Raw genomic sequence first — 55,183 nt, 5'->3', positions numbered from 1 at the left:
GCTGGAAGGAACTGGAGCGGTTCTTCGCCAAGGGTGCCCTATTGTGGGTCGATGCCGACCTGGATCTGATCGAAGTGGCCCAGGCCGTGGCCGAGAACCAGGCGGACAAAGTGGCGGCCTGGTTGGCCCAGGGTAATGTTGAAAAGCTGTCTGCGACGCGGGCGTCCGATCTGCTGGAACGCGATCCGACGTTGTGGGCGGTGGTGGTATCACCCTGGATCCTGGTCCAGGAAAGGGCGCCGAGCTGAGGCCGTGCGCTGAACGGGTGCAGGCTTTTGTCGGACAAAAGTGTGTAGCCGAGTAACCGTGAATCCAGTGATGGCACCTTGCCGTAGAGAAAGGCCCCACGGGTTCTTTTGGCCAAGGTGACGTTCACGGAAGGGGAACAGTTTCAAGCCCATCCGACGAGCTGCCCAATTGTTCCCCGGCAGCCTTCGCAAGCGTCCTGATCCTTTCCCTTTGCATGACCCGAGCACCGGCCAGCCGATGAGGCTGGCCGGTGCTCGAGCATCAGTAGGCGGTCTTGCCGGTGTGCTGGTTGAGGGAGATGACCCGGGTCTTGCCGATGCGGTGGCGGTAGATTTCCCGCAGGTACTTGATGGCCTTCTTCACGCAATCGCGCGACAGGCGGATGTCGTTGATCGAGACGAACTTGTCCTTGTCGTTGATCAGCTCGCGGTACTTCTTCTCGTACATCGGCTTGATCGCATACCAGTTGGTGTCGAGGATCTTCGCCGGGTTCTCGAACTCGTTGAGCAGGTCGTCGATGCGGTCTTCGTCGAAATGGTCGCTGGTGATGAAGTCCAGCACCGAGTTGTCCAGGGTGTCGTCGAAACGGTACGGATTACGTGCGAAGCAGCGCTTGATGAAGGCCACGATCAGCGTCAGGAAGTCGTCCGACAGGCACGGGCTCTTGGCGATCAGGGTGGTCAGCGACAGGTTGGCCGAGGCACCGATCACCAGCGCGTAGCGCTTGAGGGTGGTGTTGGGGAACAGGCTGTTGAGGTGGGTCTTGAGGCGGTTCAGGTCCATGTAGGACAGCTTGTAGTCCTTGGGCAGCGAGACGATGGACACCACCGACGAGCAGTTCTTGAAGAAATGCAGGTCGTGCAGCGCCGCGGCGTCGAAGCCCGAGGCCTTGTATTGCTCCAGCGCCGCGCGATAACGCTTGGATTCGATCGGCAGCAGGCTGATGCCCTCGATGGCCTGGGTCTGCTTGTTGAAGTGCGGCAGGTCGATGGAGCGGAAGAACAGATCGTCGATGTTCAGGCGCTGTGGCTCTTTCTCGAACACCTTGAACTTGTCGCCGGTGGGCACCGGCTGTTCCGGCACCACGGATTCGGCGTAGGCGATCGCCACCGGGCCGGCCAGGCTCATGAACAGGTCGTTGGCGTCCAGACGGATGGTCTCGCCGATATCGATGCCGGCGCGCCGGAAGTAGTTCTGGTCGTAGTCGGTGGTCACCGCCTGGGCGGTGAGGATGTTGAAGATCTGCTGGGAGATGTACTGGTTGGCGTGCTTCTCCATGGCGTTGACGTCGATGTTCTGGATGTTGCCGTCATCGCTTTCTTCGGCGTAGCGCATGATGTCGTTGGAGATCAGCATCATTGCGTTCCAGGGGCGGATTCGCCCCATGACGCTGGCTTCGCTGCTGTCTTCGTTATCGAAGTTGTAGGAGAAGTCCCACTCCTCGGACAGGTACTTGCACAGCAGCCGCCCGGCGTTGATGTGCAGGGCCTCGGACATTTCGCTGCGATGGTCGGAGATATTCGGCAGTACGCAGATGCCGCTGGTGAAGATCGGTTCGAAGACGAAGGAGTGCCCGCTCTTGCTGTCGTGCTCGTCCATCGGCTTGGTGTCGAAGGTCTTGTTCATGTACGAGTACTGCTGGGCCAGGCCGAATTCCGAGGCCATGCCCGAGCCGGTACCGCCACCGGCGCTGAAGATCGAGAAGTACAGGCGCGACTGGTTGGCCTTGATCCCGCAGGAATCGATCAGGTACGAGTGGATCATTTTCCACTCCGGGCTGGAGAAGCGCTGGGTGTCCTTGTTGAGGATGATCTTGGCCAGGTACTGGCCGAGGATCGGCGCGTTACCGGCGCCGCCGGCATGGACTTCCGAGAGGTCCATGATCTTCATCTTGCTGTAGTCGCGGATGAACCCGCTCTTTTCGCCCTTGCGCGAGAAGCGGATGCGACCGGCGATGTCCTTGTCCAGGTCGCCGAGCATCACCAGCGGTTCCACCAGGAACACCGGCTTGCTGGCCTTGTTCTGGCCCAGGCGCAGGTTCTGGCGGATCCATTGGCCGGGGCTGTAGCCGCCTTCGTAGGACTTGTCTTCGTTATTGAATTCGTTGAGGTAGAACTTGCGGGCGTTGTACACCAGCTCCGCCACGTCCAGGGCGATGTTGGAGCCGCAGCGACCGAGGCCGATCAGGCAGACCGAGGGAAATTCCTGGTCACGGCGGTTTTCCGGCTCGTCTTCCAGGTGCACCGGCCGCGGGAATACCGTGTCACGCAGACCATCGAGGTTATCGAGGATGCGGTCGGTGTTGGTCTCGGTGAAGTACAGGTACTGCTGGGTCGACTGGGGGCGTGAACTGGACAATGGCTTCGTATCTGAGTGGCTTGGTTTGGGGGAGGTCAGCGTCATCTCGGAGACTGCGTTGGCAGGATCGTTTTTAGAAGTCATTGTGCGCCATGTGCCTGGTCAGGTTGGCTCGCGGACGAGGTGTCGGCGGGCCATCACGGAATGGGACCTCGCAGCTTCGTGGAGTGCGAATTTTGCCCAAGGTGCCAGGGTGTTTTCTGAGCGACGCTCGGGGGAATCCTTTCCTGAATCATGATGGATCGGCCAGTATCCGATGATCTTTAATCAAATGAGGGCAATATGATGTCAGCGTTACCTACGCTCGGTTTTGCCGGAATCGGCCTGATGGGGCTGCCGATGTGCCAGCGCCTGCTGGCTGCGGGCTATCCGCTGGTGGTGTGGAACCGCAACCCGCACAAGTGCGCGCCGCTGGTGGCCGCCGGGGCGCGACAAGTCGCCGCGCCATCGCAGCTCTGCGACCAGGCCGACCTGGTGCTGTCGTGCCTGGCCAATACCGAGGTGGTGCGCGAGGTGGTCTTCGGCGCCGGCGGGATCGCCGAAGGCGCCCGGCCTGGCCAGTTGCTGCTGGACCTGTCGAGCCTGGAACCGGCGGCGACCCGGGAGATGGCCGCCACCCTGGCCCGCGATACGGGCATGGGCTGGGTCGACGCTCCGGTATCCGGCGGCACCCAGGGCGCCGAGGCCGGCAGCCTGGCGATCATGGCTGGCGGTACGGCCGTGGATGTCGAGCGGGTGCGTCCCGTGCTGCTGGCCATGGGGCAGCGGGTCACGCACATGGGCGCGGTGGGCGCGGGCCAGGTGACCAAGGCCTGCAACCAGATGATCGTCGCCTGCAATGCCCTGGTGATTGCCGAGGTGGTGGCCCTGGCCGAGCGTTCCGGGGTCGATGCGCGTTTGTTGGCCGAGGCCTTGGCCGGTGGCTTCGCCGATTCGCGGCCATTGCAGATTCTCGCCCCACAGATGGCCGAGAGTCGTTTCGAACCGGTCAAATGGCATGTCCGCACCTTGCTAAAGGATCTGGATGGCGCGGTGAAACTGTCCCGGGAGCAGGGGGCGGCGACGCCGATCAGCGGGTTAGCTGCGCAGTTGATGCGTCTGCATGGTGGGCAGGGCTATCTGGAAAAAGATCCAGCGACTCTGGTTCAGCTTTATCGAGATCCGACTGCCGTGGGCTGAGGACGCCGGCATGGCGCTGGTCGAGTTCGTCCAGCACCTCGGGCAGCTCCAGCAGCGGTACCGGCCGGCTGAGCAGGTAGCCCTGCAGGTAGTCGCAGCCGTAGTGCTCCAGCAGCCGCTGTTGCTCCAGGGTCTCGACCCCTTCGGTAACCACCTGTAGATGCAAGGTGTGGGCCATGACGATGATCGCCTGGACGATCTCCATGTCCTGGGTCGATTTGGGGATGTCCTGGATGAACGAACGGTCGATCTTCAAAGTGTTGAGCGGCAGTCGCTTGAGATAGGCCAGGGATGAGTAGCCGGTGCCGAAGTCATCGATCGACAGCGATACCCCCAGGCCACGGATCTGCTTGAGCAGTGCCAGGGTGCTGGCGATGTTGCCCATCAACGCGTTTTCCGTGACTTCCAGCTCCAGGCGCTGGGGGGCCACCTGGGCGTTGCGCAGGGCGCTGTCGATTTCCCCGGCCAGTTCCTCGCGGGTCAGGTTCAGCGCCGAGCAGTTGACCGCGATCTTCAGTTCGCCGCGGCCATGGCGCGACAGGTAGGCCAGGTCTTCGCAGGCCTTGCGCAGCACCCAGCTGTCCAGTTCGGCGATCATGCCATTGGCTTCGGCAATGCTGATGAAGCGATCCGGGCTCAACAAGCCGTGCTGTGGATGCTGCCAGCGCACCAGGGCCTCGAGCTTGGTGACCCGGGCGCTGCGAAGGTCGTAGATCGGCTGGTAGTACAGCTGCAAGGCCTGGTTGTCGCGCAGCGCGTTGCGCAATTCTTCTTCCAGTTGCAGTTCCAGGGTAGCCCGGGTCTTGAGGTTGGAACTGAAGAAATGCAGGGTGTTGCGTCCCGAATCCTTGGACTGGTAGAGGGCCAGGTCGGCGTTCTTCAACAGCTCCTCGCAGGTCTTGCCGTCGTCGGGAAAGAGACTGATGCCGATGCTGGTGGTCATCACCATGCGCCGCCCGCCCAGTTCGATCGGTTCCTTCATCTTATGCATGATGCGCAGGGCCATGTTCCGGGCCTCGTCGCGCTCATAGAGGTTGATGAGGATGCAGAATTCGTCGCCGCCCAGGCGCGCTACCACGTCCTCATGGTTGCGGGTCGAGCTCTTGATATGCCCGGCGATGACCTTGAGCAGCTCATCGCCGGCATCGTGGCCGAGGCTGTCGTTGATGCGCTTGAAGTGATCGATATCGAGGAACATCACCGCCAGCATGCCGCCGAAGGTGCTCTTTTCCATCAGCTTTTCGGCGAACAGCTGGTTGAAACCCCGGCGGTTGATCAGGTTGGTCAGGGCGTCGTAATGGGCCACGTGCTGCAAGGAGGCACGGGCCTGGTCGAGCTGCGAGAGCAGGGCGTTGACCCGGCGCAGGTCGCGCTCCTTGTGCTGCAGCTTCTTGTCCGCCAGGGCTGCGCTGATGCCGCTGCCGATGACCAGCAGGATGATCGCGCAGACAGCCAGCCCCAGTTGCAGGTTGCCGTCGGGCGTCACCGAGATCGGCAGCGCCCCGGCGGGCAGGGTCAGGGTCATGGACCACATGCCGGTGAAATGCATGAGGACGATGGCGCCGCCCAGTACCAGGCTGCTGGTGTACTTGAGCAACTGGTGGAATATCCCGCTGCCGTCACGCAGGTGCCGGGACAGCAAGAGCGCCGTCAGGCTGCAGCCGATGGCCACCAGCACCGACAGCCCCATGATCCTGGGGTCGTAGTACAGGCTGGCGCTGGAGCGCATGGCCGCCATGCCCACGTAGTGCATGGCGCTGATGCCCAGGCCGATCCACAGCGCGGCCAGGCAGTAGCGCCAGAGCGGCAGTTGCATGTGGCTCAGGGTATCCATCGCCAGCCAGGCGGCAATCAGCACGATGAACAGCGATAGCAGGGTCAGCGGCAGGTCGTAGTGGATTTCCAGCGGTGCTTCGAAGGCCAGCATGGCGATGAAGTGCATGGACCAGATTCCGCCGGACAGGCAGCAGGCACCGACCCAGCGCCACAAACGCTGGCTGCCCGGCTGCTCGACATGGCTGACGCGCTCGGCCATGTCCAGGGTGGCGAAGCTGGCGGCGCAGGCCACCAGGTAGGCCAGCAGCACTAGAACCGGATTGTGGGTGCAATGGAGGACCACCTGCCCGCTATCCGGAAGCTCGGTAATGAAATGCAGACCCAGCCAATCCATAGCGTGCCCATGTCATCTTAGTCGTCTGGCGTCGGCGGATCAGCGCCAACGAGTGCTTGCAGTATAGAAGGCGCTCGGTGGCTGCAATGGACGGTGGCACTTTGGCTCTAATGATTTGCTTATTGGGTCTATCGCTAAAAGTGCTAAGCGCTTTCCTCGTACCAGGGCTCGTCGTTCGCCGGCTCCAGTGGGGCAAGGCCGAACGCGGCGCGGGCGGCGTCGCAGTCGGCGTTGTGCTGGCCGTCCACCCAGGAAGCCTCGAACTCCCGGCATGGACTGCCACGCTGAGCATAGATCGAGCAACTCACGCTCTTGCCGACTTCCCCTTCAAGGGCGATGCAGCGTGGCGATTTGCAGTCGGTACCGAGCATGGCTACCCGGCTGGGAGTGATGCTCTGCACCAGTTCGTCGGGGACCGTTCCACCGGACGAGGCGCATTCGCCCCAGAAAAAAGACACACGAAAGTATGAACAGCAGGCACCGCAATTCAGACGCGGACTGGCTTCGGACATAGGCGGATACAACGGGGAAAGGGGCGGAATGGGGGGGGAGGGAAGGCGGTTATTCTAGGCTTCGCATCGGCCTTGGGAAGGGGGGGCGCCAGGTATTTTTTCAGCCTTTGCCAAACCTTTGAAAATATTGGTAAAGCCCCGGGGTACGGGGGCTGTGGCCCGGTGGCCGAGGCTGCTGGGGCAGCGTTTTCCGGAGTTTGCCAGGACGCGCCGCGATGCCCAGGTATCAGGCCGGCGAATGATCACAGACAGGGGCCCCATGGCTGACTAGATTGCAGTGTCCAGGCGTGTGTCTGGCCCAATAACAATAAAAGAGATCGACCCATGGATAACTCGACTCAAGCGGCGAATGCCTGGCGCATTCTGTTCCTGTTGTTTTTGGCAAACCTGTTCAACTTCTTCGACCGTACCATTCCCGCGATCATCATCGAGCCGATCCGCATGGAGTGGCACCTGAGCGATTTCCAGCTGGGGATCATCGGCACCGCCTTCACCATCGTCTATGCCATCGCCGGCCTGCCCCTGGGGCGGCTGGCCGATACCGGCTCGCGGAGCAAGTTGATGGGCTGGGGCCTGGCGGTCTGGAGCGGGCTCACCGCAGTCAACGGCATGGTGGGCAGTTTCTGGAGCTTCCTACTGGTGCGCATGGGCGTGGGCATCGGCGAGGCCAGTTATGCGCCAGCGGCCAATTCGTTGATCGGCGATTTGTTCCCGGCCCACCGCCGGGCCCGGGCCATGGGCATCTTCATGCTCGGCCTGCCCCTGGGCCTGTTGCTGGCCTTCTTCACCATCGGGGCGATGGTCAAGGCATTCGACAGCTGGCGCGCGCCGTTCTTCATCGCCGCGGTACCGGGCCTGTTGCTGGCGGTGTTCATGTTCTTCATCAAGGAACCCAAGCGCGGGGCGGCGGAGGCCAGCAAGGTGTCCCTGGAACGCATCGAGCGGCCGATCCGCCGGGTGCTGGCGATCCCGACCTTTCTCTGGCTGACCCTGGCCGGCCTGGCCTTTAACTTTGCCACCTATGCCTGCAACTCGTTCCTGGTGCCGATGCTGCAGCGCTACTTCCTGATGCCCTTGCAGGAGGCGGCAGTGGCCACGGGGATCATGGTCGGGGTGACCGGCCTGGTGGGCCTGACCCTGGGAGGCTGGATCGCCGACAAGATCCACCAGCGGGTGGCCAACGGTCGCTTGTTGTTCGCCGCCGCCAGCCTGCTGATTTCCACGTTGTGCACGGCCTGGGCCCTGCATGCCGGACGGATCGAGATCGGTGTGTTCGTGGCGGTGTTCAGTATCGGTTGGTTGTTTGCCTACAACTTCTACACCTGCGTCTACACGGCGATCCAGGATGTGGTGGAGCCGCGTTTGCGGGCCACCGCCATGGCATTGTTCTTCGCTGGCCTGTACCTGCTGGGGGGCGGCCTGGGGCCGGTGGTGGTGGGGGCGTTGTCCGACCGCTTTGCCCATGCGGCGATGGACGCCGCCGGGGCCGGGCAGATGACCGAGGCGTTCAAGGCCATCGGCCTGCACGATGCCATGTACCTGATCCCGGTGGCGCTATTGCTGACCCTGGTGTTCCTGTGCATTGCCTCGCGCAGCTTCGTGCGCGATGCCCAGCGCATGCGCGATGGGCTGGCGCCGGGCGAGGCGGTTGCAGCGCCAGCGACGGCCTGATGGCATGGCTGCTACGGACGATAAAAAAAGGCCCGCATGAGCGGGCCTGTTTCGTGGTGCCAAGCCTGGGAATCAGCCTGCTACCAGGACCCGGATCGCCTCCAGGCGCAGCGCGGCTTTCTCGAGCATGGCCAGGCCTTGCTCCTGTTGCTTGCGCAGGGCGACCAGCTCGCTGTCGCGGACGGTGGGGTTGACCGCCTGCAACGCGGTCAGGCGCGCCAGCTCTTCGTCCAGGTCGGCTGCCAGGCGCTGTTGGGCCTCGGCCACACGCTCGGCGTGACGTGGGGCGACCTTGGCTTCGCCGGCGTTGATCTTCGGTGCCAGCTGGTCGCGCTGGGCCTGGATGAACTTGTTGGCGCTGGCCTTGGGCACGCTTTCCAGCTGGTCGTTGAGGGTCTCGAAGGCCACCCGTGGCGACAGGTCGTTGCCGTTGGCGTCCAGCAGGCAGCGCAGGGCCGCCGGTGGCAGGTAGCGGCCCAGTTGCAGCGAGCGTGGAGCGACCACTTCGCTGACATAGAGCAGTTCCAGCAGCACGGTGCCGGGCTTGAGCGCCTTGTTCTTGATCAGCGCCACGGCGGTGTTGCCCATGGAACCGGACAGCACCAGGTCCATGCCGCCCTGCACCATCGGGTGTTCCCAGGTGATGAACTGCATGTCCTCGCGGGACAGGGCCTGGCCGCGGTCGTAGGTGATGGTCACGCCTTCGTCGTCGCCCAGGGGGAAGCTGGCGTCGAGCATCTTCTCGCTGGGCTTGAGGATCAGGGCGTTGTCCGAATGGTCTTCGCTGTCGATGCCGAAGGCGTCGAACAGGGTCTCCATGTAGATCGGCAGGGCGAACTGATCGTCTTGCTCGAGGATCGCCTCCACCAGCGATTCGCCTTCGCCGGCGCCGCCGGAGTTCAGCTCCAGCAGGCGGTCGCGGCCGGTATGCAGCTCGGCTTCCAGGCGCTCGCGCTCACCACGGGCCTCGTCGATCAGGGCCTGCCACTGGCCATCGTCGGCATTTTCCAGGAGCGGCAACAAACGCGGACCGAACTGGTGCTGCAAGGCATTGCCGGTGGGGCAGGTGGCCAGGAAGGCGTTCAGCGCCTCGTGGTACCACTGGAACAGGCGCTCTTGCGGGCTGGTCTCCAGGTAGGGTACGTGCAGCTCGATCACATGCTTCTGGCCGATCCGGTCCAGGCGGCCGATCCGCTGTTCCAGCAGGTCCGGGTGCGCGGGCAGGTCGAACATCACCAGGTGATGGGCGAACTGGAAGTTGCGGCCTTCACTGCCGATTTCCGAGCAGATCAGCACCTGGGCACCGAACTCTTCGTCGGCGAAATAGGCGGCGGCGCGGTCGCGCTCAAGGATGTTCATGCCTTCATGGAAGACCGTGGCCGGGATGCCGGAGCGCACGCGCAGGGCGTCCTCCAGGTCCATGGCGGTCTCGGCGTGGGCGCAGATCACCAGGACCTTGGTGCGCTTGAGCATCTTCAGCTGGTCGATCAGCCACTCGACCCGTGGGTCGAATTTCCACCAGCGCTGGTCGTCGTCGCTGGCCTCGGGCTGGGCCTGGAAGCTGACTTCCGGGTACAGCTCGGCGTGCTCGCCCAGGGGCAGTTCCAGGTATTCGTCCGGGCACGGCAGCGGATAGGCGTGCAGCTTGCGCTCCGGGAAACCCTGGACCGCGGCGCGGGTATTACGGAACAGCACGCGGCCGGTGCCGTGGCGGTCCAGCAATTCGCGCACCAGGCGTGCGCTGGCTTCATTGTCGCCATCGTTGACGGCGGCCAGCAGGGCTTCGCCCTCATTGCCGAGGAAGCCCTGGATGGTCTTGTGCGCTTCGGGGGACAGGCGGCCCTGGTCCAGCAGTTCCTGCACGGCTTCGGCCACCGGCCGGTAGTTCTCGCTCTCGGCGCGGAAGGCCGCCAGGTCATGGAAGCGGTTCGGGTCCAGCAGGCGCAGGCGGGCGAAGTGGCTGTCCTGGCCCAGCTGCTCGGGGGTGGCGGTCAGCAGCAGGACGCCGGGAATGGTCTCGGCCAGTTGCTCGACCAGGGTGTATTCCGGGCTGGCTTGCTCTTCGTGCCAGACCAGGTGGTGGGCTTCGTCCACCACCATCAGGTCCCAGCCGGCGGCGAACAGCGCGTCCTGGGCCTTCTCATCGTCCACCAGCCACTCCAGGGCCACCAGGGCCAGCTGGGTGTCTTCGAACGGGTTGCTGGCATCGCTTTCGATGAAGCGTTCTTCGTCGAACAGTGCGACCTGCAGGTTGAAGCGCCGGCGCATTTCCACCAGCCACTGGTGCTGCAGGTTCTCCGGAACCAGGATCAGCACCCGGCTGGCACGGCCCGACAGCAGTTGACGATGGATCACCAGGCCGGCCTCGATGGTCTTGCCCAGGCCCACTTCGTCCGCCAGCAGGACCCGAGGCGCGATGCGGTCGGCGACTTCACGGGCGATATGCAGTTGGTGGGCGATGGGTTGGGCGCGCACGCCACCCAGGCCCCAGAGTGGCGATTGCAGCTGGCGGCTGGTGTGTTCCAGGGTGTGGTAGCGCAGCGAGAACCAGGCCAGCGGGTCGATCTGCCCGGCGAACAGGCGGTCACTGGCCAGGCGGAACTGGATGAAGTTCGACAGCTGGGTCTCAGGCAGGGTGACGGGCTGGTTCTGTGCGTCGAGACCGTGGTAGACCAGCAGGCCGTCGACGTCCTCGACTTCCTGCACGGTCATCTTCCAGCCTTCGAAGTGGGTGATGCTGTCACCCGGGGAGAACCTCACGCGAGTGAGGGGCGCATTTCGTAGCGCATACTGGCGGGTGTCGCCAGTGGCCGGGTAGAGCACGGTCAGCAAGCGGCCGTCCTGTGCCAGAACGGTGCCTAGACCTAGCTCCGCTTCGCTGTCACTGATCCAGCGTTGCCCCGGTTGATACTGCTGCGCCATGCTGCCTGACTCCCGCTTTGAAAAAGCCGACTATCTTAACGGAACCTGCTTGCAGTCCAAAGGATTCTGATGAAAACCCCTGGATAAAAAGTAGCGTAAGCGCTGCGTTCGTCGGGGTAGCGGGCACTATCGGCTGACGACTGGGTCACAGTTTTGCGACCGATGGCTCAAGTCGCCCATGCCGCAGCCGACAGCCTGCTGACAGGAGACCTATAACATGCTGCCACCGATGCTCCCCTTGAGTGCCGTGCCCGTCACTTCACAGCAGGATCCGATCCGCCAGCGCCCGGACATCCCGCCCGTGGTGCCGGTGCAGGAGAGCTCCAATGAAAGCACCATCGACCTGCAAAAGCGCGATGCCGAGCAGTCGGCCCTGCTGCTGCGCGAGGAACAGCAGCGCCAGCAGGAACGGCAGCGACGCCAGCGCGAGGAACAGGACGATCCCGAGCAGCACCTGGCGGTGCCCGGTGACGAGTTGAATGCCGACAACACGGTGCCGGTGGCACCGCTGATCGAAGATGCCCCGCGCCAGGGCCTCTGGGTGGACGTGCAGGTCTAGCCCGCCGGACCACGTCTGGCCAGTTCCTCGAGCGCCCGCAGCAGGCGCTGGATTTCCCCTTCGGTATTGAGATGGCTCACCGCGACCCGCGCGATGTTGGCCAAGCCCCGGGCCTGCATGTCCAGCGGGGTGTAGGCCACGCCGTTGGCGCCGATGTTGATGCCCTGGCGCCCCAGTTGCGCCTTGAGGGCCAGGCTGTCCCAGCCCTCGAGCGTGAAGGCGATCAGCCCGGATTGCCGTCCGGGTACGCCCAGGTCGCGGCGTTGCAGGCCGGGTATGCGGTCCATGGCTGCGCGCAATAGCCCGCTGAGGCGTGCGATGCGCTGTGCGATGGCCTGGATGCCGATCTCCTCGAGTTCCTGTAGCGCATTGGCCAATCCGGCCAGCAGGACCTGCGACACCTCGCTGGTTTCGAAGCGTCGGGCATCGCCGCGCAGGCTGAAGCCCTGGCCGTCCCAGGGCGCCGACAGCACATCCCGTTGCTGGGGCTGCAACCGTTCGAGAAAACCAGGCCTCACGTAAAGCAGTGCCGTGCCCCGTGGGCCGCGCAGGTACTTGCGCCCGGCGCCCTTGAGGACGTCGCAGCCCAGGGCCTGGACATCACAGGGCAGTTGGCCCAGGGCCTGGCCGGCATCGATGAAATAGGGAATGTGCCACTGGCGCGCCAGGTGGCCGATGGCGGCCGCGGGGTTGATCAGGCCGCCATTGGCCGGTAGCCAGGTCAGGGCGATCAGGCGGACCCGTGCATCGAGCATCGACTCCAGGGCCGGGACCGACACCGCGCCATGGCTGTCGCAGGGAATGATCTCCAGTTGCGCCCCCGCTGCGATCGCTGGCGCCATGCAGGCCAGGTTGCCACCCCATTCGTGGCGGCCCACCAGGATCCGGTCGCCGCTGCGCCAGCGGGGCAGGGCGTTGAAGGCCAGGCTCCAGGCGGCCGAGCCGCTGCTGGCGAAGGCGATCGCTTCGGCCGAGGTATTGAGCAGGCGGGCCGCGAGGCGGCGGGCCCGTTCCGGCCAGTCCGTCGTCGTGGCGGCCTCCATCGGCCCTTGCTGGGCTTCGTGCTGCAACTGCTGGTGCATGGCATCCAGGGTGCCCTGGCTGGGCAGCGATGCACCGGCATGGTTGAAATGGCAGACCCGCGCGCAGCCCGGCGTGGTTTGGCGTAGCCGGGCAAGTTGGGCCGGGCCCGACAGGGTCATGGTTGCAGCTCGAAGATCCCGTCCACTTCCACGGCGACCCCGGCGGGCAGGCTGGCTACGCCCACGGCGGTACGGGCATGCCGGCCCTTGTCGCCGAGGGCATTGACCAGCAGGTTTGAGGCGCCGTTGGCTACGCCGCTGTGGTCCTGGAAGTCACCGCTGGCGGCGATGAACACGCCGAGGCGGCTGATGCGCCGCAAGCGCGACAGGTCGTCATCCAGTGCCGCTCCCAGCTGGGCCAGTAGGGCGAGGGCGGCCAGTTCGGCGGCTTGGGCGCCTTGTTCCGGCGATAGGTTCTCACCGAGCCGGCCGAGCAGGGCGGGTTCGCCCTGGAGCAGGGGGATCTGGCCGGAGATGAACAGCAGGTTCTGGCTGCGTACGTGATTGACATAGTTGGCGGCCGGCTGGCTGGGCTCCGGTAGTTCCAGGCCCAGTTGCTGCACGCGATGCTTCAAGGAGTGGTTCATGGTGAGTCCTCGGGTCAAAGGCCTGCAGCATCGGCTTTCGTTCCGTGGGACGACAAACGGATAGATCTAATCCGATGTATCCAAATGGCTCATGGATGTTCGGCCTGTTCTTGCAGCCACTGGGCGAAGCATTGCGCGGCCGGGCTTGCCCCGCCTTCGGCAGTGACCAGCCAGTAGCCGATCTGGCTGTCCAGGGGCGGCAGGTCGAAGGCTTGAACCAGCCTGCCCTGGTCCAGGTGACGCTGGATCAAGCGGCGCCGGCCCATGGCCAGGCCCTGGCCGGCTACCGCCGCCTCCACCACGATGTTGTAGTCGTGCAGCATCACGGGCGGGTGCGGGCTGAGGTCGAAACCATGGCAGGCGCTCCAGTCGTGCCACTCGAAGGGCTGCTGGGAGTGGGCCATCAGCCGTGGGGCCGTGGCCAGGGTCGTGGCCTTGAGTTCGGGGCTGCAGACCGGCGATAGCTGTTCGGCCAGCAGGCGGGTGGCGCTGACCCGGGGCCAGTCGCCCTTGCCGTAGCGGATGGCCAGGTCGACCTCGGCCCCGGCGACATCCGCCAGTTCGATGCAGGCTTGCAGTTCCAGCTGGATCTGTGGGTAGCGCCGGTTGAAGTCGGCCAGGCGCGGTGCCAGCCACAAGGTGGCGAAGGAGGCCAGCAGGCCGACGCGCAGCACCTTGGGGGCAGGTGCGACCCGTAGCGCCTGGGTGGCCTGGGCAATCTGCTCCAGGGCCGGGTGGATCTGCCGGTGGTAGGCCGCACCGGCGTGGGTCAGGTCGATGGCCCGGGTGCGGCGGATGAACAGTGGCTGGCCCAGGTGCTCTTCGAGCTTGTGCACCTGATGGCTGATGGCGCTCTGGCTGACGCACAGCTCCTGGGCGGCCTTGCTGAAACTCAGGTGCCGGGCTGCGGCTTCGAAGGCGCGCAGGGCCAGCAGCGGCGGCAGGTGCTTGGGCATTTCCACGATGGCTTTCCTGGGACGGTTCAAGGGGCCATTGTGCGATTAAAAAGGTCCCGAGGCAGAGATTTTATTGTGCCGATACAGGCCAGATGACTGGTCAGGGGCAGCGTCACGCCGCATTATTGTCCCCATTCGCCATTGATCTTTCGTGATGCACGCCATGAAGCAAGAACCCAAGTTGATCGACCTGAACGCCGAACGCGCCAAGCGCGTGCATGACCTCAACGAAAAGCGCCTGAACGAAGTGCGCCAGGCATTCGAGCAAGCGATGCCCTTGGGCAAGCCGAAGAAAAAACCTAAAAACAAACCGAAAAAGCGCTGAACCGGGCGTTTTCCGTTGATATAGGTCAGTTATTCCCCCTTCCTCGCCCCCCGTCCTTGGCGTCATTGACGCCGGTCAATTTTCCCCTGCGCCTCTTTGGTTAACTTAGCTCCATCGCAACGAGGCACGAGCAGGAGGCTGGTCATGTTTTTCGACAATGTGGTGTTCGCCGGAGTGCTGACCGTCGGCCTCATGGTGCTGTTCTTCGCAGGTTTTGGATTCTTCATCTGGAAAGACGCCAACAAGCGTAAAAAACCTTAAGTCTCTCCAGAGCAACGAGCACGCAAGGCATTTTGGGCAACTTCGGTTGCCCTTTTTTTTGCCTGCAGGAAAGGGTCGGACATCGAATGCCGGGCATAAAAAAAGGTGCGTCCCCAGGGGTCGCACCTTTTTTCTGGCCGGGATTTGTTCAGGTGCCCAGGACCTTCGAGGCGGCCCAGAACAGGCCGGCCGACAGGGCCACGGTGGCTGGCAGGGTCAGGACCCAGGCCATCAGGATGGTCTTCACCGTGCCACCTTGCAGTCCGCTCTTGTTGGCGACCATGGTCCCGGCCACGCCGGAGGAGAGCACGTGGGTGGTGGACACTGGCAGGCTGAACACGTTGGCCAGGCCGATCAGGCCGGCAGCGGTGATTTGCGCCGACATGCCCTGGGCGTAGGTCATGCCTTGCTTGCCGATCTTCTCGCCGATGGTCTGTACCACGCGTTTCCAGCCGATCATGGTGCCTAGGCCCAAGGCCAGGGCCACGGCCAGGATCACCCAGAACGGCGCGTATTCGGTGGTGGCGGTCAGGTCCTTGCGCAGCTTGTCCAGGTCGGCTTTTTCACGGGCGGCCAGGCCAGGCAGCTTGCCGACCTTCTTGGCCGTGTCGTCCAGGCACAGCAAGTAGCGGCGGACTTCGATGCGGTCTTCCGGGGACAGCGAATGGTAGTCGGAAACGCCCTTGAGGCTGCTCAGCAGGGCGCTGATGGTCGGTTCGGTCTGCTGCGGGTTGCAGCGGAACTTGCCGGGGAGATCGTCCTTCACGCTTTTGCCCAGGGCCAGGAATTCGCCCAGGGACTCGTGGTTGCGCTGGTAGAACTGGCTCAGGTGCAGGGTGGCGTCGCGGGTACGCTCGATCTGGTAGGTGGTGCTGTTGAGGTCCAGCACGAACTGCGCGGGCACGATGCCGATCAGTACCAGCATGATCAGGCCGATGCCTTTCTGGCCATCATTGGAGCCGTGGACGAAGCTCACGGCCATGGCCGAGATCACCAGCACCAGGCGGTTCCAGAATGGCGGATGCTTCTTGTCGTCGACCTTGCGCCGCTGTTCCGGGGTCTTGTGCATCTTCGAGATCGGCCGCCACCACTTCAGGCCGATCAATACCAGCGCTGCAATAATGAAGCCGGCCATGGGCGAGAACACCAGGGATGCGCCGATATCGATCGCTTTCTGCCAGTTCACGCCATCACCCAGGGGGATATCGTTGAGCAGGGCATTGGCCAGGCCGACACCGAGGATCGAACCGATCAGGGTGTGGGAACTGGAGGCGGGAATGCCGAAGTACCAGGTCCCCAGGTTCCAGGCGATGGCTGCGGCCAGCAAGGAGAAGACCATGGCCAGGCCGTGGCCGGTGTTGACGTTGATCAGCAGCTCGACCGGCAGCAGGTGGACGATGGCGTAGGCCACGCCGACACCGCCGAGGAGCACGCCGAGGAAATTGAATACACCGGAAAAGAACACGGCCAGGTGCGGCGGCATGGCTTTGGTGTAGATAACAGTGGCAACCGCATTTGCGGTGTCATGAAAGCCGTTGATGAACTCGTAGGCGAGGACAAAAGCCAGGGCGAGCAAGAGGCTCACAAGCACCCAAGCATCCAGTCCGCTGAATAAATCGATCATGAAGGTTTTCTGACCCGGTCATAAGGGGGCGCGATTATGCCAGAAAACCCTACTAATCAACGCACAAGCTGCTCACCGGTAACATTCTTCAACGAAAAAACTGACCCGGAGCAGAGTTTTCTCCGATTTCTTCCTGGGGCGGTAACCCGCTGATTTTACTGGGCCATAACCTGCTGGTTGGTGGCCAGGGGCGGCTTCAAGAGGGTTAAAACGCTTGTATGAAATTTCACGCTGAGGGCCTGCCGGGTAGCGTTCCTCGTTTCGATAGCGCGACGTACTGGAGGCTCGTGAAGGCGGGCATCAATGGACTACCTGCCGCCGAGATCATCGTGCGGGCAAGGGAGGCAAGCCCTCGAAAGCTCAAGCCGCCCACATCATGGCTGGTCGGCCTTGAGCTCTTTTTCCATCTTCTGCAGTTCCTGGATGAATGCCTGGTCGCGAATGCTGGCGCGTTTGCGCCAAGGTTTGCGTTCAGGTTCGGGCTGGGCGGCATAAAGAGTCACCTCGCCACCGTAAACTTCCTTGTAACGTTGCTCCTGGCGCTCAAGTTCCGCGCGCAGTTCGTCTTTCGTCACAGTGTTACCTAATTATGTAAGGTCCATTCCGGTGTAACGCGTGGCAGTGGCGCGCCTACGGGAAAGCAGACTCCCCAGCACTCGGGCTTGGGAGTGGCAATCCTTGCAAACGCGCCTCTAATTGCACGCGGCTACGTCACCGGATGAAAACGACTGTCGTAGCAACAGCGTCGTCTATTGCAAACGGATTGGCCAAATAGTGTTTGGGGTCAAGCGCTTGCGGCAGGTGTCTGGTTACCGCAGTCCATCACCTGGATGAGGTGGAAGGGGAACTGAGCCCATTTCCCTCGTTCGTGCAGTATAGCTTCGATAAAGATTCACTGGATGTCTATGAAGTTTAAAATTGCTAACTTCATTGTGAGTCCTTTGTTACGCGCAAGTTTTATTCATCTTCATGCGCCCGAGTTTCCCCGGCACTTTGCCTGACGGGAGGCGGTAATTTTACCGGATGATTGTTACCTTCAAGAGTCAACGAACTGATGGTCATTGCTCCGGGACGGTTGATTGCGCTTACCGATGGGCGGTTCGATAATCGTCCGTTATCGCCATCATCCGCTGTACGGCATGTCGAATATCGCTAGCCTCGCCGCAGGGAGCCTGAAATGAACGATCAGATGCGTAACTCCTTCACCTCGATGGCTCCGCCGATCGTGGCCTCGGCGGCGAAGAGGATCCAGGCGTTCACCGGCGATCCGGACTTCATGACCTCCCTGGCCCGGGGGCTGGCGGTGATCCAGGCGTTCCAGGAGCGCAAGCGGCACCTGACCATCGCCCAGATCAGCCACCGTACGGAAATACCCCGGGCTGCAGTGCGTCGCTGCCTGCACACCCTGATCAAGCTCGGCTATGCCACTACCGACGGACGCACCTATTCACTGCTGCCCAAGGTGCTGACCCTCGGGCATGCCTACCTGTCCTCGACGCCCCTGGCCGTTTCCGCACAACCCTACCTGGACCGCATGAGCGAGCAGCTGCACGAGGCTTGCAACATGGCGACCCTGGAGGGTGACGACATCCTCTACATCGCCCGTTCGGCCACCACCCAGCGGCTGATTTCCGTCGATCTTTCGGTGGGCGGCCGATTGCCGGCCTATTGCACGTCCATGGGACGGATCCTGCTGGCCGCGCTGGATGACTCCTCGCTGCACGAATACCTCGAGCATGCCGACCTGCAGGCCAAGACCAGCCGCACCCTGCATACCCCGCAGGCATTGCTGGAGTGCCTGCGCCAGGTACGCCAGCAGGGTTGGTGCATCGTCGACCAGGAACTGGAGCAGGGGCTGCGTTCGATCGCCGTGCCCGTGTACGACGCGTCAGGCCAGGTGCTGGCAGCGTTGAATGTGAGCACCCATGCCAGCCGGGTCAGCCACGTCGAACTGCAGCAGCGCTTTCTTCCCGGCCTGCTGAGCGCCAGCCGCGAACTCAGCGCCCAACTGTTCACTTAAGCTGTTCGATAAACGCCCAGATCCGCTCCTGGCGAATTGACGCTGTTTCCCCGGGCTGATTAATGTCGCGCCAGTGTCTTGGGCTGCGTACATCCACAGCCCGCATTCCCTGTGCGATCCGCCCAGTTGCGCCATCCAATAATAAAGAAGAGGCCAGCCCCATGAGCATGTTCACCGTGCGCCTTGTTCCCATCATTGCCGCGTCGCCTTGCCTGCCGGCTGATTGGCCCTTGCCGTCGTGATCCGACCTACCCGGGCGGAATGTTGCGCACTGGTGGCCTTGCATGGATGAACAGCCATGAACCAACCGCAATCCGCAGTAGGGAACTGCCTCGATGTGCAGTCCCTCATCAATGCCCAACCGCTGTCGTCCTACCAGTGGCGGGTGGTGATCCTGTGTTTCCTGATCGTTTTCCTCGATGGCCTGGATACGGCGGCCATGGGGTTCATCGCTCCGGCGCTGTCCCAGGACTGGGGCATCGACCGCGCCAGCCTCGGTCCGGTCATGAGCGCTGCGCTGATCGGCATGGTTTTCGGCGCCCTGGGTTCCGGGCCTCTGGCCGACCGCTTTGGGCGCAAGGTGGTGTTGGTGGGCGCGGTGGCGCTGTTTGGCGTCTTCAGCCTGGCGTCGGCCTATAGCGCCAGCGTCCAGCAGTTGTTGGTCTTGCGGTTCCTCACCGGCCTGGGGCTCGGCGCGGGCATGCCCAATGCCACTACGTTGCTTGCCGAATACACCCCCGAGCGCCACAAATCGCTGCTGGTGACCAGCATGTTCTGCGGTTTCAACCTGGGCATGGCCGCGGGTGGGTTCATCTCCGCCAAGCTGATCCCGGCCTTCGGCTGGCATAGCCTGTTGCTGGTAGGGGGAGTCTTGCCGCTGCTCCTGGTCCTGGTGCTGCTGATCTGGCTGCCGGAATCGGCACGTTACCTGGTGGTGCGCGGTGCTGGCACCGACAAGGTGCGCAAGGCCCTGGCACCCATAGCCCCGGCCCTGGTCCGCGAGGCCGGCAGTTTCAGCGTGCCGGAGCAGAAGACGGTGCGGGCGCGCAACGTGCTTGCGGTGATCTTCTCGGCCACCTGCAGCCTTGGCACCCTGTTGTTGTGGCTGACCTATTTCATGGGGCTGGTGATCGTCTACCTGTTGACCAGCTGGCTGCCGACCCTGATGCGCGACAGCGGGGCGAGCCTGGAGCAGGCCGCCTTCATCGGCGCCCTGTTCCAGTTTGGCGGAGTGCTCAGTGCGGTGCTGGTGGGCTGGACGATGGACCGCTTCGACCCGCACAAGGTGATCGGCATCTGCTATCTGCTGGCCGGAGCCTTCGCCTACGCCGTTGGCCAGAGCCTGGGCAACATGGCGTTGTTGGCCAGTCTGGTGTTGGTCGCCGGCATGTGCGTCAACGGCGCGCAATCGGCGATGCCGTCCCTGGCCGCTCGTTTCTATCCGACCCAGGGCCGGGCCACCGGTGTGTCGTGGATGCTCGGCATCGGGCGGTTCGGCGCGATTCTCGGCGCCTGGATGGGCGCGGCCCTGCTGGGTATGGGCTGGAACTTCGCGCAGGTGCTCAGCGCCCTGATGATTCCCGCTGCATTGGCCACCGCAGCGGTGTTGATCAAGGGGCGGATCAGCCATGCCGACGCCACTTGAGTCCTGGATCTTAACCTCGCTTGCCGGCGATCAGTCGGTGGTTGCGGGGTCGAGGTCATGGATAGCTCTGCAATAATTTGTTCGATAATCGAACGTTTAGTCGATTATCGGATTGTTCCGTGATTTTGCCCCGGCTTAACCTTCAGCCACTGCGGCGCCACCTGAGCGCCTTTCCCCAGTCGCTGGACACCCACCGGGAGACTCCCTCCATGGCTGCAATCCTCTCGCTGCACGAGGCCGTAAAGCAGTTGATCAACGATGGCGACACCGTCGCGCTCGAAGGTTTCACCCACCTGATCCCCACGGCCGCGGGCCATGAAATCATTCGCCAGGGCAAGCAGGAGCTGACCCTGGTGCGGATGACCCCGGACCTGATCTACGACCAACTGATCGGGGCCGGCTGCGCCCGCAAGCTGATTTTCTCCTGGGGCGGCAACCCGGGCGTGGGGTCCCTGCATCGCCTGCGCGACGCCGTGGAAAAACAATGGCCGCGGCCGCTGGAGATCGAAGAGCACAGCCATGCCGACTTGGCCAATGCCTACGTCGCCGGGGCCTCGGGTTTGCCGTTCGCCGTGCTGCGGGCTTACGCCGGGTCCGACCTGCCCAAGGTCAACCCGCTGATCAAGAGCGTGACTTGCCCCTTCACCGGTGAAGTGCTGGCGGCGGTGCCATCGGTACGTCCGGACGTCACGGTGATCCACGCGCAGAAAGCCGACCGCAAGGGCAACGTCCTGCTGTGGGGCATCCTCGGCGTGCAGAAGGAGGCGGCGCTGGCCGCCCAGCGCTGCATCGTCACCGTCGAGGAGATCGTCGATGACCTCGAGGCGCCGATGAATGCCTGCGTGCTGCCGACCTGGGCCCTGAGCGCGGTGTGCCATGTGCCTGGCGGTGCCCATCCGTCCTACGCCCACGGGTATTCCGAGCGCGACAATCGTTTCTACCAGGCCTGGGACCCCATCGCCCGCGATCGCCAGAGCTTCACCGCATGGATCGACCAGTACATTCGCGGCACTGCCGACTTCAGTGAATTCCAGGCCAAGCTGGCCGCAGCCCGGGAGGCCCGGCAATGACTTACTCCACCAATGAAATGATGACCGTGGCCGCGGCCCGGCGCCTGCGCAACGGCTCGGTATGCTTCGTCGGCATCGGCCTGCCGTCCAAGGCCGCCAACCTGGCGCGCCTCACTTCGTCGCCGGACGTGGTGCTGATCTATGAATCCGGCCCGATCGGCGCCAAGCCCAGTGTCCTGCCGCTATCCATCGGCGACGGTGAACTGGCGGAAACCGCCGATACCGTGGTCCCCACCGCGGAGATCTTCCGCTACTGGCTGCAGGGCGGGCGGATCGACGTGGGTTTCCTGGGGGCGGCCCAGGTCGACCGCTTCGGCAATATCAACACCACGGTGGTCGGCGATTATCACCAGCCTAAGGTGCGCCTGCCGGGAGCTGGCGGTGCGCCGGAGATCGCCGGCTCGGCCAAGAGCGTGCTGATCATCCTCAAGCAGTCCGCCCGCTCCTTCGTCGACAAGCTGGATTTCGTCACCTCGGTCGGCCATGGCGAAGGCGGCGACTCGCGCCAGCGCCTGGGGCTGCCGGGCGCCGGTCCGGTGGGGATCATCACCGACTTGTGCATCATGGAACCTGAGGCAGGCAGTCATGAGTTCGTCGTCACTTCCCTGCATCCGGGAGTGACCCGTGAACAGGTGATAGAGGCCACGGGCTGGGCGATTCGCTTCGCCGAGCAGGTGACCCAGACCAGCGCACCCACCGCGCTGGAACTGACGGCGCTGCGCGAACTGGAGGCTCGTACCGCCGCTGCCCATGGCCAAGCCCCGGGAGAAGCCTGATGCGCGACGTATTCATCTGCGATGCCATTCGTACCCCCATCGGCCGCTTTGGCGGTGGCTTGTCCAGCGTGCGGGCCGATGACCTGGCGGCCTTGCCGATCAAGGCGCTGATGGAGCGCAACCGGCAAGTGGACTGGAGCGCGCTGGACGAAGTGTTCCTCGGTTGTGCCAACCAGGCCGGCGAAGACAACCGTAACGTGGCGCGCATGGCGCTGCTGCTCGCCGGCCTGCCGGATAGCGTGCCGGGCGTGACCCTCAACCGTCTTTGCGCCTCGGGCATGGAGGCTGTGGGTACGGCGTTTCGCGCCATCGCCAGTGGCGAGATGGAACTGGCCATCGCCGGCGGCGTGGAGTCGATGTCCCGTGCGCCCTTCGTCATGGGCAAGGCCGAGGGTGCCTTTTCCCGAAACATGCAACTGGAGGACACCACCATCGGCTGGCGTTTCATCAACCCGTTGATGAAGGCCCGGTATGGAGTGGATGCCATGCCCCAGACCGCCGACAACGTCGCGGATGAGCAGCGGATCTCCCGGGCCGACCAGGACGCCTTCGCCCTGCGCAGCCAGCGCAAGGCCGCGACGGCCCAGGCGGCGGGTTTTTTCGCCGAAGAAATAGTACCGGTGCGCATCGCCCACAAGAAAGGTGAAATCCTCGTCGAGGATGACGAGCACCTGCGCCCGCAGACCACTTTGGAGGCCTTGAGCAAACTCAAGCCGGTGAATGGGCCGGACAAGAGCGTCACCGCTGGCAATGCCTCGGGGGTCAACGACGGCGCCGCCGCGTTGATCCTGGCCTCGGCCGATGCGGTGAGGCAGCACGGCCTGACGCCAAGGGCCCGGGTCCTGGGCATGGCCAGCGCTGGAGTGGCGCCACGGGTCATGGGCATCGGCCCGGTGCCGGCGGTGCGCAAGCTTACCCAGCGCCTGGGCCTGGCGGTGGGCGATTTCGATGTGATCGAACTCAACGAGGCGTTCGCCAGCCAGGCCCTGGCGGTGCTGCGGGAACTGGGGTTGGCGGATGACGCGCCCCAGGTCAATCCCAACGGTGGCGCCATCGCCCTGGGCCATCCGCTGGGCATGAGCGGGGCCAGGCTGGTGCTGACGGCCTTGCACCAACTGGAGCGGACCGGCGGCAGGAAAGGCCTGGCCACCTTGTGCGTGGGGGTCGGGCAGGGCCTGGCCCTGGCCATCGAACGGGTCTGACGCCGATTGCCCGCAGCCGTCGAGGCGGCTGCGGGGCAGCCTGGTCATGGAGACTGTGGAACGGGAGTGTTGCCAAGTATGTCTAGACTGACACTGTCCCCCATGAGTGAAAAAACATGACTACAACTACAAGTCACTACACCGGAGAGGAACGCAGCAAAAGGATCTTTGCCATTGTCGGTGCTTCGTCCGGCAACCTGGTGGAATGGTTCGACTTCTATGTCTACGCCTTCTGCGCCATCTATTTCGCCCCGGCGTTCTTTCCCTCGGACGACCCCACGGTGCAATTGCTCAACACCGCCGGCGTGTTCGCCGCCGGGTTCCTGATGCGCCCGATCGGCGGCTGGTTGTTCGGCCGGGTTGCCGATCGCCACGGGCGCAAGAACTCGATGATGATCTCGGTGCTGATGATGTGTACTGGCTCCCTGGTCATCGCCTTCCTGCCGACCTATGCCAGCATCGGCGCCTGGGCGCCGTTCCTGCTGCTGGCGCGGCTGTTCCAGGGCCTGTCGGTGGGCGGCGAGTACGGCACCACCGCTACCTACATGAGCGAGGTGGCGCTCAAGGGCCAGCGCGGTTTCTTCGCTTCATTCCAATACGTGACCCTGATTGGCGGGCAACTGCTGGCGGTGCTGGTGCTGGTGATCATCCAGCAGTTCCTCGACGAGGCCGCGCTCAAGGCCTGGGGCTGGCGCATTCCGTTCATGATCGGCGCCATCGCGGCCCTGATCTCGTTGTTGCTGCGTCGTTCGCTGAAGGAAACCAGCAGCCGGGAAACCCGCGAGGACAAGAACGCCGGCAGTATCGCCGCGCTGTTCAAGCACCATTTGGCGGCCTTCATCACGGTGCTGGGCTACACCGCCGGTGGTTCGCTGATCTTCTATACCTTTACTACCTACATGCAGAAGTACTTGGTGAACACTGCCGGCATGCACGCCAAGACCGCCAGCTATGTCATGACTGGCGCCTTGTTCCTGTACATGTGCATGCAACCGCTGTTCGGCATGCTCGCCGACCGTATCGGCCGGCGTAACTCCATGCTCTGGTTCGGCGCCCTGGGTACGTTGTTCACGGTGCCGCTCTTGCTGGCCCTGAAGACCGTCAGCAGCCCGCTCCTGGCATTCGTGCTGATTACCCTGGCGTTGGCCATCGTCAGTTTCTATACCTCCATCAGCGGCCTGGTGAAGGCCGAGATGTTCCCGCCCGAAGTCCGGGCGCTGGGCGTGGGGCTGGCCTATGCGGTGGCCAATGCGATCTTCGGGGGTTCGGCGGAATGGGTGGCCCTGAACTTCAAGAACATGGGGATGGAAAATACCTTCTACTGGTACGTTACGGTGATGATGGCCATCGCCTTCCTGTTCAGTCTGCGATTGCCCAGGCAGGCTGCCTACCTGCACCACGATCTTTGAACCACGAGCCTGCGTCCGGGTGGGCGCAGGCTGCCAAGGACCCTTATGACCCTAGCTGCGAGCAACCAGCTGTTCGATGCCTATTTCACCGCCCGGCCAATGCGCAAGGTGTTCTGCGACCAGGGCCGAATCCAGGCGATGCTCGATTTCGAAGCCGGCCTGGCCCGGGCCGAGGCCCGGGCGGGGTTGATCCCGGCCAGCGCCGTCGCGCCGATCGAGGCCGCCTGCCAGGTCGGCTGGTACGACTTGCAGGCCTTGGGCGAGGCCATAGTCACGGCGGGCAACCCGGCTATCCCGCTGGTCAAGGCCCTGGGCCGGCAAGTGGCCGTAAACGCTCCCGAAGCCGAGCGCCATGTGCACCTGGGCGCTACCAGCCAGGATGTGATGGACACGGGCCTGGTGTTGCAACTGCGCAGCGCCCTGGACCTGTTGGAACAGGATCTTGAGCGCTTGGGGGAGTGCCTGGTCGCCCAGGCCGAGCGATACGCCGACCTGCCCCTGGCGGGCCGGACCTGGCTGCAACATGCCACTCCGGTCACGCTGGGCATGAAGATCGCCGGCTGGCTGGGGGCGGTGACCCGCGGTCGCGAACGCTTGCAGCAACTCAAGCCGCGCTTGCTGGTGCTGCAGTTCGGCGGGGCCTCCGGGACCCTGGCGGCCTTGGGCGAGCAAGCGCTACCGGTGGCTCTGGCCCTGGCCGAGGAACTGCGCCTGGGCTTGCCGGAGCAGCCCTGGCACACCCAGCGCGATCGCCTGGTGGAGTTCGCCTCGAGCCTCGGTCTCTTGGCCGGCAGCCTGGGCAAGCTGGGCCGGGATATCAGCCTGCTGATGCAGACCGAGGCGGCGGAGGTATTCGAGCCGGCGGCGGCGGACAAGGGCGGCTCGTCGACCATGCCGCACAAGCGCAATCCGGTGGGCTCGGCGGTGCTGATCAGCGCCGCGACCCGGGTTCCGGGGTTGCTGGCGACACTGTTTTGCGCCATGCCCCAGGAGCACGAGCGCAGCCTGGGGCTGTGGCATGCCGAATGGGAAACCCTGCCGGAGATCTGCTGCCTGGTATCCGGCGCCCTGCACCAGGCCCTGTCGCTGGTCGAGGACCTGGAGGTGGACCGCCAGCGCATGGCGCACAACCTCCAGCTGACCCAGGGGCTGGTTCTGGCCGAGGCGGTAAGCATGGCCCTGGCCCAGCGCCTGGGGCGCGAGACCGCCCACCATCTATTGGAACAATGCTGCAAGCGCGCGGTGGCCGAGCAACGCCACCTGCGCGGGGTATTGGGCGAGGATCCCCAGGTCAGTGCCGAGCTGTCGGCGCTGGAGCTGGATCGCCTGCTGGACCCGGCGCATTACCTGGGCCAGGCCAAGACCTGGGTCGAGCGCGCCGTGGCTGAACATTTTGCCTTGAAGGCCTGAAGGAGATTGCCGTGGGATTCGTGAAACTCGCCGGGGGCGAATTGCATTATCAACTGGAGGGGCCGGAGCAGGCGCCGGTGCTGGTGCTGTCCAACTCTTTGGGTACCAACCTGCACATGTGGGACAAGCAGATGCCGCTCTTCACCGAGCATTTTCGGGTCCTGCGCATGGATACCCGTGGCCATGGCCGGTCCCTGGTCACCGCGGGGCCTTACAGCATCGAGCAACTGGGGCGCGATGTACTGGCGTTGCTCGATGCCCTGGATATCGCGCGTGCGCATTTTTGCGGCCTGTCCATGGGCGGGTTGATCGGCCAGTGGCTGGGAATTCATGCCGGCGAGCGCCTGGGCAAGCTGGTGGTGTGCAACACCGCGGCCAAGATCGGCGACCCTTCGGTGTGGAACCCGCGGATCGAGACGGTGCTGCGTGACGGCCAGGCCGCCATGGTGGCGCTACGGGATGCGTCCATCGCCCGCTGGTTCACCCCGGACTACGCCGAGGCCCATCCGGACCAGGCCAAGCTGATCACCGACATGCTGGCCGCCACTTCGCCCGAGGGCTACGCGGCCAACTGCGCCGCAGTGCGCGATGCCGACCTGCGCGAGCACTTGGCGGCGATCAAGGTGCCGACCCTGGTGATCGCCGGCAGCGACGATGCCGTCACCCCACCGGCTGGCGGGCATTTCATCCAGCAGCGGGTGCAGGGCGCCGAGTACGCCGAGTTCCGCGCCGCGCATCTGTCCAACGTCCAGGCCGGGGATGCCTTCAGCGCCCGGGTCCTGGACTTCCTGCTGGCCTGAGCGACCACCCAAGGAGCCATTCGTGGACGAAAAGCAACGCTATGCCGAAGGCCTGCAGGTGCGTCGCGCGGTGCTGGGCGAGGCCCATGTCGAGCGCAGCCTGGCAGCCCTGACCGAGTTCAACTCGGAGTTCCAGGACATGATCACTCGCCATGCCTGGGGCGATATCTGGACCCGTCCGGGACTGCCCCGGCATACCCGCAGCCTGGTCACCATCGCCATGCTGATCGGCATGAACCGCAACGAGGAGCTCAAGCTGCATCTGCGGGCGGCCGCGAACAACGGCGTGAGCCGGGGCGAGATCAAGGAAGTGATCATGCAGAGTGCCATCTACTGCGGGATCCCGGCAGCCAACGCCACCTTCCACCTGGCCGAATCGGTGTGGGATGAACTGGGGGTGGAGTCGCGCCAGGCGCCGTAGGCGAGGGCGGGGTGGTCGACCTTGGCCGTGGACTACAAACGAAAAACCCACCGTGAGGTGGGTTTTTCATGCAGCCGGTTCAGGCTTCAGAACAGATGCAGCTCAGGGGCTTTCTTTTCCGCCGTTTGCTCGTTCTTCGCGCTCTGCTCGCTCCAGCCCCCGCCGAGGGCCTTGTACAGGTTGACCTCGCTGGTCAGCTGCGCCAGGCGGTCGGTGATCAGCGCTTGTTGGGCGCTGAACAGCGAGCGCTGGGCGTCGAGGAAGGTCAGGTTGCTGTCGACCCCGATGCGGTAGCGGCGCTCGGCCAGGCGGTAGTAGTCCTGGTTGGCGCTGACGAAATCACGCTGGGCCTGCAACTGCTGGTTGTAGGTCTGGCGTGCGGCCAAGCCATCGGAGACTTCCTGGAAGGCGGTCTGGATGGACTTCTCGTACTGGGCGACGCTGATGTCCTTCTGGATCTTGGAGTAGTCCAGGCTGGCGCGCAGGCTGCCGGCGTTGAAGATCGGCAGGTTGATTTGCGGCTGGAACAACCAGGTCCCCGAGCCACCCTTGAACAGGCCGGAGAGATCCGGGCTCAGGCTGCCGGCGTTGGCCGTCAGGCTGATGCGCGGGAAGAACGCCGCGCGGGCCGCGCCGATATTGGCGTTGGCGGCCTTGAGCTTGTACTCGGCCTCGAGGATGTCCGGACGCCGTTGCAGCAGCTCGGACGGCAGGCCGGCCGGCAACTCGCTCAGCAGATCGGCCGACAGCGGCTGGGCCGCCGGCAGGTTGGCCGGGATCGCGGTGCCCAGCAGCAGGGTCAGGCTGTTTTCATCCTGGGCTACCTGGCGGGTGTAGCGCGCCAGTTGCACCCGGGCGTTTTCCACGGAGGTACGCGACTGGCTCAGGTCCAGGGCCGAGGCGACCCCGACCTCGTTGCTGCGCGAAGTCAGGCGGTAGCTTTCCTCGTAGGTCGCCAGGGTTTCCTGGGTCAGCTTCAGCAGCTCCTTGTCGGCCTGCCAGGTGATGTAGGCATTGGCGACGCTGGCCACCAGGCTGATCTGGGTGCTGCGCCGGGCTTCTTCAGTGGAGAAGTAGTTCTGCAGCGCTTGCTCGCTCAGGCTGCGCACGCGACCGAACAGGTCCAGCTCGTAGGCACTGATGCCCACGGTAGCCGAATGCTGGCCGGAGATCCGATCATCGCCGGTCCCCGATACCCGGGCCGGCAGGCGCTGGCGCTGGCCGCTGACGTTGGCGGAAATGGCGGGGAACAGGTCCGCCCGCTGGATTTGGTACTGCGCGGCATAGGCGTCGATGTTCAGCGCCGCGACCTTCAGGTCGCGGTTGTTTTCCAGGGCGACCTGGACCAGTTGCTGCAGGGCCGGGTCATGGAAGAACTGCCGCCAGCCTTGTTCGGCGGCCGCCACGTTGGCGGCCTCCTTTGGCGAATAGGCCGGGCCTTGGGGGAATTGCGCCGCCACCGGCGCGTCCGGGCGCTGATAATCCGGTATCAGCGAGCAACCACTTAGCGCGATGGCGGTGATTGCCAGGGAGAGTAGCGACTTGCTCATTGGCCAGCCTCATTAGAGTTTGCAGTAGTTTCTGATTGGTCCGCTTTCCTGCGGCCCATGGACGATACGACGACGAAGAACAGCGGGACCCAGAAGATCGCCAGGATCGTCGCGGTAAGCATACCGCCAATCACGCCGGTGCCAATCGCATGCTGGCTACCCGCGCCAGCGCCGCTGGAGGTGGCCAGAGGCACGACCCCGAGGACGAAGGCCAGGGAGGTCATGATGATCGGCCGCAGACGCATGCGGCAGGCTTCGACCGCGGCGTCGATCAGGGAGCGGCCTTGTTCGTGCAGCTCCTTGGCGAACTCGACGATCAGGATGGCGTTCTTCGCCGCGAGGCCGATGGTCACCAACAGACCCACCTGGAAGTACACGTCGTTGGACAGGCCGCGCAGGCTGGTGGCCATCAGTGCGCCGATGATCCCCAGTGGCACTACCAGCATGACCGCGATCGGGATCGACCAGCTTTCATACAGCGCCGCCAGGCACAGGAACACCATCAGCAGGGACAAGGCGTATAGCGCTGGCGCCTGGGAGCCCGACAAGCGTTCCTCGTAGGACAGGCCGGTCCAGGAAATACCGACACCTGGTGGCAGCTTGGCGGCAATGGCTTCGACCTCGGCCATGGCTTCACCGGTGGTGTAGCCGGGGGCCGGGGCACCGAGGATCTCCATGGCCTCTACGCCGTTGTAGCGGGCCAGCTTCGGCGAGCCGTAGATCCATTCACCCTTGGCGAAGGACGAGAACGGCACCATGGTCCCGGCGCTGTTGCGCACGTACCACTTCTTCAGGTCCTCGGGGCTCATGCGAGCACCGGGTTGGCCCTGGATGTACACCTTCTTCACCCGACCGCGGTCGATGAAGTCGTTGACGTAGCTACTACCCAAGGCGATCGACAAGGTGTTGTTGATGTCGCTCAGGGTCACGCCCAGGGCGCTGGCGCGCTCGTCGTCGATGGTCAGATGGTACTGTGGCTCGTCGTTCAGGCCGTTCGGACGGACCTGGGCCAGTACTTTGCTCTGGGCCGCCATGCCGAGGAACTGGTTGCGTGCCGCCATCAGTTTCTCGTGGCCGATACCGGCGCGGTCCTGGAGGAACACGTCGAAACCGGTGGCGTTACCCAACTCCAGTACCGCCGGAGGGGCGAAGGCGAACACCATCGCGTCGCGGAAGCTGAAGAAGTGCATCTGCGCGCGCTGGGCCAGGTTGAACACGCTGTTTTGCGCAGAGCGCTCGCCCCATGGCTTGAGCATGATGAAAGCCATGCCCGAACTCTGGCCACGACCGGCGAAGTTGAAGCCGTTCACGGTAAATACCGAGGCGACGGTGTCCTTTTCCTTGTCCAGCAGGTAGGAACGCATTTCGTCGACCACCACCTGGGTCCGCTCGGCACTGGAGCCGGCTGGCGTCTGGACCTGGGCGAACAGTACGCCCTGGTCTTCTTCCGGCAGGAACGCGGTCGGGATGCGGGTGAACAGCCACATCATGCCCACCACGATCAGCAGGTAAGCCAGAAGGTACGGCGCCTTGTGCCTCAGGATGCTGGCCACGCCGCGTTCGTAGCTTTTCACGCTGCGGTCGAAGGTACGGTTGAACCAGCCGAAGAAGCCGCGTTTCTCGCCATGGCCTTCAGGAATGGCCTTGAGCATGGTGGCGCACAGGGCAGGGGTAAAGATCAGGGCAACCAGCACCGACAGGGCCATGGCCGAAACCACGGTGATCGAGAACTGCTTGTAGATCACACCGGTGGAGCCGCTGAAGAACGCCATCGGCAGCAGTACCGCGGACAGCACCAGGGCGATACCCACCAGGGCGCCCTGGATCTGGCCCATGGATTTCTTGGTCGCTTCCTTGGGTGACAGCCCTTCCTCTTGCATCACCCGTTCGACGTTCTCCACCACGACGATGGCGTCGTCCACCAGCAAGCCGATGGCCAACACCATGCCGAACATGGTCAGGGTGTTGATGCTGAAACCGGCTGCCGCGAGGATGCCGAAGGTACCCAGCAGCACTACCGGTACCGTCATGGTGGTGATCACCGTGGCACGGAAGTTCTGCAGGAACAGGAACATCACCAGGAACACCAGCACGATGGCTTCCACCAGCGTGTGCACCACGCTCTTGATGGATTCGGTCACCACTGGGGTGGTGTCGTACGGGAATACCACCTTCATGCCTGGCGGGAAGAAGGGCTCCAGGTCGCTGATGGTCTTGCGCAGCGCCTTGGCGGTATCCAGCGCGTTGGCGCCGTTGGCCAGTTTCACCGCCAGGCCGGAAGCCGGGTTGCCATTGAACTGGGCGCTGATGGCGTAGTTCTCGCCGCCCAGGGCAACGTCCGCGACGTCGCCCAGGCGTACTTGCGAACCATCCTTGTTGACCTTCAGCAGGATCGCCTTGAACTGCTCGGCGGTCTGCAGGCGAGTCTTGCCGATGATGGTGGCGTTCAGTTGCTGGCCAGGCACGGCAGGCAGGCCGCCAAGCTGACCGGAGGACACCTGGACGTTCTGAGCGGCGACCGCGGTCTTCACGTCCACCGGGGTCAGGTTGTAGTTGTTCAGCTTGGCCGGGTCGAGCCAGATCCGCATGGCGTACTGGGCACCGAACACCTGGAAGTCACCGACACCCGGGGTCCGGGAGATCGGGTCCTGCATGTTCGACACGATGTAGTTCGACAGGTCGTCCTTGGACATGCTGCCGTCCTCGGAAACCACGCCGATCACCAGCAGGAAGTTCTTCACCGCCTTGGTCACGCGGATGCCCTGTTGCTGTACTTCTTGCGGCAGCAGCGGGGTGGCCAGGTTGAGCTTGTTCTGCACCTGGACCTGCGCGGTATCGGAGTTGGTGCCTTGCTCGAAGGTCGCGGTGATGGTCATGCTGCCGTCGGAGTTACTTTCCGAGGACACATAACGCAGGTTGTCGATGCCGTTGAGTTGTTGCTCGATCACCTGGACCACGGTGTCCTGCACGGTCTGCGCCGAGGCTCCCGGATAGGTCACGGAGATCGCGATCGAGGGCGGCGCGATGCTCGGGTACTGGTTGATCGGCAGTTTGAGGATCGCTAGAGCCCCGACCAACATGATCACCAGGGCGATAACCCAGGCGAAGATCGGACGGTCGATAAAGAATTTCGACATGGTTTACTCCCCTTTGCCGCCTGCAGTCTTGCCTGTTGCCTGGGCAGGGGCCGGGTTCTTCGCAGATACGTTGGTGGCTTCGGTGGCCTTGACCTCGATGCCGGGCTTGACGAACTGCAGGCCTTCGGTGATCAGGCGATCGCCGGCCTTCAGGCCGTCTTCCACCAGCCACTGGCTGCCGACGGTGCGGCTGGCCTTGAGCTGGCGCAGCTCGACCTTGTTGTCGGCACCTACCACCAGGGCGGTCGGGGTACCCTTGAGGTCACGGGTCACGCCTTGCTGTGGTGCCAGGATCGCCGCGCTGTTGACCCCGGCTTGCAACTGGGCATGCACGAACATGCCGGGCAACAGGGTGTGCTCGGGGTTGGGGAATACCGCACGCAGGGTCACCGAGCCGGTGGTCTCGTCCACCGAGACTTCGGAGAATTCCAGCTTGCCGTCGAGCTTGTACTGGCTGCCGTCTTCCAGGGTCAGCTTGACCTTGGCGGCGTTGTCGCCAACTTTCTGCAGGCGGCCGCTTTCCAGCTCGCGACGCAACTCCAGCAGTTCCACCGACGACTGGGTGACGTCGACGTAGATCGGATCCAACTGCTGGATCACCGCCATGGCCGTCGACTGGCCATTGCTCACCAGAGCGCCTTCAGTGACCGAAGAGCGGCCGATGCGACCGGTCAGCGGTGACAGCACCTTGGTGTAGCGCAGGTTGATCTGGGCATTTTGCAGCGCGGCCTCGGACTGCAGGCGGTTGGCCACGGCCGTATCGTATTCCTGGCGGCTCACGGCCTGCTCGTTGACCAGTTGTTTGTAGCGATCGGAAATCGAACGGGTCGATTGCAGGTTCGCTTCAGCGCTCTTCAGCGTTGCCTCATAGATCGATGGGTCGATCTGATAGAGCTGCTGGCCTTCCTTCACATCACCGCCTTCCTTGAACAGGCGTTTGAGGATGATTCCGTTTACCTGTGGACGAACTTCGGCGATACGGAACGCAGTGGTCCGGCCCGGGAGTTCGGAGGTCAGGGTAAAGGCTTGTGGTTGCAGGGTGACGACGCCGACCTGAGGTGCTTGAGGGGCGGGGGCCGCCTCTTCCTTTTTACATCCGCTGAGCAGCGATGCCAGGGCGACGGCAGTGACCAGAGCGGTAACAGCTGGCTTGAGTTGCATGAAGATCCTCGGGTCAGGCACGCGAGATGCGCACAAGAAAAGTGGAAAGGTAAAAAGAGTTGGCTGAGTGGATAAGTAGCTTGCTAAGGAATATACTTACGTACATGTCTGTTTGTAAATACCCTGGTGGCGTACCCATCCGGTTACAAAAGCTCCCGCAAGTGTTGAATTGTAGGTTGGGTAAACGGCACTCGAGATGTCGTTCCATATTTATTCAGAAGGTCTTTGCGCATCGCTGAAAGATCCTGATCGAGGTTGTACTGCCATGGTCCGTCGTACCAAAGAGGAAGCTCAAGAAACCCGCGCCCAGATACTCGAGGCGGCCGAGAAGGCCTTTTACGAGCGAGGCGTGGCGCGGACCACCCTGGCCGATATCGCGACGTTGGCGGGAGTCACGCGTGGCGCGATCTACTGGCATTTCAGCAACAAGGCCGACCTGGTCCAGGCCATGCTCGACAGCCTGCACGAACCCTTGGGCGAGATGGCGGCCGCCAGCGAGGATGTGGATGAAGTGGACCCTCTGGGTTGGATGCGCAAATTGCTCATTCATCTGTTTCACCAAGTTGCCCTGGACCCGAAAACCCGACGCATCAATGAAATTCTGTTTCATAAGTGCGAGTTCACCGATGAAATGTGCGACCTGCGTCGTCAGCGCCGCGCGGCCAGCCTGGAGTGCAACCTGCATATCGAGCAGACGTTGAGCAACGCGGTGAATCGTGGGCAATTGCCCGCGGATCTCGATACAAGGCGGGCAGCCATCAGCATGCGAGCCTTCGTCGACGGTCTTCTCTACCAGTGGTTGTTGGCTCCGGACAGCTTTGTCCTGCATACCGAGGCGGAGCGTTGGGTCGATATCGGACTCGATATGTTGCGCCTGAGCCCTAACCTTCGTCATTAAGACAAAATGCGTAATTGAATCTGGTTATGTCAAGATCTGCGCAATGAAGCCATGCCTCCCCGGACCACAGGGTCAAACGGGGGGCATTTATATACCGGGCCGGTCCTGTCTTGATAGATAGCGAGCTATGTATTTTGTAGGCAATTTGTTGCGGGGATGTGAATGAGTGTGAGCCCTTCACCATTCAAAGGCGCGGATCATCCCCTGAAGGGTATCGTCCTGATGTGCCTGGCGGTCTTGCTCTTCGCCAGCCACGACACACTGTCCAAGTACCTTTCGGCCTTCTATCCGATCGTGATGGTGGTCTGGGCCCGCTATGTGGTCCATACCCTGTTGATGCTGGTGGTGTTCGTGCCGCGCAGTGGTTTTTCCGCCGTGGTGCGGACCAAGCGTCCCGGCCTGCAATTGCTGCGGGCCCTGTGCATGATCGGCACCAGCCTGCTGTTCACCACCGGCCTGCGCTATATCCCCCTGGCTGAAGCCACCGCGGTCAACTTCCTCGCGCCATTGCTGGTCACTGCCTTGTCCGTGCCGTTCCTGGGCGAGCGGGTCAGCCGCGCCCAGTGGCTGGCGGTGCTGATCGGCTTCGTTGGCGTGCTGATCGTGGTGCGCCCCGGTGGTTCGCTGTTCACCCCGGCGATCCTCTTTCCCCTGGGATCGGCGCTGTGCTTCGGCTTCTATCAATTGCTGACCCGCAAACTCAGCGGCATCGATAGCCCGACCACCAGCAATTTCCTCATCGGCATCATCAACAGCCTGATCATGAGCGCGTTGTTGCCGTTCTTCTGGAGCACTCCGAGCCTGGTCCATGGTCTGTTCATGATCGGCCTGGGCGCCTGTGGCATGTTCGGCCACCTGCTGCTGACCCAGGCGTTCCGCCATGCCGCTCCGGCGATGCTGGCGCCCTTCAGTTACGGGCAGATCTTGTTCGCCGGAATGTACGGCTACCTGATCTTCGGCCATACCCCGGACAGCTACGGTCTGGTAGGCATCGCGGTGATCTGCCTCAGTGGCCTTGCCGTGGCTTGGGCCCAGCGCAAACGCTGATTCTCACGGCATACAGGCAGGCAATAAAAAGCCCCGGCTCTGGTGAACCGGGGCTTTTTCATGGGCAATGCTTACAGCATCGGGTAGTCGATGTAGCCGACCGGGCCCTTGGCATAGAAGGTCTCAGGATGCGGTTCGTTCAGTGGCGCATCGACTTTCAGGCGGGCCGGCAGGTCCGGGTTGGCGATGAAGGGGACGCCGAAGGCCACCGCGTCGGCCTTGCCTTCGGCCAGCCAGGCATTGGCGCTGTCCTTGGTGAAGCGCTCGTTGGCGATGTACAGGCCGCCGAAGGCTTCCTTGAGCCGTGGGCCCAGGCTGTCGGTGCCTTCCTTCTCGCGGGCACAGATGAAGGCGATGCCGCGCTTGCCCAGTTCACGGGCGACATACAGGAAGGTCTGCGCCAGGTCGGCATCCCCCATGTCGTGCAGGTCGGCCCGTGGCGACAAATGTACGCCGACGCGGCCGGCGCCCCAGATCTCGATCATCGCGTCGGTCACTTCCAGCAGCAGGCGAGCACGGTTCTCCAGGGAGCCGCCATATTGGTCGGTACGCTGGTTGGTGGTGCTCTGCAGGAACTGGTCCAGTAGGTAACCGTTGGCTGCGTGGACTTCCACACCGTCGAAACCGGCGGCCTTGGCATTTTCCGCACCGACTCGGTAGGCCTCGATCACATCGGCGATCTCGGCGGTTTCCAGGGCTCGCGGAGTAGGGAAGTCGGCCAGCGGGCGCACCAGGCTGACGTGGCCCTTGGGCTGGATGGCGCTGGGGCCTACCGGGGTTTCGCCGTCCAGGTAGGAAGGATGGGAAATCCGCCCCACGTGCCACAGCTGCATGAAGATCTTGCCGCCGGCGCCGTGCACCGCCTTGGTCACGTTGGCCCAGCCACGGACCTGGTCGTTGGACCAGATGCCGGGGGTATCCGGGTAGCCCACGCCCATCGGCGTCACCGAGGTGGCTTCGCTGAGGATCAGCCCGGCCGAGGCCCGCTGCACGTAGTACTCGGCCATCAGGGCGTTGGGCACCCGGCCAGCGTCGGCGCGGCAGCGGGTCAGCGGCGCCATGATGATGCGGTTGGACAGTTCGAGGTCGCCGAGCTTGATCGGATCAAAGAGAGTCGTCATGGGATACAGCCTTCTTCTAAAGGGTAGGGAAGCTATCAGTGGGTTGCCGGAGCCAGTTCGGCGTTGCCGCCCTGGCGGAAAGTGATCAGCGTTACCAGCAGGGCCAGGATCGCCAGCGCCGCGGCTGCCAGCGGCACGCTGGTGAGGCCGAAGCCGTGGGCGATGACGCTGCCGCCGACCCAGGCGCCCAGGGCGTTGCCGATGTTGAAGGCGCCGATGTTCAGGGTCGAAACCAGGTTGGGTGCGGCCTTGCCGAAGGTCACCACGTTGACCTGCAGGGCCGGGACCGCGGCGAAGGAGGCGGTGGCCCAGAGGAACAGGGTGATCTCCGTGGGGATCAGCGCCACGCTGGTCCAGGTCAGTACCGTGGAGACCACGGCCATGGCGGCGAACACACCCACCAGGGTGGCCCCCAGGCGCTTGTCGGCCATCTTGCCGCCGATGATGTTGCCCAGGGTCAGGCCCAGGCCGATCAGCAGCAGGGTCCAGGTCACGCCCTTGGGCGACACCCCGGTCACATCGCCCAGCAGCGGCGCGACATAGGTGAACAGGGTGAACATCGACGCCGCGAACAATGCGGTCATGCCCAGGGACAACCAGATCCCGGCACCCTTGAGGGCTGCCAGCTCCGCACGCATGTCGAGCTTTTCCTCATCGCGCTTGGCCGGCAGGAAACGCAGCAGGCCGAACAGCGCCACCACGCCGATCACGGTCACCGCCCAGAAGGTCGAGCGCCAGCCGGCTTCCTGGCCCAGCGCGGTTCCCAGGGGAACGCCGAGCACGTTGGCCAGCGTCAGGCCGGTGAACATCAGGGCCACGGCCGAGGCACGCTTGTTGGCCGGCACCAGGCCGGCGGCCACCACAGAACCGATACCGAAGAAGGCACCGTGGCACAGCGCCGTGATTACCCGTGCGAACATCAGCACGGTGTAGTCACTGGCCAGTGCACACAGCAGGTTGCCGATAATGAAGATCCCCATCAGCGTCACCAGGGCGGCCTTGCGTGGCAGCCGGGCAGTAGCCAGGGCCATGAACGGCGCGCCGATGGCCACGCCCAGGGCGTAGCCGGTCACCAGCCAGCCGGCGCCAGGAATCGACACCCCGAGGTCCGCCGCGACATCGGGCAGCAGGCCCATGATGACGAACTCGGTGGTGCCGATGGCGAAGGCACTCAAGGCCAGGATGAGAAGCGATAGGGGCATTATCGGGTCCTTGTCAGGTCAGAGCTGTTGGCTCATTTGCGTGAGGAACTGCTGGATGGTTTCTTCGTTGCGTTTGAAAAAATGCCATTGGCCGACTTTGCGGCTGCTGACCAGGCCGGCACGCTGCAGGGTCGCCAGGTGGGCCGAGACGGTCGACTGCGACAGGCCGCAGCGTTGGTCGATCTGCCCGGCGCACACACCGTGCTCGTTGCTGTGGGCCTGGTCGGGGAATTCGACTGTCGGATCTTTCAGCCAGTGCAGGATTTCCCTGCGAACCGGATGCGCCAGGGCTTTTATTATTTCGTCGAGGTCGATGGACATGGCGTTGCTCGCTTTTCCATGAAACGTTGTATCGCGATGAGGCGAAATTTAAATCGTTATTTCGCGATATACCAATATGATTTCGATCTTAGTTCAGTCTTTATCGGTATATCGGGTTATAACGATATGAGGTGCGCAGTGCTAAGCTGCGCGGATGAATTATCTCGCACATCTGCACCTCGGCGGCCAGCGCCCGGGTCAATTACTGGGCAGCCTCTACGGCGACTTCGTCAAAGGTCGCCTGCAAGGGCAGTTCGCTCCCGAGGTCGAGGCGGCGATCCAGCTGCATCGGCGCATCGACACCTATACCGACAGCCACCCTGTGGTGACGGCGGCGCTGGCGCGTTTCGCCCAGACCCGCAGGCGCTACGCCGGCATCGTCATCGATGTGTTCTTCGACCACTGCCTGGCCCGTGACTGGGCACAGTACGCCGACCGCCCCTTGCAGGCGTTCACCGCCGACGTGTACCGGGCGCTGGCCGCCGAGCCACGACTGCCGGGGCGCCTGGCGCAGATCGCACCCTATATGGCGGCCGATGACTGGCTGGGCTCCTATCGGGATTTCCAGGTGCTGGAGCAGGTCCTGCGGGGGATTGCCCGCCGCTTGTCGCGACCCGAGGAGTTGACCGCGGCCATGGGCGAGCTGGAACGGCTGTACCAGCCCTTGAGCGAGGATTTTCGCGAGTTCTACCCGCAACTGCAGGCCTTCGCCGAGCAGTACACCGCCCCGTCGCCGGGGCGCTGATTCCACTCAGGCAGCGACCAGTTCGCCAGCGCGGCGTGGTTCGGCCGGCGGCAAGGGATCGCCGAACAAGGCTTTCTGGACCGCCTGCTGGGCCTGGAAGGCCAGTGCCGCGCGTTCCTGGCCCTGGCAGGGGATCGGCTTGAGCAGGTGGATCTCCACCTGGCCCTGGTCGTTGGCGAACAGGCGCAACAGGTGAGACAGCAGGTCGTCGTCGCCGATGAAGGGCGCCAGGTCGTCGACCTGGCCGTCGCGCAGGTAGCGGATCGCCACGGGTTGCAGGCAGACCTCGGCCTCGATGGCGCTGGCCAGCAAGCGTCCATGGAAGGTCCGCAGGGCACGGCCATCGGTGGTGGTGCCTTCGGGGAACAGCAGCAGCGGATGCTGTTCCTGCAGGTGCCGGGTCATCTGCTTGCGGATCAGCTGGCTGTCGCCGGCGCCGCGGCGGATGAACAGGCTGCCGGCCTTGGCGGCCAACCATCCGGCCACCGGCCAGGTGCGCACCTCGGCCTTGGACAGGAACGACAGCGGAGTGAGCATGCCCAGCAACGGGATGTCGGTCCAGGACACATGGTTGCTGACCCAGAGCATGGGCTGGCGTGGGAGTTGACCGTGCACCGTGACGCGAAAGGGCAGGGCGTTGCCCAGGCGAGCCATGAAGAACCGCGACCAGCGCTGGCGGCGGACCATGGAGTTGCTGATCCCCAGGCGTTCCAGCACGCCGAAGATACTGGCCATGCCCAGGCCCAGCGCCACCACCAGCAGCACCCGGGCGATACGCCCGTAGACCCTTGGCCGGCGCATCACACGGCCGCCTTGAAGTGGCGGGCGTAGCGTGGGCACAGCTCGTCGCGCTTGAGCAGGATGAACACGTCGGCCACCTGGAAGTCCTGGTCCCAGCAGGGCTCGCCGCAGATCTTCGCCCCCAGGCGCATGTAGGCCTTGAGCAGCGGTGGCATCTCGGCGATGACGTTGGACGGCAGGTCCAGGTTCGGCAGTGGGTGCCTGGGCTCGGCCCGCAGGTGCTCGGTGCTCAGGTAGCGCTCGCGCAGGCGCTGCATGATCGCATGGGCCTGCACTCCACCGTCCTGCATCGGGATGCTGGCGCAACCCATCAGGTAGCTGTAGCCACCCTCGTTGAGGACTTCGGCCAGCTCGCCCCAGAGCACGGCGATGGTGCCGCCGTTGCGGTAGGCCGGGTCGACGCAGGTACGGCCGATCTCCAGGATCGGGCCCTGGAGTTGCACCAGGCCGTGCAGGCTGAATTCCTCTTCACTGTAGAAGCGCCCCAGGCTGCTGGCGGCCTGGTGGTCCAGCAGGCGAGTGGTGGCCACCAGGCACCCGCTGTTCAGGTCGCGTACCCCGATATGGCTGCAATGAACATCGTAGTCGTCCATGTCCAGACCCAGCTCCGCGCCCTTGAGCTTGGCGTTGAACTCGCCGCTGAAGACCTTGAACCGCAGGGCTTGGGCTTCCTGCAGGGCCTGGGCGCCGACCAGGCGTTCGGCTTGCAGGCGGCGTTCAGTACCGGTGTCGTTGATGCGGGCGATCTGAGTCATCGTGAATCTCCGTGCGGGCCAGCGACCCGCCTTGGGTTGCAGCCAATCGACTTTGTTGTGCAAAGTCAGGCTATGTAGCCGCGGTGTCATCGCCATGAAACTTTGGTGATGCTTGTGTGACAGCCCCTGAGGACCTTCGAAATGCCCTGGCAAGCCCTGCTCGAGAGCCATGAACGACTGCCCGCAACCCCTGATCTGGCGGAGGGGTACGGCGCTTTGCTGGCCCGCCTGGGCACTGTCACGCCATTCGAGCTGGCGATGCTTGGTGGGCGTCTGATGGCGACCCCGGGCCTGGCGTTCCTGGTGGGTTACCAGGCGGCATTGCGCATGTTGTGGCCCAGTGCGCCGCTGAGCCTGGGCGCCTTGTGCGCGACTGAACGTCGCAGCCTGCGCCCGGCGGACATGCAGACCCGGCTGCAGGATTTGCGCTTGCATGGGCGCAAGGATTTCGTCACCGCCGGGGATGCCGCCGACTGGCTGCTGGTGGCGGCCCGTTGCGAGGCCCCCGGGGAGCGGGCGGCGCTGCGGCTGACGGTGGTGTATCCGGGCGAGCCCGGGGTCAAGGTCCAGACTCTGCCGGCGATCGCCCTGATGCCGGAGATCAGCCACGGTTGCCTGCTCCTGGACAATGCCGCCTGTGAACTGCTGGCCGGCGATGGCTGGGATGCCTATGTCAAACCCTTCCGCACCCTGGAAGACATCTATGTCCTCAGCGCCATGGCGGCCTGGCTCCATGGCGTCGGCCAGGACAGCGGCTGGCCGCAGCCGCTGCTCCTGCAATTGCTGGCGTTGCTGGCCGGTTGTGCCGAAGCCAGCCGGCAGAACCCGGCCCTGGCCGGCGGGCACGTCCTGCTGGGCGGATTGTTCGTGCAGTTCGAAGCCCTGAAGCCGGAGATCGCCATGGCATTCGCCCAAGGGCCCGAGTTCTGGCGCGAACAGTGGAGCCGCGACCAGGCCCTGCTCGAGCTGGCCGCCGGCGCCCGGGCCCAGCGCCTGGCCAAGGCCCTGGCGGCCTTGCAGCAACCGGCTGGGCGCTGACCTTCGGCGCTTGCAGCAAAACTGTCATCAACCTCGATTAGGCTCGGCCATCGGTTTTTCTCGAGTGTCGTCCATGGCCAAGGGCTCGATCCTGCTGGCGCTGCTTGTCGTGCTCGGCCTGCCGGCCCGGGCCGAGGACTGGCCGGCCGAGCAATGGCCGCGCGAACCCTTGCCCCCAGGGCCGGCGCTGCAGGCCCTGGAGGCCTATGCCTTCGCCCCGCGTGACGACGAGTCGCGCCAGGGGGTACGCACCGATGCCCTGCTGGTGGTGCGTGATGGCCGCCTGGTCTACGAACGCTATGCCGGCGAGACCGGGCCACAGACTCCCCACCTGATCTGGTCCGCCAGCAAGAGCCTGCTGGCGGTGCTCATGGGCGTCGCGTTCGGCCAGGGGCGCTTCGGCCTGCAAGACCCGGCGGCGAATTTCTATCCGGCGCTCAAGCCCCACCCCGGCATCACCGTGGCCGACCTTTTGCACTGGGCCTCGGGCCTGGACTGGCAGGAAGACTACGAGTACGCGCCGCTCAATTCATCGGTGGTGGCCATGCTCTACACCCGGGGCCACCGCGACATGGCGGCCTTCGCCGCACAGCACCAGGCGGCCAGCCCACCGGGCCGGGCCTTTCGCTATTCCAGCGGCGACAGCAACCTGTTGGCGGCCAGCCTGCGCGGCATGCTGGGGGCGCAGCAATACCCGGACTATCCCTGGCAGGCCCTATTCGAGCCCCTGGGGATCCGCCAGGCCGTATGGGAGCGGGATGCGGCTGGCACCTTCGTGGCGTCTTCCTACCTTTATATGAGTGCCCGGGACCTGGCCCGCGTCGGCCTGTTGATGCAGCGCGAGGGACGCTGGCACGACCAGCAGTTGCTGCCCAGGGCCTGGGTCGAGTTCTGCCGCACGCCGTTCGCCGGTTACCGGGCGGGCCAGGACGTTGCCGTGGCGGGTGGGCACTGGTGGCTCAATCGTGCCGTGGACGGCGCCCCCCGGCCCTGGCCGGATGCGCCGGCGGATACCTACGCCGCCCTGGGCCATTGGGGCCAGGCGCTGTACATAGTGCCGCAGCAGCGCCTGGTGATCGTGCGCTATGGCGACGATCGCGACGGCAGCTACCAGCACAACGAGTTGCTCAAGCGGGTGCTGGCGGTATTTGCTCCCCAGGAGCAGCCATGAGCCGGGCCTTCGTCCTGCTGCTGGCCGGGTCGCTGGCGCTATCGGGCTGGGCCTGGCAGCAACGGGAGGCGCTCCAGGCATTCCCGGATATCCTCGGCGCCTATACCGCCAAGGAATATTGCTCCTGCCGCTATGTGATGGAGCATCCGGCTGATTACTGCCGCGGCTACGTGCGCCAGTACCTGCCCATCAGCAACCTGGTCGATGAGCCGGCATCACGGCGGATCACCGCCAGCGCCCTGGGGCGGACCCACAGCGCTACCTGGCAGGGGGATCGGCAGGGCTGCCGCCTCGACCCCTGAACCGCCTGTGGTTCCATCCTGTGGAACCACATTCGATTGTCCCTGGCGCCGGCTTCGCGGTTAGCTACCACCGAGCTGCGTACAACAAGAACGGGAACCCTCCCGGCTAGAGGACAGACGCCATGACCCGACACCAGCACATCCTTGCCTGGCTCAACGACATCGCCGGCGACTTGCGTGCCATCCGCCACGACATCCATGCCCACCCCGAGCTGGGGTTCCAGGAAAACCGCACGGCGGCACTGGTGGCTCGCTGCCTGCAAGACTGGGGCTACGAGGTGCACCAGGGCATCGGCTGCACCGGTGTGGTGGGCGTCCTGCGCAACGGCAGCAGCTCGCGCACCCTGGGCCTGCGGGCTGACATGGACGCCCTGCCTATCGTCGAGGCCAGCGACGCGGCCCACAGCAGCCGCCACCACGGCTGCATGCACGCCTGCGGGCATGACGGCCACACCACCATCCTGCTCGGCGCTGCCCGCTACCTGGCGGCCACCCGGCAGTTCGACGGCACCCTGAACCTGATCTTCCAGCCGGCGGAGGAGGGCCAGGGCGGTGCCGAGGCCATGCTCGCCGATGGCTTGCTGGAGCGTTTCCCCTGCGATGCGCTGTTCGGCCTGCACAACATGCCGGGCTTGCCGGCGGGGCACCTGGGGTTTCGCCAGGGAGCGATGATGGCGTCCCAGGACCTGCTCGAGGTAGTGGTCGAAGGTGTGGGTGGCCATGGTTCCATGCCGCACCTGGCGGTGGATCCGCTGGTGGCGGCGGCCAGCATGGTCATGGCGTTGCAGACAGTGGTGGCGCGAAACATCGATGCGCAACGGGCGGCGGTGGTCACCGTCGGCGCCCTGCAGGCTGGCGAGGCCGCCAACGTGATTCCCCAGCAGGCCCTGCTGCGCCTGAGCCTGCGGGCCCTCGATGCACCGGTGCGCGAACAGATGCTGGAGCGGGTCAGGGCGATCATCCAGACCCAGGCCGCAAGCTATGGCTGCACCGCCAGCATCCTCCATCGCCCAGCCTATCCGGTGCTGGTCAACAGTCCGGCCGAGACCGAGTTCGCCCGGCAGGTAGCCGTGGAACTGCTGGGCGAGGACGCGGTGGATGGCGATACGCCGAAGCTGATGGGCAGCGAGGACTTCGGCTGGATGCTCCAGCGTTGCCCGGGCAGCTACCTGTTCATCGGCAATGGCATGGGACAGCCGATGGTGCATAACCCGGCCTACGACTTCAACGACGACATCCTGCTCACCGGCGCCGCCTACTGGGGAGCCCTGGCGGAGAGTTGGCTCAAGCCGCTCTGAGCGTCGTCTGCCAGGTATTTGCCGGTTCCCCCGGGTGCCCTTGCGTGCGCCCGGCACTTCAACGAGCCCGCAAGAAGGCTCAAAAGTCCGTGTGGAGCTTCCCATGAGTCTCTCGACCCCCGCTGCTTCCAAGACCCGGCAAGTGGTTGCCGCCGTCATCGGCAATGCCCTGGAGTGGTACGACTTCATCGTCTACGGCTTTCTCGCCAGCTTCATCGCCCACCAGTTCTTCCCCGGCAGCGATGAATACACCTCGCTGCTGATGGCGCTGGCCACCTTCGGCGTGGGCTTCTTCATGCGTCCGGTGGGCGGTGTGCTGCTGGGGATCTATGCCGATCGCAAGGGGCGCAAGGCGGCCATGCTGCTGATCATTCAGCTGATGACCCTGGCCATCGCGATCATCGTCTTCACCCCCAGCTACGCCGCCATCGGGCTTGGCGCGCCGTTGCTGGTGGTGGTGGCGCGCATGCTCCAGGGGTTCGCCACCGGTGGTGAATATGCCAGCGCCACGGCCTACCTGGTGGAGAGTGCGCCGCCCCACCGCAAGGGCCTGTACGGTTCCTGGCAACTGGTCGGGCAGTGCCTGGCGGTGTTCAGTGGAGCGGCGATGGCGGCGGCGGTGACGCATTTTTTCTCGCCCCAGGCCCTGGAGCAGTGGGGATGGCGCCTGCCCTTCGTGTTCGGCCTGTTGATCGGTCCGCTGGGTTTGTGGATTCGCAAGTACATGGACGAACCGGAGGTCTTCGTCGAGGCCCGCAAGCAGGTGCGGGGCAATGGCCCGGCGCTGCTGGAGATCATCCGTACCCATCGCCGGGGCATCCTGGTGGCCATGGGGCTGGGGTGCGGCGGTACCGTATCGTTCTATGTACTGCTGGTGAACATGCCGACCTTCGCCCATAACAATCTTGGCTTGCCCCTGGACCAGGTGCTGCTGGTACAGATGCTTGCGGTAGCGCTGATGACCCTGGTCATCCCGCTGGCCGGGGCATTATCCGACCGTCATGGCCGGCGACCGGTGCTGATGGCCTTCACCCTGGCGTTCTTCGTCATGGTCTATCCCTTGTATGCCTGGGTCGTGGCCGCGCCGTCCATCGAGCGCCTGCTGGTGATGCAGTTGCTGCTGTGCAGCGCCATCGGCGGTTGCTTCGGCCCTGCGCCCACCGCCCTGGCCGAGCAGTTTCCCATCGAGGTGCGTTCCACTGGCGTGTCGGTGGCGTATAACGTAGCCGTGATGCTGTTCGGTGGATTCGCGCCGCTGGTGGTGACCTGGCTGAGCAAGACCATGGCCACGCCGGTGGCGCCTGCGTTCTATGTATTGCTGACGTCGATGCTGAGCTTGCTGGCCATCTACTGCCTGCACGATCCGCTCAGGCAGAACAAACCCACTACCTTGCCCCTGGGAGGTGCCTCTTGACCCAGCTTCACGAGTCCGTGGCTGGCGACTCGATCGTCGAACTCGATGCCCTGGCGTTGTCCGCGGCGATTCACGGCCGCGAGCTGTCCTGTCGGGAGGTGATGCAGGCCTACCTGACGCAGATCGAGCGTGTGAATCCACAGGCCAATGCCCTGGTTTCTCTGCGTGAGCCCGAAATCCTCCTGGACGAAGCCGAGCAGCGCGACCGGCAACTGGCCCGGGGTCAATCCCTGGGCTGGATGCATGGCATGCCCCAGGCGGTCAAGGACCTGGCAGCCACCGCCGGGCTGACCACCAGCCTGGGCTCGCCGCTGTTCGCCACCCAGGTGCCCGGCGAGGATGCCATCAGTGTGGCCCGGGTACGCGCCAGTGGGGCGCTGATCGTGGGCAAGAGCAATGTCCCGGAGTTCGGCCTGGGCTCGCATACCTACAACCAGCTGTTCGGCACTACCGGCAATGCTTACGATAGCCGCCTGAGCGCCGGCGGCAGTAGCGGCGGGGCGGCGGTAGCCTTGGCGCTGCGCATGCTGCCGGTGGCCGATGGCAGCGACATGATGGGCTCGCTGCGCAACCCGGCGGCGTTCAACAACGTGTTCGGCATGCGCCCCTCCCTGGGTCGGGTGCCCCATGGCCCGGCGCCGGAGCTGTTCGTCCAGCAACTGGCTACCGAGGGCCCCATGGGCCGCACCGTGGCCGACGTCGCACGGCTGCTGGCGACCCAGGCCGGCTACGATCCCCGCGCGCCCCTGTCGTTGAAGGATGACCCGGCCGCGCTGGGTGCGTCCCTGCAGCGGGATGTGCGCGGGCTGCGCCTGGGCTGGCTGGGGGACTACAACGGTTACCTGGCCATGGAGCAGGGAGTGCTGGCGCTGTGCGAGAAGGCCCTGGGGGATTTTCTCGACCTGGGTTGCGAAGTGGACAACTGCCAGCCGGAGTTCTCCCTGGCCCAGTTGTGGGATTGCTGGCTGGTGCACCGGCACTGGCTGGTCCAGGGCACTCTGGGGCCGCTGTACAACGATCCGGACAAGCGCCGCTGGCTCAAGCCCGAGGCCCGCTGGGAGGTGGAGGGCGGGGCCAGCCTCGGTGCGGCCGATGTGTATCGCGCCTGCCAGAGTCGCAGCGATTGGTACCGGGCGCTGTTGCGCTTGTTCGAGCGTTACGATTTCCTGCTGCTGCCCACCGCCCAGGTGTTTCCTTTCGATGCACGCCAGGCCTGGCCACGCCAGGTCGCCGGGCAGGCAATGGACACCTATCACCGCTGGATGGAAGTGGTGATCGGCCCGACCCTGGCCGGCTTGCCCTGCATCAGTATCCCGGTGGGCTTCAACCCGGCGGGCCTGCCCATGGGCATGCAGATCATCGGTCCGCCCCACGCCGACCTGGCCGTGTTGCAACTGGCCCAGGCCCATGAACAGCTCACGCAATGGGTGAGCCGGCGACCGCCTGGCAATATCCGGTAACCAGGCCGGGACGATGGCGAGGTCGAGGAGGCCCGTATCTTGCTGGGAAATTCCTTACTCATCCTCAAGCAGGGAGTCCGGGCCATGGCCAGCAAGGTAGAAAGCGCAGGCGTGCGTTCAGTGGAGCGGGCCCTGGCCATCGTCGAACTGCTTGGCCTGCACCAGGCCCTGGGCCTTGAAGAGTTGCACTACCTGACCGGCCTGCCCAAGGCCACGGTGTCGCGCCTGTTGCTGACCCTGCAAGAGCAAGGCTGGATCTACCGTGGCCTGAGCGACCGACGCTATTGCCTGAGTGCCCGCAGCCTGTTCGGTGACAGCCGGCAGCGCTCCAAGCGCCAACTGGCCGAGCGCGCCGGGCCCTGGCTGCTGGAACTGAGCGCCCGCACCGGACTGGTCAGCGACCTGTCGAGTTTCGACGGTGAGCACCTGGAGGTCCTGGAGAGCGTGGTGCCCGAGGTCTTGCGCAAGCGCTATCCCAGCAGTAGCAGCCGCGTGGTCGGCCAGCACGCCAGCCTGTTTCATTCGGCCATGGGCAAGGCCTGCCTAGGGGCCTTGCCTTGGGAAGAAGTCGAGCGCCTGGCTGTGCGAGAGGCCGTGTCGCTCGAGACCTGGCAACACTCCGGCCTGCAGTTCCAACAGCTGGGCTTCAGCCAGCGTACCGAGGGTTATTGGGAGTATCCGATGCGCCTGCCGTTCCTGATTCGCGCCGTGGCCCTGCCGCTGCAGGTCGAGGGCCGGGTGGTGGGCAGCATTGCCCTGCATTGGCCGCAGGATCTGTCCTTTGTGGAGCAGGTACGCCACCGGCACCTGGCGTTGCTGGCCGAAACCGTCATGCAGTTGCAGAAACACCTCGCCTGATCTCATCCGCTGCCCATGGGTTCCATCCTGCGGAATCAATGATCGTTGTCCTTTGCCTGGCGACCCCGACAATAGCGGCCAGGCCATCTTGGCGATGGCCATGACACCCATTCCAAGCATAAGAACAGGTGATCCCATGCGTGCGCAGCAGCGTTGTCTGGCGGGTGTGTTGTGCTGGCTGTTGGGGAGCGAGGCGGGGGCTGAGGGCTTTATCCAGGACAGTCGGCTGTCCTTGCGCTACGGCCAGTCCTACTGGAAAGAAAATGCCAACGGCGGTATCGCTCCGACCCGGGATGAATGGGGCCAGGCCGCGCAGTTCAACTTCAGCTCCGGCTGGTACCGCGATGTGCTGGGGCTGGATTACGGCTATGGCCTGGCCGATGCCCTGCATGTGGCAAGCAAGGCCGACAGCATCGGCAACCTGCGGGCCGACCGCAGCGTGCAAAGCCCCCACGGTATCGCCAAGCGCCTGGAGTTGTATGTGCGTGGACGCTGGGTCGACGAAGGCTGGACCCTGAGTGGCGGAGTGGGGAAAAAGAGCCTCCAGCTCGAGCTGTACACCGACGACCGCTTTACCCGGATCCTGCCGGCAGCGGTCCTGGGCCAGGACCTGGGGTATGAGCGAGGGGGCTTGAGCCTCAACCTGAGCCGTATCGAGGGTTCCGGCCCGCGCAACGAATCGGCTGGAACTGGCCTGGCTGCCTACTCGCTTTCGTACCCGGGGCGAGCCTGATGATGTCCTGCGCCGGAGCATCTCCAGGGGGCCGGCGGGCATCGTCAGCCACCGCTCGGAGCGCTTCTTCTTCAACTACACCTACCGCTTCTAGCGCCGGGGGCGGTCATTCACGGAGGGCGGGCAAGCGATCGCCGGGAGGTTTGCCAGCCTCCCGGCAGCCGGTTAAGGTGGCGCCTTCTGTTCATGGGAGCTTGCATGCCTACCTCGATCCGCCTTCTTCTCAGCCTGCTGGCAGTGCTGGCCCTTCCGGCCCAGGCCAACTGGTACCTGGACAACGAGTCCTCGCGTATTTCCTTCGTGACCACCAAGAACGCCAGCATTTCCGAGGTCCAGCGCTTCCTGGTGCTGCACGGCAAGGTCGATGGCAAGGGACTGGCCCAGTTGCAGCTGGAGCTGGATTCGGTCAGCAGCGGCATTCCCCTGCGTGACGAACGCATGCGCCAGGAGCTGTTCCAGGTCCAGCAGTTTCCCGAAGCCCAGGTCACGGCGCAGATCAACCTGCGGCCCATCAACGACCTGGCCAATGGCGCACAGATCGAACTGCTGCTGCCGGTCACGGTGAGCCTGCACGGCCAGGAGCACACCTACAACGCCGAGTTGCTGGCCACGCGCCTGGACGAGCGGCGTTTCCAGGTGGTGACCCTGGAGCCCCTGGTCCTCAACGCCGAGGATTTCAACCTGGCGCCGGGCCTGGACAGCCTGCGCAAGGTCGCCGGGTTGTCGGCCATCAGTTTCTCGGTACCGGTAGGTGCGGTACTGATCTTCACGGCGCGCTGAAATGCGCGCAGCGGTTTTTCCCTGGCGTGAAGGCAACCGCTTCGAGTTACTGGTCGACGGGCCCGAGTTCTTCCCGCGCATGCTGGTGGCCATCGCTCGCGCCCAGCAGCAGGTAGAGCTGGAGCTGTACCTGGTGGAGGCCGGCTCCTGCGCGCAAGCCATGGTCCAGGCCCTGGTCCAGGCCGCCGAGCGCGGCGTGCGGGTGCGCTGCCTGTTCGACGACTATGGCAGCCTGGCCTTCACCCCGGCCCTGCGCCGCAGCTTGACCGACGCCGGCGTCGAGCTGCGCCTGTACAACCGCCTGCAGTGGCGCCAGGGCTGGCTCAACCTCTATCGTGATCATCGCAAGCTGTTGTTGGTGGACCGTTGCCTGGCGGTGGTGGGGGGGACCGGGGTCACTGACGAATTCTGGCTGCCGGAGCGCAACAGTTGCGACTGGCACGAGGTGATGGTGCAGATTACTGGTCCGATGGTGGCTGACTGGCAGGTGCTGTTCGACCGCCAATGGGATGCCAACCCGCATCGTGGAGCCTGGAAACCCACCGTCGACTTCGGCCTGCAACGCTTGCCGCGCCTGCCCGATAGCGGCGAGGGCATGGGCCGGGTGGCCTATGCCGATGCCCGCCAGCATCGCGACATCCTGCATTCGTTGATCCGCGCCCTGCACAGTGGCCAGCGGCGCGTCTGGCTGGCCACGCCGTACTTCCTGCCCACATGGTCGGTGCGCCGCTCGCTGCGCAAGGCGGCGGCCCGGGGCCTGGATGTGCGCCTGCTGCTGACCGGGCCCCGTACCGACCATCCGGCGGTGCGCTATGCCGGGCACCGCTACTATCCGCGCCTGCTCAAGGCCGGAGTGCGGATCTTCGAGTACCAGCCCTGTTTCCTGCACCTGAAGATGGTGCTGGTGGACGATTGGGTGAGCGTCGGTTCCTGCAACTTCGACCACTGGAACCTGCGCTTCAACCTGGAAGCCAACCTGGAGGCCCTGGACCCGGCGCTGACCGCCGCCGTGGTGGCGAGTTTCGAGAGGGACTTTGCCCAGAGCGAGGAGGTCAGCCTGGCGGTGTGGCGCAATCGCCCCCTGTGGCGCCGGATCAAGCAGCGGATCTGGGGCTGGGTCGATCGCCTGGTGGTCAACCTGCTGGATCGTCGCGACTGACCGTCACGGCTGATACGGCTGACTGTAGATACCGTAGCGATTGCGGGGATTACAGGGGATTGCGGAAGGAGTCGGCCGGCGCAGGTCATGCGCCAGCCGGTGAGGGGGATCAGAGCAGTTCGAAGCTCTGTTGCTGGACGTCCCGGGAGTCCAGGCCGATCTGTACGTTGAAGTCGCCTGGTTCGGCGGCGTACTTGAGCTGGGCGTTGTAGAACTTCAGGTCGTCCTCGCTGATGTCGAAGCGGATGACCTTCTCTTCGCCGGCCTTGAGCATGACCTTCTGGAAGTTCTTCAGCTCCTTGATCGGACGAATGATCGAGCCGGCCACATCCTGGATATACAACTGCACCACGGTCTCGCCATCGCGCTTGCCGGTGTTCTTCAAGGTCACGCTGGCCTCCAGCTTGCCGCCCTTGTGCAGGGTGGTGGAGGACAGGGCCATGTCCGACAGGCTGAAGCGGGTGTAGCTCAAGCCATAGCCGAACGGGAACAGCGGGCCGGTGATGTCGTCGAAGTACTGCGAGGTGTAGTTGCCCGGCTTGCCGGGGGTGAACGGCCGGCCGATGGTCAGGTGGTTGTAGTAGGTCGGGATCTGGCCCACGGAACGCGGGAAGGTGATCGGCAGCTTGCCCGAGGGGTTGTAGTCGCCGAACAACACGTCGGCGATGGCGTTGCCGCCCTCGGTGCCGCTGAACCAGGTTTCCAGGATCGCGTCGGCCTGCTGGTTTTCCTCCAGCAGGGTCAGCGGCCGGCCATTCATCAATACCAGCACCAGCGGCTTGCCGGTGGCCTTGAGGGCCTTGATCAGCGCTCGCTGGTTGGCCGGGATGTTCAGCTCGGTGCGGCTCGAGGATTCATGGGACATGCCCCGCGATTCGCCCACGGCGGCGACGATCACGTCCGAGGCCTGGGCCGCCTTCACGGCCTCGTCGATCATCTGCTGCGCCGGGCGTGGGTCGTCCACCACTTCCGGGGCGTCGAAGTTGAGGAAGTTCAGGTAGTCCACCACCTTCTTGTCGTCGGTGATGTTCGAGCCCCGGGCGTAGACCAGCCGGGCCTGGTCGCCCAGCACATTGCGCATGCCGTCGTAGAGGGTCACCGATTGTGCCGGCACGCCAGCGGCGGCCCAACTGCCCATCATGTCGATCGGTGCCTTGGCCAATGGGCCGACCACGGCAATCTTCGCGGTCTTTTTCAGCGGCAGGGTGTCGTTCTGGTTCTTCAGCAATACCAGGCTGCGCCGGGCGATATCCCGAGCGTCGCTGCGGTGCAGGCGGCTCTCGGCGTTGGTGTCGGCCGGGTCGTCCTCGGCCTTGCCGATGCGCAGGTACGGATCCTTGAACAGGCCCATGTCGTACTTGGCCCCCAGGACTTCACGCACGGCGTTGTCGATGTCCTTCTCTTCGATCTCGCCGGACTTGAGCAGCCCGGGCAATTCCTTGCCGTACAGCGAGTCGTTCATGCTCATGTCGATGCCGGCCTTGATCGCCAGCTTGGCGGCCTCGCGGCCGTCCTTGGCGACGCCATGGCGGATCAGTTCGATGATCGCGCCGTGGTCGCTCACCGCCAGGCCCTTGAAGCCCCACTCCTTGCGCAACAGGTCGTTCATCAACCAGGTGTTGGAGGTGGCGGGCACGCCATTGATCGAGTTCAGGGCCACCATCACCCCGCCGGCCCCGGCGTCGATCGCCGCGCGGTAGGGTGGCAGGTAGTCCTGGTACATCTTCACCGGGCTCATGTCGACGATGTTGTAGTCGCGACCGCCTTCCACCGCGCCATACAGGGCGAAGTGCTTGACGCTGGCCATGATGCTGTCGGGTGCCGCCGGGCTCTTGCCCTGGTAGGCGTTGACCATGACCTTGGCGATTCGCGAGACCAGGTAGGTGTCTTCGCCGAAGCCTTCGGAGGTCCGGCCCCAGCGGGCATCGCGGGAGATGTCGACCATCGGTGCGAAGGTGATGTCCAGGCTGTCGGCGCTGGCTTCCTGGGCGGCGATGCGCCCGGAGCGGCCGATGGCGTCCATGTCCCAGCTGGAGGCCAGGGCCAGGCTGATGGGGAAGATGGTCCGGTGGCCATGGATCACGTCATAGGCGAAGAACATCGGGATCTTCAGGCGGCTGCGCATGGCCGCGTCCTGCATCGGCCGGTTTTCCGGACGAGAGATGGAGTTGAAGGTGGCACCGATGTTACCGGCGGCGATCTCCTTGCGGATCAGTTCCCGGGGCATTTCCGGGCCGATGCTGATCAGGCGCAACTGGCCGATCTTTTCCTGCAGGGTCATCCGCTTGAGCAGATCGGTGATAAAGGCTTCCTTGTTCTCCAAGGGGACCGGGGCAGAGTCGGCCAATACAGGGTGACTGGCCAGGCTGACCAGCAGCCCCAGCAAACACAGCTTCTTCATGAATTTGTTCTCAAGGGCTCAAGACCGACGCATGAGTGACGCGCCGAACAGCCAAAATTTAGGGAGCGGCTATTGTTGTTCAGATAATTCCCGCACACTTCTGAACTCTTTTTCGCGCTGGGCATCTTTTAGCCCATCAGCCCGATGCATTCCAGTGGCGTGGGCAGATTTTGCTCTGCCAGGGCCGCAAGAACGGGCAAAAGTTCTCTTCAACCAGGTTGTGCAAGGAGCCCCACCCATGAACATCACCCAAAGCCTGCGTTCGAGCTGGCCTGTCGCTGTCCTGTTGCTGCTTACCAGCCTGCTCAGCGGCTGCGGCATCAACAACATCCCGACCCTCGACGAGCAGGTCAAGGCCGATTGGGGCCAGGTGCAGAACCAGTACCAGCGCCGTGCCGACCTGATCCCCAACCTGGTGGAGACCGTCAAGGGCTACGCCAAGCACGAGCAGGAAACCCTGACCGCGGTGATCGAGGCGCGGGCCAAGGCGACCTCGATCCAGGTGGACGCCAAGACCCTGGACAACCCGGAGCAGCTCAAGCGGTTCCAGCAGGCCCAGGACCAGCTCAGCGGCGCCTTGAGCCGCCTGATGGTGGTGTCCGAGCGCTATCCGGATCTCAAGGCCAACCAGAACTTCCTGGCCCTGCAATCCCAGCTCGAGGGCACCGAGAACCGCATCGCCGTGGCCCGGCGTGACTTCATCCTGGCGGTGCAGAAGTACAACACCGAGATCCGCACCTTCCCCGGTCGCCTGTGGCACAGCCTGATGTACAGCGACCTGCCGGTGCGCGAGTCGTTCGAGGCCACCAGCCCCGACGCCGACAAGGCCCCGCAAGTGAAGTTCTGATGAGTCTCTGGCAGCGCGTGCTGCGAAGCGCGCTGCCGTCGTCATGGCGGGTGAGTGGCGCCGTCTGGGCCCGCACCCACGGATGGGGTGCCGTTGCGTTCGCCGCAGCCCGCTGTCCAGGTCAAGCCCGTACCGGTCACGGCGACAGCGGTGCCGCTTGAGAGCCTGTTCCCAAAGCTGCCCGGCAGGGTGGTGGTCACGGCCGAGCGCGACAGCAGTTCGAGCAGCGGCTCATTCGACTGGTTCGAGTCCAGCAGTTCCAGCTCGGATTCGGACGGCTCCAGAGGCGGCGGTGGCGGTTTTGGCGGTGGCGGGGCGTCCGCCAATTGGTAGTGCAAGCGAGAAGTCATTGAGGGCGGATATTGATGCGACTCTATAAAATCGGCCTGGTGCTGCTGTTCTGGGTCTTTGCGGCCACGGTTCAGGCCGAGCTGAAGTTCCCGGCACTGAGTGGCCGGGTAGTGGACGATGCGCAGTTGATCGAGCCTGCGACCCGGGCCCGCTTGAGCGATGAACTCCAGGCCCATGAGCAGGCGACCGGCGAGCAAGTGGTGGTCGTGACTCTGGCCAACCTGCAGGGCGCCAGCATCGAGGACTTCGGTTACCGGTTAGGGCGCCACTGGGGGATCGGCCAGAAGGACAAGAACAATGGCGCGTTGCTGATCGTCGCTCGCGATGAACACAAGTTGCGTATCGAAGTGGGGTACGGCTTGGAGGATCGTCTGACCGATGCCCAGGCCTCGGTGATCATCAACCAGGTGATGGTCCCGGCGTTCAAGAGCGGTCAGTTCAGCAAGGGTATCGACGATGGCGTCTCGGCCATGTTGCTGGTGCTGGGCGGCACGCCGCTGGACGAACCGGCCACGGCCTATGGCAATGCCCAGGGGCAAGAACAGGGCGACTTCGTCGAGCGCCATCCGCTGTTGTTCATCTTCCTGGTATTGCTGTTCATCCTCAGCATGATGGTCGCGCAGATGCTCGGTATCCTGCCCAGCGGCGGTGGTCGCGGGGGCTCCGGTGGTTTTGGCGGCGGTGGTTTCGGTGGTGGTTCCAGCGGCGGCGGTGGTTTCAGCGGTGGCGGCGGCAGTTTTGGCGGCGGCGGTTCGTCCGGTAGCTGGTAATTCAATAAAAACAACGGATATCCAACGACATGGCACTACTGAGTGAATACGAACAACGCCAGGTGGCCGAAGCCATCGCCCGGGTGGAACAGCAGACCGACGCCGAGCTGGTGACGGTGCTGGCCGCGCGGGCCGACGACTACGCCTATATCCCGCTGCTCTGGGCCAGCCTGCTGGCGCTGGTGGTGCCGGGCCTGGTGCACTACGCCACCGGCTGGCTGAACATGCACCTGTTGCTGCTGGTGCAATGGGCGACCTTCATCGTGCTGTGCCTGGTGTTCCGCCTGCCGCGGATCACCACCCGGCTGATCCCGCGCTCGGTGCGGCACTGGCGGGCCTCGAACCTGGCCCGCCGCCAGTTCCTCGAGCAGAACCTGCACCACACCCTGGGCGGTACCGGGGTGTTGATCTTCGTCAGCGAGGCCGAGCGCTACGTGGAGATCCTGGTGGACGAGGGCATCTCCAGGCGCCTGGACAACAAGCGCTGGAACGCTATCGTCCAGGCCTTTACCCAGCAGGTGAAGCAGGGCCAGACCTTGCAGGGCTTTCTCGACTGCATCGAGTCCAGCGGCGAGCTGCTCAAGGAGCACGTGCCCCTGACCCAATCGCGCAACGAGCTGCCCAACCGCCTGGTGGTGCTCAACTGAGCCTCGGC

General features: G+C 64.3%; 48 protein-coding genes and 1 pseudogene. 31 read left to right on the top strand and 18 right to left on the bottom strand.

What is annotated here, in order from left to right; translation table 11 throughout:
• Positions 1 to 248 (top strand): DUF2288 domain-containing protein (locus ACK6AU_RS13580; RefSeq protein WP_409299599.1); only part of this gene is annotated, 248 nt, incomplete at its 5' end.
• Between the two features lie 262 nt (positions 249 to 510).
• Here ACK6AU_RS13580 and ACK6AU_RS13575 read toward each other — a convergent pair.
• Complete coding sequence (locus ACK6AU_RS13575; RefSeq protein WP_185697892.1) at positions 511 to 2,691, bottom strand: hypothetical protein; 2,181 nt, start codon at positions 2,689 to 2,691, stop codon at positions 511 to 513.
• Between the two features lie 198 nt (positions 2,692 to 2,889).
• On the opposite strand from ACK6AU_RS13575, the gene ACK6AU_RS13570 reads away from it, so the two are divergent.
• Complete coding sequence (locus ACK6AU_RS13570; RefSeq protein ID WP_185697893.1) at positions 2,890 to 3,786, top strand: NAD(P)-dependent oxidoreductase; 897 nt, start codon at positions 2,890 to 2,892, stop codon at positions 3,784 to 3,786.
• Here ACK6AU_RS13570 and ACK6AU_RS13565 read toward each other — a convergent pair.
• A complete protein-coding gene (locus tag ACK6AU_RS13565) occupies positions 3,677 to 5,956 on the bottom strand; it encodes a putative bifunctional diguanylate cyclase/phosphodiesterase (protein ID WP_409299598.1) in 2,280 nt (759 codons plus the stop codon). The two genes, ACK6AU_RS13570 and ACK6AU_RS13565, sit on opposite strands and share 110 nt — an antisense overlap.
• 143 nt (positions 5,957 to 6,099) lie before the next feature.
• Positions 6,100 to 6,468 (bottom strand): YkgJ family cysteine cluster protein, encoded by a 369-nt coding sequence (locus ACK6AU_RS13560; RefSeq protein ID WP_409299597.1) that lies wholly within the window; start codon positions 6,466 to 6,468, stop codon positions 6,100 to 6,102.
• A gap of 300 nt (positions 6,469 to 6,768) precedes the next feature.
• Here ACK6AU_RS13560 and ACK6AU_RS13555 point away from each other — a divergent pair.
• Positions 6,769 to 8,139: pseudogene (locus tag ACK6AU_RS13555) on the top strand (spinster family MFS transporter); the annotation flags it as partial.
• Positions 8,140 to 8,211: 72 nt separating this feature from the next.
• Here ACK6AU_RS13555 and rapA read toward each other — a convergent pair.
• Positions 8,212 to 11,061 (bottom strand): RNA polymerase-associated protein RapA, encoded by a 2,850-nt coding sequence (rapA, locus tag ACK6AU_RS13550; protein WP_409299596.1) that lies wholly within the window; start codon positions 11,059 to 11,061, stop codon positions 8,212 to 8,214.
• A gap of 217 nt (positions 11,062 to 11,278) precedes the next feature.
• Here rapA and ACK6AU_RS13545 point away from each other — a divergent pair, with 217 nt between their 5' ends.
• On the top strand, positions 11,279 to 11,620 hold the full coding sequence (locus ACK6AU_RS13545) for a hypothetical protein (RefSeq protein ID WP_022642750.1): 342 nt from the start codon (positions 11,279 to 11,281) through the stop codon (positions 11,618 to 11,620).
• Here the strand turns inward: ACK6AU_RS13545 and ACK6AU_RS13540 are convergent.
• From ACK6AU_RS13540 to gcvA, 3 genes are all read right to left on the bottom strand, one after another.
• Positions 11,617 to 12,822, bottom strand: coding sequence for an aminotransferase class V-fold PLP-dependent enzyme (locus ACK6AU_RS13540; protein WP_409299595.1), 1,206 nt, complete (start codon positions 12,820 to 12,822; stop codon positions 11,617 to 11,619). The two genes, ACK6AU_RS13545 and ACK6AU_RS13540, sit on opposite strands and share 4 nt — an antisense overlap.
• Positions 12,819 to 13,289 (bottom strand): RidA family protein, encoded by a 471-nt coding sequence (locus ACK6AU_RS13535; protein ID WP_185697899.1) that lies wholly within the window; start codon positions 13,287 to 13,289, stop codon positions 12,819 to 12,821. The genes ACK6AU_RS13540 and ACK6AU_RS13535 overlap by 4 nt, the downstream gene beginning before the upstream one ends.
• Before the next feature lie 89 nt (positions 13,290 to 13,378).
• Positions 13,379 to 14,245: a transcriptional regulator GcvA gene (gene gcvA, locus ACK6AU_RS13530; RefSeq protein ID WP_409299600.1), complete on the bottom strand. Its 867-nt coding sequence runs from the start codon at positions 14,243 to 14,245 to the stop codon at positions 13,379 to 13,381.
• A gap of 163 nt (positions 14,246 to 14,408) precedes the next feature.
• On the opposite strand from gcvA, the gene ACK6AU_RS13525 reads away from it, so the two are divergent.
• Complete coding sequence (locus ACK6AU_RS13525) at positions 14,409 to 14,570, top strand: hypothetical protein (RefSeq protein ID WP_185697900.1); 162 nt, start codon at positions 14,409 to 14,411, stop codon at positions 14,568 to 14,570.
• 144 nt (positions 14,571 to 14,714) lie between these two features.
• Positions 14,715 to 14,831, top strand: a complete 117-nt coding sequence (gene ccoM, locus ACK6AU_RS13520) for a cytochrome c oxidase subunit CcoM (protein ID WP_007959205.1) — start codon at positions 14,715 to 14,717, stop codon at positions 14,829 to 14,831.
• Between the two features lie 148 nt (positions 14,832 to 14,979).
• On the opposite strand, the gene ACK6AU_RS13515 is transcribed toward ccoM, so the two are convergent.
• A complete protein-coding gene (locus ACK6AU_RS13515; RefSeq protein WP_185697901.1) occupies positions 14,980 to 16,455 on the bottom strand; it encodes an inorganic phosphate transporter in 1,476 nt (491 codons plus the stop codon).
• A 374-nt stretch (positions 16,456 to 16,829) separates the two neighbouring features.
• A complete protein-coding gene (locus ACK6AU_RS13510; protein WP_185697902.1) occupies positions 16,830 to 17,030 on the bottom strand; it encodes a hypothetical protein in 201 nt (66 codons plus the stop codon).
• A gap of 602 nt (positions 17,031 to 17,632) precedes the next feature.
• Between ACK6AU_RS13510 and pcaR the strand changes: the two genes are divergently transcribed.
• The 9 genes from pcaR (at position 17,633) to pcaC (ending at position 27,208) form a co-directional block, all read left to right on the top strand.
• Positions 17,633 to 18,475 (top strand): pca regulon transcriptional regulator PcaR, encoded by an 843-nt coding sequence (gene pcaR, locus ACK6AU_RS13505; RefSeq protein ID WP_185697903.1) that lies wholly within the window; start codon positions 17,633 to 17,635, stop codon positions 18,473 to 18,475.
• A gap of 298 nt (positions 18,476 to 18,773) precedes the next feature.
• Positions 18,774 to 20,120 (top strand): MFS transporter, encoded by a 1,347-nt coding sequence (locus tag ACK6AU_RS13500; RefSeq protein WP_185697904.1) that lies wholly within the window; start codon positions 18,774 to 18,776, stop codon positions 20,118 to 20,120.
• Between the two features lie 209 nt (positions 20,121 to 20,329).
• Positions 20,330 to 21,190, top strand: coding sequence for a CoA transferase subunit A (locus ACK6AU_RS13495; RefSeq protein WP_185697905.1), 861 nt, complete (start codon positions 20,330 to 20,332; stop codon positions 21,188 to 21,190).
• Positions 21,187 to 21,966, top strand: a complete 780-nt coding sequence (locus ACK6AU_RS13490) for a CoA-transferase subunit beta (RefSeq protein ID WP_185697906.1) — start codon at positions 21,187 to 21,189, stop codon at positions 21,964 to 21,966. The genes ACK6AU_RS13495 and ACK6AU_RS13490 overlap by 4 nt, the downstream gene beginning before the upstream one ends.
• Positions 21,963 to 23,168, top strand: coding sequence for a 3-oxoadipyl-CoA thiolase (gene pcaF, locus ACK6AU_RS13485; RefSeq protein ID WP_185698145.1), 1,206 nt, complete (start codon positions 21,963 to 21,965; stop codon positions 23,166 to 23,168). The genes ACK6AU_RS13490 and pcaF overlap by 4 nt, the downstream gene beginning before the upstream one ends.
• A 116-nt stretch (positions 23,169 to 23,284) precedes the next feature.
• Positions 23,285 to 24,577, top strand: coding sequence for an MFS family transporter (locus ACK6AU_RS13480; RefSeq protein ID WP_409299594.1), 1,293 nt, complete (start codon positions 23,285 to 23,287; stop codon positions 24,575 to 24,577).
• Between the two features lie 45 nt (positions 24,578 to 24,622).
• Positions 24,623 to 25,987, top strand: coding sequence for a 3-carboxy-cis,cis-muconate cycloisomerase (locus ACK6AU_RS13475; protein WP_185697908.1), 1,365 nt, complete (start codon positions 24,623 to 24,625; stop codon positions 25,985 to 25,987).
• An 11-nt stretch (positions 25,988 to 25,998) separates the two neighbouring features.
• A complete protein-coding gene (pcaD, locus tag ACK6AU_RS13470) occupies positions 25,999 to 26,787 on the top strand; it encodes a 3-oxoadipate enol-lactonase (RefSeq protein ID WP_409299593.1) in 789 nt (262 codons plus the stop codon).
• 22 nt (positions 26,788 to 26,809) lie between these two features.
• Positions 26,810 to 27,208, top strand: coding sequence for a 4-carboxymuconolactone decarboxylase (gene pcaC, locus ACK6AU_RS13465; protein ID WP_185697910.1), 399 nt, complete (start codon positions 26,810 to 26,812; stop codon positions 27,206 to 27,208).
• 86 nt (positions 27,209 to 27,294) lie between these two features.
• On the opposite strand, the gene adeC is transcribed toward pcaC, so the two are convergent.
• The 3 genes from adeC to emhA are packed head-to-tail and all read right to left on the bottom strand — an operon-like array spanning position 27,295 to position 33,056.
• Positions 27,295 to 28,758 (bottom strand): AdeC/AdeK/OprM family multidrug efflux complex outer membrane factor, encoded by a 1,464-nt coding sequence (gene adeC, locus ACK6AU_RS13460; RefSeq protein WP_185697911.1) that lies wholly within the window; start codon positions 28,756 to 28,758, stop codon positions 27,295 to 27,297.
• Positions 28,755 to 31,895 carry an efflux RND transporter permease subunit gene (locus ACK6AU_RS13455; protein WP_409299592.1) on the bottom strand — a complete coding sequence of 1,047 codons (3,141 nt, stop codon included), beginning with the start codon at positions 31,893 to 31,895 and terminating at the stop codon, positions 28,755 to 28,757. Before ACK6AU_RS13455 ends, adeC begins: the two co-directional genes overlap by 4 nt.
• A 3-nt stretch (positions 31,896 to 31,898) precedes the next feature.
• On the bottom strand, positions 31,899 to 33,056 hold the full coding sequence (gene emhA / locus ACK6AU_RS13450) for an efflux RND transporter periplasmic adaptor subunit EmhA (protein ID WP_185697913.1): 1,158 nt from the start codon (positions 33,054 to 33,056) through the stop codon (positions 31,899 to 31,901).
• Positions 33,057 to 33,321: 265 nt separating this feature from the next.
• Here emhA and emhR point away from each other — a divergent pair, with 265 nt between their 5' ends.
• Positions 33,322 to 33,954, top strand: coding sequence for an efflux system transcriptional repressor EmhR (emhR, locus tag ACK6AU_RS13445; protein WP_185698146.1), 633 nt, complete (start codon positions 33,322 to 33,324; stop codon positions 33,952 to 33,954).
• 162 nt (positions 33,955 to 34,116) lie between these two features.
• Entirely contained in the window at positions 34,117 to 35,001 is an 885-nt protein-coding gene (locus ACK6AU_RS13440) for a DMT family transporter (protein WP_185697914.1), read from the top strand.
• 71 nt (positions 35,002 to 35,072) lie between these two features.
• Here the strand turns inward: ACK6AU_RS13440 and ACK6AU_RS13435 are convergent, their stop codons facing one another.
• Genes ACK6AU_RS13435 through ACK6AU_RS13425 form a run of 3 tightly spaced genes read right to left on the bottom strand, consistent with a single transcriptional unit; the run spans position 35,073 to position 37,645 of the window.
• Positions 35,073 to 36,122, bottom strand: coding sequence for an alkene reductase (locus ACK6AU_RS13435; RefSeq protein ID WP_409299591.1), 1,050 nt, complete (start codon positions 36,120 to 36,122; stop codon positions 35,073 to 35,075).
• A gap of 35 nt (positions 36,123 to 36,157) precedes the next feature.
• A complete protein-coding gene (locus ACK6AU_RS13430) occupies positions 36,158 to 37,324 on the bottom strand; it encodes an MFS transporter (protein ID WP_409299590.1) in 1,167 nt (388 codons plus the stop codon).
• Positions 37,325 to 37,342: 18 nt separating this feature from the next.
• Complete coding sequence (locus ACK6AU_RS13425) at positions 37,343 to 37,645, bottom strand: helix-turn-helix transcriptional regulator (protein WP_185697916.1); 303 nt, start codon at positions 37,643 to 37,645, stop codon at positions 37,343 to 37,345.
• A 154-nt stretch (positions 37,646 to 37,799) separates the two neighbouring features.
• On the opposite strand from ACK6AU_RS13425, the gene ACK6AU_RS13420 reads away from it, so the two are divergent.
• On the top strand, positions 37,800 to 38,390 hold the full coding sequence (locus tag ACK6AU_RS13420; protein WP_409299589.1) for an ACP phosphodiesterase: 591 nt from the start codon (positions 37,800 to 37,802) through the stop codon (positions 38,388 to 38,390).
• A gap of 6 nt (positions 38,391 to 38,396) precedes the next feature.
• On the opposite strand, the gene ACK6AU_RS13415 is transcribed toward ACK6AU_RS13420, so the two are convergent.
• Both ACK6AU_RS13415 and olsB read right to left on the bottom strand, forming a co-directional pair.
• Positions 38,397 to 39,191 carry a lysophospholipid acyltransferase family protein gene (locus ACK6AU_RS13415; protein ID WP_185697918.1) on the bottom strand — a complete coding sequence of 265 codons (795 nt, stop codon included), beginning with the start codon at positions 39,189 to 39,191 and terminating at the stop codon, positions 38,397 to 38,399.
• Positions 39,191 to 39,946 (bottom strand): L-ornithine N(alpha)-acyltransferase, encoded by a 756-nt coding sequence (gene olsB, locus ACK6AU_RS13410; protein WP_185697919.1) that lies wholly within the window; start codon positions 39,944 to 39,946, stop codon positions 39,191 to 39,193. The genes ACK6AU_RS13415 and olsB overlap by 1 nt, the downstream gene beginning before the upstream one ends.
• A gap of 141 nt (positions 39,947 to 40,087) precedes the next feature.
• Between olsB and ACK6AU_RS13405 the strand changes: the two genes are divergently transcribed.
• From ACK6AU_RS13405 to ACK6AU_RS13360, 10 genes are all read left to right on the top strand, one after another.
• Positions 40,088 to 40,984 carry an acyl-CoA dehydrogenase gene (locus ACK6AU_RS13405; RefSeq protein WP_409299588.1) on the top strand — a complete coding sequence of 299 codons (897 nt, stop codon included), beginning with the start codon at positions 40,088 to 40,090 and terminating at the stop codon, positions 40,982 to 40,984.
• Positions 40,985 to 41,057: 73 nt separating this feature from the next.
• The gene (locus ACK6AU_RS13400; RefSeq protein ID WP_409299587.1) at positions 41,058 to 42,155 is read left to right on the top strand and encodes a serine hydrolase domain-containing protein; all 1,098 of its coding nucleotides are present in this window, start codon (positions 41,058 to 41,060) and stop codon (positions 42,153 to 42,155) included.
• A complete protein-coding gene (locus ACK6AU_RS13395; RefSeq protein ID WP_409299586.1) occupies positions 42,152 to 42,457 on the top strand; it encodes an amidase in 306 nt (101 codons plus the stop codon). The genes ACK6AU_RS13400 and ACK6AU_RS13395 overlap by 4 nt, the downstream gene beginning before the upstream one ends.
• A gap of 122 nt (positions 42,458 to 42,579) precedes the next feature.
• The gene (locus tag ACK6AU_RS13390) at positions 42,580 to 43,755 is read left to right on the top strand and encodes a M20 aminoacylase family protein (protein ID WP_185697922.1); all 1,176 of its coding nucleotides are present in this window, start codon (positions 42,580 to 42,582) and stop codon (positions 43,753 to 43,755) included.
• A gap of 103 nt (positions 43,756 to 43,858) precedes the next feature.
• Entirely contained in the window at positions 43,859 to 45,169 is a 1,311-nt protein-coding gene (locus ACK6AU_RS13385; RefSeq protein WP_185697923.1) for an MFS transporter, read from the top strand.
• Positions 45,166 to 46,629 carry an amidase gene (locus ACK6AU_RS13380; RefSeq protein WP_221775151.1) on the top strand — a complete coding sequence of 488 codons (1,464 nt, stop codon included), beginning with the start codon at positions 45,166 to 45,168 and terminating at the stop codon, positions 46,627 to 46,629. Before ACK6AU_RS13385 ends, ACK6AU_RS13380 begins: the two co-directional genes overlap by 4 nt.
• A gap of 84 nt (positions 46,630 to 46,713) precedes the next feature.
• Positions 46,714 to 47,487 carry an IclR family transcriptional regulator gene (locus ACK6AU_RS13375; RefSeq protein WP_409299585.1) on the top strand — a complete coding sequence of 258 codons (774 nt, stop codon included), beginning with the start codon at positions 46,714 to 46,716 and terminating at the stop codon, positions 47,485 to 47,487.
• Between the two features lie 136 nt (positions 47,488 to 47,623).
• The gene (locus tag ACK6AU_RS13370; protein ID WP_409299584.1) at positions 47,624 to 48,220 is read left to right on the top strand and encodes a hypothetical protein; all 597 of its coding nucleotides are present in this window, start codon (positions 47,624 to 47,626) and stop codon (positions 48,218 to 48,220) included.
• A 198-nt stretch (positions 48,221 to 48,418) separates the two neighbouring features.
• Positions 48,419 to 49,000 carry a YceI family protein gene (locus tag ACK6AU_RS13365; protein ID WP_409299583.1) on the top strand — a complete coding sequence of 194 codons (582 nt, stop codon included), beginning with the start codon at positions 48,419 to 48,421 and terminating at the stop codon, positions 48,998 to 49,000.
• A 1-nt stretch (position 49,001) separates the two neighbouring features.
• Positions 49,002 to 50,159 (top strand): phospholipase D-like domain-containing protein, encoded by a 1,158-nt coding sequence (locus ACK6AU_RS13360; RefSeq protein WP_409299582.1) that lies wholly within the window; start codon positions 49,002 to 49,004, stop codon positions 50,157 to 50,159.
• 109 nt (positions 50,160 to 50,268) lie between these two features.
• Here the strand turns inward: ACK6AU_RS13360 and bglX are convergent, their stop codons facing one another.
• Positions 50,269 to 52,560 (bottom strand): beta-glucosidase BglX, encoded by a 2,292-nt coding sequence (bglX, locus tag ACK6AU_RS13355; protein ID WP_185697927.1) that lies wholly within the window; start codon positions 52,558 to 52,560, stop codon positions 50,269 to 50,271.
• A gap of 238 nt (positions 52,561 to 52,798) precedes the next feature.
• Here bglX and ACK6AU_RS13350 point away from each other — a divergent pair, with 238 nt between their 5' ends.
• The 3 genes from ACK6AU_RS13350 (at position 52,799) to ACK6AU_RS13340 (ending at position 55,175) form a co-directional block, all read left to right on the top strand.
• Positions 52,799 to 53,407 (top strand): LemA family protein, encoded by a 609-nt coding sequence (locus tag ACK6AU_RS13350; protein WP_185697928.1) that lies wholly within the window; start codon positions 52,799 to 52,801, stop codon positions 53,405 to 53,407.
• Between the two features lie 365 nt (positions 53,408 to 53,772).
• Entirely contained in the window at positions 53,773 to 54,528 is a 756-nt protein-coding gene (locus ACK6AU_RS13345; protein WP_185697929.1) for a YgcG family protein, read from the top strand.
• Positions 54,529 to 54,557: 29 nt separating this feature from the next.
• Positions 54,558 to 55,175 carry a TPM domain-containing protein gene (locus ACK6AU_RS13340; RefSeq protein ID WP_185697930.1) on the top strand — a complete coding sequence of 206 codons (618 nt, stop codon included), beginning with the start codon at positions 54,558 to 54,560 and terminating at the stop codon, positions 55,173 to 55,175.
• Positions 55,176 to 55,183: the final 8 nt, after the last annotated feature.

The organism is Pseudomonas sp. KCJK8993, from assembly GCF_046230915.1.
Lineage (GTDB): Bacteria > Pseudomonadota > Gammaproteobacteria > Pseudomonadales > Pseudomonadaceae > Aquipseudomonas > Aquipseudomonas piscis.
The sequence above is the reverse complement of the archived record's forward strand: the minus strand, read 5'-3'. Positions and strand labels throughout refer to the sequence as shown.

Coding starts and splice junctions, on each gene's coding strand:
- ACK6AU_RS13575 (WP_185697892.1), bottom strand. CDS start 2,691: ATGACTTCTAAAAACGATCCTGCCAACGCAGTCTCCGAGATGACGCTG.
- ACK6AU_RS13570 (WP_185697893.1), top strand. CDS start 2,890: ATGATGTCAGCGTTACCTACGCTCGGTTTTGCCGGAATCGGCCTGATG.
- ACK6AU_RS13565 (WP_409299598.1), bottom strand. CDS start 5,956: ATGGATTGGCTGGGTCTGCATTTCATTACCGAGCTTCCGGATAGCGGG.
- ACK6AU_RS13560 (WP_409299597.1), bottom strand. CDS start 6,468: ATGTCCGAAGCCAGTCCGCGTCTGAATTGCGGTGCCTGCTGTTCATAC.
- rapA (WP_409299596.1), bottom strand. CDS start 11,061: ATGGCGCAGCAGTATCAACCGGGGCAACGCTGGATCAGTGACAGCGAA.
- ACK6AU_RS13545 (WP_022642750.1), top strand. CDS start 11,279: ATGCTGCCACCGATGCTCCCCTTGAGTGCCGTGCCCGTCACTTCACAG.
- ACK6AU_RS13540 (WP_409299595.1), bottom strand. CDS start 12,822: ATGACCCTGTCGGGCCCGGCCCAACTTGCCCGGCTACGCCAAACCACG.
- ACK6AU_RS13535 (WP_185697899.1), bottom strand. CDS start 13,289: ATGAACCACTCCTTGAAGCATCGCGTGCAGCAACTGGGCCTGGAACTA.
- gcvA (WP_409299600.1), bottom strand. CDS start 14,245: ATGCCCAAGCACCTGCCGCCGCTGCTGGCCCTGCGCGCCTTCGAAGCC.
- ACK6AU_RS13525 (WP_185697900.1), top strand. CDS start 14,409: ATGAAGCAAGAACCCAAGTTGATCGACCTGAACGCCGAACGCGCCAAG.
- ccoM (WP_007959205.1), top strand. CDS start 14,715: ATGTTTTTCGACAATGTGGTGTTCGCCGGAGTGCTGACCGTCGGCCTC.
- ACK6AU_RS13515 (WP_185697901.1), bottom strand. CDS start 16,455: ATGATCGATTTATTCAGCGGACTGGATGCTTGGGTGCTTGTGAGCCTC.
- pcaR (WP_185697903.1), top strand. CDS start 17,633: ATGAACGATCAGATGCGTAACTCCTTCACCTCGATGGCTCCGCCGATC.
- ACK6AU_RS13500 (WP_185697904.1), top strand. CDS start 18,774: ATGAACCAACCGCAATCCGCAGTAGGGAACTGCCTCGATGTGCAGTCC.
- ACK6AU_RS13495 (WP_185697905.1), top strand. CDS start 20,330: ATGGCTGCAATCCTCTCGCTGCACGAGGCCGTAAAGCAGTTGATCAAC.
- ACK6AU_RS13490 (WP_185697906.1), top strand. CDS start 21,187: ATGACTTACTCCACCAATGAAATGATGACCGTGGCCGCGGCCCGGCGC.
- ACK6AU_RS13480 (WP_409299594.1), top strand. CDS start 23,285: ATGACTACAACTACAAGTCACTACACCGGAGAGGAACGCAGCAAAAGG.
- ACK6AU_RS13475 (WP_185697908.1), top strand. CDS start 24,623: ATGACCCTAGCTGCGAGCAACCAGCTGTTCGATGCCTATTTCACCGCC.
- adeC (WP_185697911.1), bottom strand. CDS start 28,758: ATGAGCAAGTCGCTACTCTCCCTGGCAATCACCGCCATCGCGCTAAGT.
- ACK6AU_RS13455 (WP_409299592.1), bottom strand. CDS start 31,895: ATGTCGAAATTCTTTATCGACCGTCCGATCTTCGCCTGGGTTATCGCC.
- emhA (WP_185697913.1), bottom strand. CDS start 33,056: ATGCAACTCAAGCCAGCTGTTACCGCTCTGGTCACTGCCGTCGCCCTG.
- emhR (WP_185698146.1), top strand. CDS start 33,322: ATGGTCCGTCGTACCAAAGAGGAAGCTCAAGAAACCCGCGCCCAGATA.
- ACK6AU_RS13440 (WP_185697914.1), top strand. CDS start 34,117: ATGAGTGTGAGCCCTTCACCATTCAAAGGCGCGGATCATCCCCTGAAG.
- ACK6AU_RS13435 (WP_409299591.1), bottom strand. CDS start 36,122: ATGACGACTCTCTTTGATCCGATCAAGCTCGGCGACCTCGAACTGTCC.
- ACK6AU_RS13430 (WP_409299590.1), bottom strand. CDS start 37,324: ATGCCCCTATCGCTTCTCATCCTGGCCTTGAGTGCCTTCGCCATCGGC.
- ACK6AU_RS13425 (WP_185697916.1), bottom strand. CDS start 37,645: ATGTCCATCGACCTCGACGAAATAATAAAAGCCCTGGCGCATCCGGTT.
- ACK6AU_RS13420 (WP_409299589.1), top strand. CDS start 37,800: ATGAATTATCTCGCACATCTGCACCTCGGCGGCCAGCGCCCGGGTCAA.
- ACK6AU_RS13415 (WP_185697918.1), bottom strand. CDS start 39,191: ATGCGCCGGCCAAGGGTCTACGGGCGTATCGCCCGGGTGCTGCTGGTG.
- olsB (WP_185697919.1), bottom strand. CDS start 39,946: ATGACTCAGATCGCCCGCATCAACGACACCGGTACTGAACGCCGCCTG.
- ACK6AU_RS13405 (WP_409299588.1), top strand. CDS start 40,088: ATGCCCTGGCAAGCCCTGCTCGAGAGCCATGAACGACTGCCCGCAACC.
- ACK6AU_RS13400 (WP_409299587.1), top strand. CDS start 41,058: ATGGCCAAGGGCTCGATCCTGCTGGCGCTGCTTGTCGTGCTCGGCCTG.
- ACK6AU_RS13395 (WP_409299586.1), top strand. CDS start 42,152: ATGAGCCGGGCCTTCGTCCTGCTGCTGGCCGGGTCGCTGGCGCTATCG.
- ACK6AU_RS13390 (WP_185697922.1), top strand. CDS start 42,580: ATGACCCGACACCAGCACATCCTTGCCTGGCTCAACGACATCGCCGGC.
- ACK6AU_RS13385 (WP_185697923.1), top strand. CDS start 43,859: ATGAGTCTCTCGACCCCCGCTGCTTCCAAGACCCGGCAAGTGGTTGCC.
- ACK6AU_RS13375 (WP_409299585.1), top strand. CDS start 46,714: ATGGCCAGCAAGGTAGAAAGCGCAGGCGTGCGTTCAGTGGAGCGGGCC.
- ACK6AU_RS13370 (WP_409299584.1), top strand. CDS start 47,624: ATGCGTGCGCAGCAGCGTTGTCTGGCGGGTGTGTTGTGCTGGCTGTTG.
- ACK6AU_RS13365 (WP_409299583.1), top strand. CDS start 48,419: ATGCCTACCTCGATCCGCCTTCTTCTCAGCCTGCTGGCAGTGCTGGCC.
- ACK6AU_RS13360 (WP_409299582.1), top strand. CDS start 49,002: ATGCGCGCAGCGGTTTTTCCCTGGCGTGAAGGCAACCGCTTCGAGTTA.
- bglX (WP_185697927.1), bottom strand. CDS start 52,560: ATGAAGAAGCTGTGTTTGCTGGGGCTGCTGGTCAGCCTGGCCAGTCAC.
- ACK6AU_RS13350 (WP_185697928.1), top strand. CDS start 52,799: ATGAACATCACCCAAAGCCTGCGTTCGAGCTGGCCTGTCGCTGTCCTG.
- ACK6AU_RS13345 (WP_185697929.1), top strand. CDS start 53,773: ATGCGACTCTATAAAATCGGCCTGGTGCTGCTGTTCTGGGTCTTTGCG.
- ACK6AU_RS13340 (WP_185697930.1), top strand. CDS start 54,558: ATGGCACTACTGAGTGAATACGAACAACGCCAGGTGGCCGAAGCCATC.